Origin of the sequence: Asticcacaulis sp. AC402, assembly GCF_000495835.1 — a bacterium.
Classification (GTDB): Bacteria; Pseudomonadota; Alphaproteobacteria; order Caulobacterales; family Caulobacteraceae; genus Asticcacaulis.
On record NZ_AWGC01000042.1, the window covers coordinates 1 to 54,753 of the forward strand.

52 protein-coding genes, 1 tRNA gene and 1 riboswitch are annotated in these 54,753 nt (G+C 58.7%); of the genes, 27 read left to right on the forward strand and 26 right to left on the reverse strand.

The genetic code is table 11. From position 1 onward, the window contains the following. Window positions 1-180: 180 nt before the first annotated feature. Both ABAC402_RS39535 and ABAC402_RS37420 read right to left on the reverse strand, forming a co-directional pair. On the reverse strand, window positions 181-630 hold the full coding sequence (locus tag ABAC402_RS39535; protein WP_023451051.1) for a DUF805 domain-containing protein: 450 nt from the start codon (window positions 628-630) through the stop codon (window positions 181-183). Window positions 631-822: 192 nt separating this feature from the next. After that, a complete protein-coding gene (locus tag ABAC402_RS37420; RefSeq protein ID WP_023451052.1) occupies window positions 823-1,218 on the reverse strand; it encodes a DUF805 domain-containing protein in 396 nt (131 codons plus the stop codon). Between the two features lie 148 nt (window positions 1,219-1,366). On the opposite strand from ABAC402_RS37420, the gene ABAC402_RS37425 reads away from it, so the two are divergent. Beyond that, the gene (locus ABAC402_RS37425; protein WP_023451053.1) at window positions 1,367-2,233 is read left to right on the forward strand and encodes a dienelactone hydrolase family protein; all 867 of its coding nucleotides are present in this window, start codon (window positions 1,367-1,369) and stop codon (window positions 2,231-2,233) included. Window positions 2,234-2,342: 109 nt separating this feature from the next. Here ABAC402_RS37425 and metG read toward each other — a convergent pair whose 3' ends face one another. The 8 genes from metG to ABAC402_RS37465 all read right to left on the reverse strand — a co-directional run bounded on the left by metG (window position 2,343) and on the right by ABAC402_RS37465 (window position 11,154). Further along, window positions 2,343-4,058, reverse strand: a complete 1,716-nt coding sequence (gene metG / locus ABAC402_RS37430) for a methionine--tRNA ligase (RefSeq protein WP_023451054.1) — start codon at window positions 4,056-4,058, stop codon at window positions 2,343-2,345. A gap of 183 nt (window positions 4,059-4,241) precedes the next feature. Continuing rightward, window positions 4,242-4,778 (reverse strand): TIGR00645 family protein, encoded by a 537-nt coding sequence (locus ABAC402_RS37435; protein ID WP_023451055.1) that lies wholly within the window; start codon window positions 4,776-4,778, stop codon window positions 4,242-4,244. A gap of 667 nt (window positions 4,779-5,445) precedes the next feature. Continuing rightward, the gene (locus ABAC402_RS37440; protein ID WP_235080049.1) at window positions 5,446-5,802 is read right to left on the reverse strand and encodes a DUF302 domain-containing protein; all 357 of its coding nucleotides are present in this window, start codon (window positions 5,800-5,802) and stop codon (window positions 5,446-5,448) included. Window positions 5,803-5,851: 49 nt separating this feature from the next. Next, window positions 5,852-6,211, reverse strand: coding sequence for a carboxymuconolactone decarboxylase family protein (locus ABAC402_RS37445; RefSeq protein WP_023451057.1), 360 nt, complete (start codon window positions 6,209-6,211; stop codon window positions 5,852-5,854). Between the two features lie 2 nt (window positions 6,212-6,213). Next, the gene (locus tag ABAC402_RS37450) at window positions 6,214-6,519 is read right to left on the reverse strand and encodes a helix-turn-helix transcriptional regulator (protein ID WP_040410119.1); all 306 of its coding nucleotides are present in this window, start codon (window positions 6,517-6,519) and stop codon (window positions 6,214-6,216) included. A gap of 2 nt (window positions 6,520-6,521) precedes the next feature. Then, entirely contained in the window at window positions 6,522-9,785 is a 3,264-nt protein-coding gene (locus tag ABAC402_RS37455; RefSeq protein WP_235080051.1) for an efflux RND transporter permease subunit, read from the reverse strand. Beyond that, the gene (locus ABAC402_RS37460) at window positions 9,782-10,807 is read right to left on the reverse strand and encodes an efflux RND transporter periplasmic adaptor subunit (RefSeq protein ID WP_023451060.1); all 1,026 of its coding nucleotides are present in this window, start codon (window positions 10,805-10,807) and stop codon (window positions 9,782-9,784) included. The genes ABAC402_RS37455 and ABAC402_RS37460 overlap by 4 nt, the downstream gene beginning before the upstream one ends. Before the next feature lie 20 nt (window positions 10,808-10,827). After that, complete coding sequence (locus ABAC402_RS37465) at window positions 10,828-11,154, reverse strand: rhodanese-like domain-containing protein (protein ID WP_023451061.1); 327 nt, start codon at window positions 11,152-11,154, stop codon at window positions 10,828-10,830. A gap of 141 nt (window positions 11,155-11,295) precedes the next feature. On the opposite strand from ABAC402_RS37465, the gene ABAC402_RS37470 reads away from it, so the two are divergent. From ABAC402_RS37470 to ABAC402_RS37510, 12 genes are all read left to right on the forward strand, one after another. Next, window positions 11,296-12,594: an NAD(P)/FAD-dependent oxidoreductase gene (locus ABAC402_RS37470; protein ID WP_023451062.1), complete on the forward strand. Its 1,299-nt coding sequence runs from the start codon at window positions 11,296-11,298 to the stop codon at window positions 12,592-12,594. After that, window positions 12,591-12,791 (forward strand): DUF2892 domain-containing protein, encoded by a 201-nt coding sequence (locus ABAC402_RS37475; protein WP_023451063.1) that lies wholly within the window; start codon window positions 12,591-12,593, stop codon window positions 12,789-12,791. The genes ABAC402_RS37470 and ABAC402_RS37475 overlap by 4 nt, the downstream gene beginning before the upstream one ends. A gap of 304 nt (window positions 12,792-13,095) precedes the next feature. Beyond that, on the forward strand, window positions 13,096-13,743 hold the full coding sequence (locus ABAC402_RS37480; protein ID WP_023451064.1) for a BON domain-containing protein: 648 nt from the start codon (window positions 13,096-13,098) through the stop codon (window positions 13,741-13,743). A gap of 54 nt (window positions 13,744-13,797) precedes the next feature. After that, window positions 13,798-14,742, forward strand: coding sequence for a CPBP family intramembrane glutamic endopeptidase (locus tag ABAC402_RS37485; RefSeq protein WP_023451065.1), 945 nt, complete (start codon window positions 13,798-13,800; stop codon window positions 14,740-14,742). Then, window positions 14,739-15,560, forward strand: coding sequence for a CPBP family intramembrane glutamic endopeptidase (locus ABAC402_RS37490; RefSeq protein ID WP_082180070.1), 822 nt, complete (start codon window positions 14,739-14,741; stop codon window positions 15,558-15,560). Before ABAC402_RS37485 ends, ABAC402_RS37490 begins: the two co-directional genes overlap by 4 nt. Then, the gene (locus ABAC402_RS37495; RefSeq protein ID WP_023451067.1) at window positions 15,557-16,270 is read left to right on the forward strand and encodes a DUF6544 family protein; all 714 of its coding nucleotides are present in this window, start codon (window positions 15,557-15,559) and stop codon (window positions 16,268-16,270) included. The genes ABAC402_RS37490 and ABAC402_RS37495 overlap by 4 nt, the downstream gene beginning before the upstream one ends. Beyond that, a complete protein-coding gene (locus ABAC402_RS0120925; RefSeq protein ID WP_023451068.1) occupies window positions 16,267-16,806 on the forward strand; it encodes a hypothetical protein in 540 nt (179 codons plus the stop codon). The genes ABAC402_RS37495 and ABAC402_RS0120925 overlap by 4 nt, the downstream gene beginning before the upstream one ends. A gap of 518 nt (window positions 16,807-17,324) precedes the next feature. Continuing rightward, window positions 17,325-17,543 carry a helix-turn-helix domain-containing protein gene (locus ABAC402_RS0120930; protein ID WP_031236034.1) on the forward strand — a complete coding sequence of 73 codons (219 nt, stop codon included), beginning with the start codon at window positions 17,325-17,327 and terminating at the stop codon, window positions 17,541-17,543. After that, the gene (locus tag ABAC402_RS39540; protein ID WP_155847482.1) at window positions 17,543-19,558 is read left to right on the forward strand and encodes an AAA family ATPase; all 2,016 of its coding nucleotides are present in this window, start codon (window positions 17,543-17,545) and stop codon (window positions 19,556-19,558) included. Before ABAC402_RS0120930 ends, ABAC402_RS39540 begins: the two co-directional genes overlap by 1 nt. A gap of 196 nt (window positions 19,559-19,754) precedes the next feature. After that, on the forward strand, window positions 19,755-20,030 hold the full coding sequence (locus ABAC402_RS37500; RefSeq protein ID WP_023451071.1) for a hypothetical protein: 276 nt from the start codon (window positions 19,755-19,757) through the stop codon (window positions 20,028-20,030). Window positions 20,031-20,072: 42 nt separating this feature from the next. Further along, entirely contained in the window at window positions 20,073-20,306 is a 234-nt protein-coding gene (locus tag ABAC402_RS37505; protein WP_023451072.1) for a hypothetical protein, read from the forward strand. A gap of 356 nt (window positions 20,307-20,662) precedes the next feature. Next, on the forward strand, window positions 20,663-20,905 hold the full coding sequence (locus ABAC402_RS37510; protein ID WP_162148545.1) for a hypothetical protein: 243 nt from the start codon (window positions 20,663-20,665) through the stop codon (window positions 20,903-20,905). Window positions 20,906-21,106: 201 nt separating this feature from the next. Here ABAC402_RS37510 and ABAC402_RS37515 read toward each other — a convergent pair whose 3' ends face one another. Genes ABAC402_RS37515 through ABAC402_RS37525 form a run of 3 tightly spaced genes read right to left on the reverse strand, consistent with a single transcriptional unit; the run spans window position 21,107 to window position 23,660 of the window. Next, window positions 21,107-21,871, reverse strand: a complete 765-nt coding sequence (locus tag ABAC402_RS37515; RefSeq protein WP_023451074.1) for a hypothetical protein — start codon at window positions 21,869-21,871, stop codon at window positions 21,107-21,109. 27 nt (window positions 21,872-21,898) lie between these two features. After that, the gene (gene metK, locus ABAC402_RS37520; RefSeq protein ID WP_235080053.1) at window positions 21,899-23,203 is read right to left on the reverse strand and encodes a methionine adenosyltransferase; all 1,305 of its coding nucleotides are present in this window, start codon (window positions 23,201-23,203) and stop codon (window positions 21,899-21,901) included. 34 nt (window positions 23,204-23,237) lie between these two features. Beyond that, window positions 23,238-23,660 (reverse strand): DUF3293 domain-containing protein, encoded by a 423-nt coding sequence (locus tag ABAC402_RS37525; RefSeq protein WP_023451076.1) that lies wholly within the window; start codon window positions 23,658-23,660, stop codon window positions 23,238-23,240. A 37-nt stretch (window positions 23,661-23,697) separates the two neighbouring features. Continuing rightward, window positions 23,698-23,803, reverse strand: a riboswitch (SAM-I-IV-variant riboswitch). Window positions 23,804-24,084: 281 nt separating this feature from the next. On the opposite strand from ABAC402_RS37525, the gene ABAC402_RS37530 reads away from it, so the two are divergent. The 7 genes from ABAC402_RS37530 (at window position 24,085) to ABAC402_RS37560 (ending at window position 36,123) form a co-directional block, all read left to right on the forward strand. Further along, a complete protein-coding gene (locus ABAC402_RS37530) occupies window positions 24,085-24,438 on the forward strand; it encodes a helix-turn-helix domain-containing protein (protein ID WP_023451077.1) in 354 nt (117 codons plus the stop codon). Window positions 24,439-24,451: 13 nt separating this feature from the next. After that, window positions 24,452-25,456, forward strand: a complete 1,005-nt coding sequence (locus tag ABAC402_RS37535; protein WP_155847484.1) for a hypothetical protein — start codon at window positions 24,452-24,454, stop codon at window positions 25,454-25,456. Between the two features lie 218 nt (window positions 25,457-25,674). Further along, on the forward strand, window positions 25,675-26,046 hold the full coding sequence (locus ABAC402_RS37540) for a hypothetical protein (protein WP_023451079.1): 372 nt from the start codon (window positions 25,675-25,677) through the stop codon (window positions 26,044-26,046). A gap of 737 nt (window positions 26,047-26,783) precedes the next feature. Next, window positions 26,784-29,846 carry a DUF499 domain-containing protein gene (locus tag ABAC402_RS37545; protein ID WP_162148546.1) on the forward strand — a complete coding sequence of 1,021 codons (3,063 nt, stop codon included), beginning with the start codon at window positions 26,784-26,786 and terminating at the stop codon, window positions 29,844-29,846. A 3-nt stretch (window positions 29,847-29,849) separates the two neighbouring features. Next, window positions 29,850-30,476 carry a DUF3780 domain-containing protein gene (locus ABAC402_RS37550; RefSeq protein ID WP_082180073.1) on the forward strand — a complete coding sequence of 209 codons (627 nt, stop codon included), beginning with the start codon at window positions 29,850-29,852 and terminating at the stop codon, window positions 30,474-30,476. Between the two features lie 14 nt (window positions 30,477-30,490). After that, window positions 30,491-33,328, forward strand: coding sequence for an anti-phage-associated DUF1156 domain-containing protein (locus ABAC402_RS37555; protein ID WP_023451082.1), 2,838 nt, complete (start codon window positions 30,491-30,493; stop codon window positions 33,326-33,328). Further along, the gene (locus ABAC402_RS37560) at window positions 33,328-36,123 is read left to right on the forward strand and encodes a phospholipase D-like domain-containing anti-phage protein (RefSeq protein ID WP_031236040.1); all 2,796 of its coding nucleotides are present in this window, start codon (window positions 33,328-33,330) and stop codon (window positions 36,121-36,123) included. Before ABAC402_RS37555 ends, ABAC402_RS37560 begins: the two co-directional genes overlap by 1 nt. A gap of 74 nt (window positions 36,124-36,197) precedes the next feature. Here ABAC402_RS37560 and ABAC402_RS37565 read toward each other — a convergent pair whose 3' ends face one another. The 4 genes from ABAC402_RS37565 to ABAC402_RS37580 form a co-directional block, all read right to left on the reverse strand. Continuing rightward, window positions 36,198-36,971 carry an N-formylglutamate amidohydrolase gene (locus ABAC402_RS37565; RefSeq protein WP_052025376.1) on the reverse strand — a complete coding sequence of 258 codons (774 nt, stop codon included), beginning with the start codon at window positions 36,969-36,971 and terminating at the stop codon, window positions 36,198-36,200. A gap of 74 nt (window positions 36,972-37,045) precedes the next feature. Next, window positions 37,046-38,245, reverse strand: a complete 1,200-nt coding sequence (locus tag ABAC402_RS37570) for an integrase arm-type DNA-binding domain-containing protein (RefSeq protein ID WP_023451085.1) — start codon at window positions 38,243-38,245, stop codon at window positions 37,046-37,048. Between the two features lie 163 nt (window positions 38,246-38,408). Beyond that, window positions 38,409-38,484, reverse strand: a tRNA-Thr gene (locus ABAC402_RS37575). 78 nt (window positions 38,485-38,562) lie between these two features. Next, window positions 38,563-39,306 carry an ankyrin repeat domain-containing protein gene (locus ABAC402_RS37580; protein ID WP_023451086.1) on the reverse strand — a complete coding sequence of 248 codons (744 nt, stop codon included), beginning with the start codon at window positions 39,304-39,306 and terminating at the stop codon, window positions 38,563-38,565. A gap of 142 nt (window positions 39,307-39,448) precedes the next feature. Here ABAC402_RS37580 and ABAC402_RS37585 point away from each other — a divergent pair, with 142 nt between their 5' ends. Together ABAC402_RS37585 and ABAC402_RS0120940 are read left to right on the forward strand one after the other, a co-directional pair. After that, entirely contained in the window at window positions 39,449-40,429 is a 981-nt protein-coding gene (locus tag ABAC402_RS37585; RefSeq protein WP_023451087.1) for a magnesium transporter CorA family protein, read from the forward strand. Window positions 40,430-40,591: 162 nt separating this feature from the next. Next, a complete protein-coding gene (locus ABAC402_RS0120940) occupies window positions 40,592-40,858 on the forward strand; it encodes a hypothetical protein (RefSeq protein ID WP_031236045.1) in 267 nt (88 codons plus the stop codon). 4 nt (window positions 40,859-40,862) lie between these two features. Here the strand turns inward: ABAC402_RS0120940 and ABAC402_RS37590 are convergent, their stop codons facing one another. Together ABAC402_RS37590 and ABAC402_RS37595 are read right to left on the reverse strand one after the other, a co-directional pair. Then, the gene (locus ABAC402_RS37590) at window positions 40,863-41,537 is read right to left on the reverse strand and encodes a class I SAM-dependent methyltransferase (protein WP_023451089.1); all 675 of its coding nucleotides are present in this window, start codon (window positions 41,535-41,537) and stop codon (window positions 40,863-40,865) included. 163 nt (window positions 41,538-41,700) lie between these two features. Then, entirely contained in the window at window positions 41,701-41,892 is a 192-nt protein-coding gene (locus tag ABAC402_RS37595) for a hypothetical protein (RefSeq protein WP_023451090.1), read from the reverse strand. A 162-nt stretch (window positions 41,893-42,054) separates the two neighbouring features. Here ABAC402_RS37595 and ABAC402_RS37600 point away from each other — a divergent pair, with 162 nt between their 5' ends. From ABAC402_RS37600 to ABAC402_RS37610, 3 genes are all read left to right on the forward strand, one after another. Further along, the gene (locus ABAC402_RS37600; protein WP_023451091.1) at window positions 42,055-43,044 is read left to right on the forward strand and encodes a magnesium transporter CorA family protein; all 990 of its coding nucleotides are present in this window, start codon (window positions 42,055-42,057) and stop codon (window positions 43,042-43,044) included. Next, on the forward strand, window positions 43,044-43,583 hold the full coding sequence (locus ABAC402_RS37605) for a methylated-DNA--[protein]-cysteine S-methyltransferase (protein ID WP_023451092.1): 540 nt from the start codon (window positions 43,044-43,046) through the stop codon (window positions 43,581-43,583). Before ABAC402_RS37600 ends, ABAC402_RS37605 begins: the two co-directional genes overlap by 1 nt. Before the next feature lie 233 nt (window positions 43,584-43,816). Beyond that, window positions 43,817-44,344, forward strand: a complete 528-nt coding sequence (locus ABAC402_RS37610) for a cytochrome c family protein (RefSeq protein WP_235080070.1) — start codon at window positions 43,817-43,819, stop codon at window positions 44,342-44,344. A 321-nt stretch (window positions 44,345-44,665) separates the two neighbouring features. Here ABAC402_RS37610 and ABAC402_RS37615 read toward each other — a convergent pair whose 3' ends face one another. The 6 genes from ABAC402_RS37615 to ABAC402_RS37635 form a co-directional block, all read right to left on the reverse strand. Then, window positions 44,666-45,475: a class II aldolase/adducin family protein gene (locus ABAC402_RS37615; protein ID WP_023451094.1), complete on the reverse strand. Its 810-nt coding sequence runs from the start codon at window positions 45,473-45,475 to the stop codon at window positions 44,666-44,668. Between the two features lie 85 nt (window positions 45,476-45,560). Beyond that, entirely contained in the window at window positions 45,561-46,049 is a 489-nt protein-coding gene (locus ABAC402_RS37620) for an NfeD family protein (protein ID WP_023451095.1), read from the reverse strand. A 12-nt stretch (window positions 46,050-46,061) separates the two neighbouring features. Further along, window positions 46,062-46,994: an SPFH domain-containing protein gene (locus ABAC402_RS37625; RefSeq protein WP_031236050.1), complete on the reverse strand. Its 933-nt coding sequence runs from the start codon at window positions 46,992-46,994 to the stop codon at window positions 46,062-46,064. Between the two features lie 179 nt (window positions 46,995-47,173). Next, on the reverse strand, window positions 47,174-48,694 hold the full coding sequence (locus ABAC402_RS41020) for an ATP-binding protein (RefSeq protein ID WP_235080083.1): 1,521 nt from the start codon (window positions 48,692-48,694) through the stop codon (window positions 47,174-47,176). A 1,222-nt stretch (window positions 48,695-49,916) separates the two neighbouring features. Further along, entirely contained in the window at window positions 49,917-50,039 is a 123-nt protein-coding gene (locus ABAC402_RS41165) for a hypothetical protein (protein ID WP_255346318.1), read from the reverse strand. A gap of 282 nt (window positions 50,040-50,321) precedes the next feature. Then, window positions 50,322-50,759: an NUDIX hydrolase gene (locus tag ABAC402_RS37635; RefSeq protein WP_052025377.1), complete on the reverse strand. Its 438-nt coding sequence runs from the start codon at window positions 50,757-50,759 to the stop codon at window positions 50,322-50,324. A gap of 51 nt (window positions 50,760-50,810) precedes the next feature. On the opposite strand from ABAC402_RS37635, the gene ABAC402_RS37640 reads away from it, so the two are divergent. Both ABAC402_RS37640 and ABAC402_RS37645 read left to right on the forward strand, forming a co-directional pair. Continuing rightward, entirely contained in the window at window positions 50,811-52,244 is a 1,434-nt protein-coding gene (locus tag ABAC402_RS37640; protein ID WP_031236054.1) for an FAD-binding oxidoreductase, read from the forward strand. A gap of 392 nt (window positions 52,245-52,636) precedes the next feature. Continuing rightward, window positions 52,637-53,674 carry a Gfo/Idh/MocA family protein gene (locus tag ABAC402_RS37645; protein WP_023451100.1) on the forward strand — a complete coding sequence of 346 codons (1,038 nt, stop codon included), beginning with the start codon at window positions 52,637-52,639 and terminating at the stop codon, window positions 53,672-53,674. A 216-nt stretch (window positions 53,675-53,890) separates the two neighbouring features. Here ABAC402_RS37645 and ABAC402_RS37650 read toward each other — a convergent pair whose 3' ends face one another. Continuing rightward, a complete protein-coding gene (locus tag ABAC402_RS37650) occupies window positions 53,891-54,574 on the reverse strand; it encodes a hypothetical protein (RefSeq protein ID WP_155847485.1) in 684 nt (227 codons plus the stop codon). Window positions 54,575-54,753: the final 179 nt, after the last annotated feature.

Here is a 54,753-nt window from a genome sequence, read left to right on the forward strand (position 1 = left end):
AAACGCATCGCCATGCGCGCATGCAAGACCGATCAAAGCTTTGAAGCCATGATCCATCTCTGCGCGGGCATCATCAATGCAAGGTGAATCTCAACAGGCCCTAGTCCGGCGCTTGAGCTGAAAAAAAAAGCGAATACCAAGCGTCATTCTTTATGAGGCTTGGTATAAGCCGAGCCCTGATCAGGCCATATCCTCGGGGATTTCGTCACCGAAATGCAGGGCGTGATCATAACGGCCACGGCTGGATGACGGGCCGTACTTGTTGCCACCGCGAGTTCCGGCCAGGAAGCCGCATTCGATCAGCGCCCAAACCTGACCGAAAACCGGCACCAGCGCCGCAAGCAGCCACCAGCCCGACCGCCCGCGGTCGTGCCAGCGCTTGACCAGGACGCAGAACATCATCCAGGCCACCGGCACGGCGAGGACGAGACCGATCCAGGCAAACCGACCATAGATGTCGTCGCCCATGACCGGCGGCTGAAAGCCCCCCCTCTGGGCGCTAAACTCCGCCAGGGTCATCAGGCTGAAGCCGGCGACGACGGCGATGAACATTACCGCCAGCCACGCGCCCCAGAAACCAAGGCGGGTGATACGGCCATTGGGACTCAGCAGAATATCGGTGATACGCATGTTTGCCTCCCTTGTTTACACCTCATGCCATCCCCAAAGTGCCCAAGACGGCCAATGGCGTTTTGACGTGCGGCTGAATGGCGAGCCTTGAGCGACTCGTCCTTATGTCAGCATACTATCACAAGGCGACATTTTCTCGAATGCCGCGAACACGCCGTCAAGAACACTGTACTGTGATCGCCGGCAGCGGGATCAGAATACGCTGCTCTGATCATCTACACCCTTGGGCGATACGCCGTACCGGTTGCCGCCCTGGGTACCATCCAGAAAACCGCACTCGATCAAGGTCCAAACACCGCCAATTAGGGGTATGAATTTGATCAGATACATCCATCCTGACTTGTCCCGGTCATGCCAGCGCTTGGCGCCAAGGCAAACATTGGTCCAATAATATGGAATACCCAGGATTAGGATCATAAGATTAAACACGCCTTCGTTTTCTGCCCGAGTCAGACCAGCCACGCCCAAAACGCCCCCACCGAAGCCGCAGGCGAACACGTAGGCAATGAGTGTAACGATTCCCCACACCCAATAATCCCGACGCCTAATGCGCCCGCGAGCGCTGAAGAGCAACTGTTGTAAGTTCATCGAAGACGCCCTGTTTTGAATAGACTGTCTAGATTGACAGGATTGGGCGGATTCGTAAACATTAAGCTTCATTCTGCATATATCAGCTAACAAGGCGACGGTCGAAAGCGAAGTGTGCGTTTAATTGGTTCATTGAAGGAGAGCAGAGATGTCCGATAAGCCCGCCATCACCCAGGCCATGATCGATGCCTATGACGACTTCACCCACCGAAATCCGGATCGGCGCGCCTTTATGGAGCGACTGACCGCCCTGTGTGGGTCGGTGGCCGTGGCCGCCGCCGTGGCGCCAATGTTGGCCGCCAGTTCCGCCAAAGCCGCCATCGTGCCAGAAAATGATGCCCGCATCACTGGGGCGGATGTCACCTACGGCGAGATGAAGGGCTATTTGGCAAGGCCGGCGACGATATCAGCGGCACTGCCCGGCGTGATCGTTATCCATGAGAACCGCGGCCTGAACGCCCACACCAAAGATGTTGCCCGCCGGATAGCTTTGGAAGGGTTTGTCGCGCTGGCGCCGGATTTTCTGTCGCCCAAGGGCGGGACGCCGGCCAATGAAGACGAGGCACGCACACTGATCGGTCAACTGGATCCGGCGCAGAACGTCGCTAATGCCGAGGCCAGCCTGGAATGGCTGGAAAGCCAGGGGTTTGCGCGCCAGGCGACCGGCGCCGTCGGCTTCTGCTGGGGCGGCGGACTGGTCAACCGCTTCGCCACTAAATCGGCGAAACTGAAGGCCGGCGTGGCCTATTATGGGTCGCAGGCGCCCTTGGAAGACGTACCGAACATCAAGGCAGCGCTGTTGCTGCACTACGGCGGCCAGGATGAGCGCATCAATGCTGGCATCGAAGCCTATCGCGCGGCTTTGGCGGCGGGCGGCAAGACGTTCGAAGTTCACATTTACGAAGGCGCCCAGCATGCCTTCAACAACGATACGTCGGAAGCGCGCTACAACAAGGCCGCCGCCGACCTGGCCTGGGGCCGGACGGTAGCGTGGTTTAAGCGGTATCTGGTTTAGGTTCGGGGTTGCTTTACCGATGGTAAGGCCCCTCACCCGATCGCCCACGCTTCGCTCGGCTCTCGTCCTCTCCCCGTAAACGGGGAGAGGTAAAATGTTACCGTATCGCTCAAGCCTCAGCACCGCCAAAGCGTTGTGCCCATTCGGCCACTTTTTCGTCTTCGATCTTGCTGAACAGGATTTCACCGGCGGCCACCGTTTGGCCCGTAGCCAGCTTATCCAGTTCGGCGCGGATGTCGGTCGATGGCCAGGCCAGCGGCAGGCTGGCGCCGACGGTGGCAGCGATCTTTCCCGCCGAGAACGGCATGAAGGGCTGGGCCAGGACTGCGTTAAGTCGGACCAGGTTTAGCGCGTGACGAACGATGACGCCGGCGCGGGCCGGGTCGGTCTTGATCGCGGTCCAAGGCGCGGCCTCCTGAAGGTACTCGTTGCCCAACACCCAGATGCGGCGAACCGCCTGGGCGGCCTTGCGCATTTCCATGGTTTCCATGGCGTCTGTGGCTTCGGCCAGTTGTTCGGCGATATCGGCGTAGAGCTTTTCTTCGATCGGACCGGCCGCGCCGCTTTCCGGCACCACGCCGCCGAGCTTGCCTTCGGTGAACTTGGTGATGCGATTGACGAAGTTGCCCAGAACGTCGTTGAGGTCCTTGTTGATCGTCGCCTGAAACTGCTCCCAGGTGAAGGAACTGTCCGAGCTTTCCGGCGAGTTGGCGATCAGGTACCAGCGCCAGTAATCGGCCGGCAGCAGTTCCAGCGCCTGGTCCATGAAGACACCGCGGTTCATCGAGGTCGAGAACTTGCCGCCGTACCAGTTCAGCCAATTGAAGGCCTTGAGCGTATCGACCATCTTCCATGGCTCGCCGGAACCCAGGATGGTGGCCGGGAAACTTACGGTGTGGAAGGCGACATTGTCCTTGCCCATGAATTCGACATAGGTCACGTCATCGGCGCCCTGATCCAGACGCCACCAGGTCTGCCAGCCGTCGGGCTCACCCTTGGCGTCGAAAAATTCGCGCGTGGCGGCGATATACTCGATCGGCGCGTCGAACCAAACGTAAAAGACCTTGTTTTCGAAGCCCGGGCGCGGCGCGCCGTCCCTGGTCACCGGCACGCCCCAGGCGAGGTCGCGGGTTATGCCGCGGTCGATCAGGCCTTCGTCGAGGTGCTTGTTGGCGATGGATTTGGCGAGGTGCGGCCAGTTGTCGTGGCTTGCGATCCAGGTGCGCAAGCGGTCCTCGACCTTGGTCTGCAGCAGGTAGAGGTGGCGGGTGTCGCGCACCTCCAGATTGGTCGAACCCGAGACAGCGGAATAGGGGTTTTTCAGGTCGGTCGGGTCGAGTAGCCGGCCGCAGTTGTCGCACTGGTCGCCGCGGGCTTTTTCGTAGCTGCAGTGGGGACAGGTGCCTTCGACATAGCGGTCGGGCAGGAAGCGACCGTCGTCGATGGAAAAGACCATCTTGTCGACGCGCTCTTCGATCAGTCCGTTGCGGTCCAGCGCGTCGCAGAACATCTGGGTCAACTGGCGGTTCTGCGGCGAGGACGAACGGCCGAACCAGTCGTAGGACAGGCCGAACGCCTCACCGGCGCTTTTCTGGATCAGGTGTTGTTCGTCGCAATAGGTGCGGACGTCCTGGCCGGCCTTAGCGGCAGCCAGTTCGGCGGGAGTACCGTGTTCGTCGGTGGCGCAGATATAGAGCACCTCATGGCCGCGGGCGCGCATGAAGCGGGCATAGACGTCAGCGGGCAGCATCGACCCGGCAAGATTGCCGAGGTGCTTGATACCGTTGATGTAGGGGAGCGCGGAGGTAACTAGGATGCGGGACATGTCGCGGTCTCAATCTTTTCAAGATCGGGGTCAAGGGGGCCCTGGCCCCCCTGCTTTTAATCTTAACTTGGGCTGGGATGGCCCTGACCTCTATTTTCTTGGGCGGTTATGGGCAAGCTTTATTTGGGGAAATGGCAGTGGCCAACGCCGACGGATTCATCCGCGGTCTAAATCAAAACGCCATTATCCCTGCTTTGTGCCGCCGCCCGACATGATGTCCCGTTTCTTGCTCATCAGCTTTTCAAGATACCCCAGCAGCAGTGCGGAGATAACAAAGGCCATGTGCAGGATCACGACCCACTGCAGGGTTTCCGGACTGAACTTCTCGATATTCAGAAATATTTGGAGCATGTGAATCGAGGAGATAGCGACAATGGACGAAGCGACCTTAATTTTCAGCGATCCCGAATCCATCTTGCCGAGGAAACTCACCTGTGGCTTTGAATCGTCCTCATCGAAACGCGAAACGAAATTTTCATAGGACGAAATCATCACCATCACGATCAGTGAGGCAACCAAGGCTGCATCGATGAGGCCGAGCATGGCAAGAAGCATTTGGTTCTCGCTGTACTCAAAAACGTGAATCGCGACCTTGTAAAATTTCAACGCGAAAGACACAGCATAGACGGCGAGCGAGGCAGCGAGACCCAGGTAGAAAATTACCAGGATCCATCGGCTGCCCAGGATCATGCGTTCAATAAGCTTTTCCAAAGTGTTCATTACGAACCCACTTGACAGATTTCAAACCAAAACAGCGCTCTAGCGATGGTTCTTGGGCGTCAACACCCCGCGCAAGCATGCTGACCGTGAGCAAAAACCAGAGCAGGCCACTGGAATCGGACCCGTGACCTGATGTTTACAAAACGACCCATCGATCGTCTGAGCTATGCCGGCGAGACGTGAAATTTCACGAACCGCGCTTATGCCGAGCCTGCCCGCCAATGTCCAGAGCCCCAATACCCATTTTTTTTTGCTCATGACATTGTCGGGACATTATCTGGACCGTTTATCAAATGCTTAGAGCGGGGTGCGTTTTGATGGAAACAAAACCACGCTCCAATACCAAACCTCATAAAGAATGACGCTTGGTATTCGCATTTTTTCAGCTCAAACGCCGGACTAGGCGCCCCCCATGGCTCCTCGCAAAAGCTCGGGCGGCCAGTCGGCCTTGCCAACCCGCGATGAGTCAAGAATTTCGCGGTTTGGTATAAGTTTTTGTTTTGTCGCGCAACTTATCCGAAAGTGGGAGCGCCCGAGCGGTGGCTTCCACTTTATCGGATTGCGCTCCAGTGATGCGCGGCAAGCGGTATCGGTATCACGACCTGCAAGATTTGCTTCGATGCGTTTGGGGGCGTTGAACGGAACGGCGCGAGACAGGGCTACAGTGTCAAAGCGACTCTATGACGTCCTTCAACAGGGCCGTCACGGATGCGGCAACCTCGCCCAGGGCTGGATTCTCTACCGCCTTCATCGATGACAGGGGATCGACCGCCGAGACCTCGACCTGGCCATCGCCCTTATCCTGAAGGATCACGTTGCACGGAAGCATGACGCCGATCTTGTCCTCGGATTGCAGGGCCTTGTAGGCAAATTGTGGATTGCAGGCTCCGAGGATGGTGTAGGGGCGGAACTCAACGTCAAGCTTCTTCTTCAGGGTTGCCTGGACATCGATTGTCGTCAGAACGCCGAAGCCCTTGTCGGCGAGCGCCTTCGTCACGTGCGCGATGGCTTCGACGAAGGGCATCGTTAACGTCTTTGAAAAATGATAGGTCATAGCCAAGTTCTCCGCAGGCTCAGGCTGCCGTTGTCGTCTTTTGGGTGAACTGCTCAAACGCCGCCATGGCGTCGGCCGCATACATGAGCGAGGGACCGCCTCCCATGTAGATGGCCATGCCAAGGGTCTCTTCAAACTCTTCCCGGGTTACGCCCAGTCGGATAAGCGCTTCGGTGTGGAAACCGATGCAGCCATCGCAGCGGGTGCTGATGCCGATGGCGAGCGCAATCAGTTCCTTGGTCTTCTTTGACAAGGCGCCGTCTTTGGACGCGGCCTGGGCAAGAGCGGAAAATCCCTGCATGGTCTCGGGGATATCCTTGCGCAGGCCCTTGAGATTGGCGGAGATGGTGCGCGTGATTTCGATATAGTCCTTAGACATGGCTAGTCTCCCTTGCCGTAGATGTTGCAGAGCAGGTCGATGACCTGGCGGGCGGCGTCGTCGGCCAGGCGGTAATATATGGTCTGGGCATCACGGCGCGTGTCGACCAGCCCCTCGGAACGCATCTTCTGAAGATGTTGCGATGCCGCGCCCTGGCTCAGGCCGACCAGTTCGGTCAATTCGCCGGCGCTTTGCTCAGCTTCGCTCAACTTGCACAGGATCATGAGGCGCTGTTCGCTGGCCATCAGCTTGAGCAGACGGCTGGCCTTATGCGCGCTGGCGGCGAGCGCCATCGGTGTCGAGGGCATGGTCACGGAGTTACGCCTTTACTTGTTGAATCGCCACGCATGACAACATAGATGGCGGGTATCACCAGAACTGTCAAAAGCGTAGACGACAGAAGGCCAAAGAGGAGCGAGATGGCCAGGCCCTGGAAGATGGGGTCGGTGAGTATAACGCTGGCACCGATCATGGCGGCCAGTGCGGTCAGGAGGATAGGCTTGAACCGCGTCGCGCCGGCGTCCAGCAGAATCTCCTGAAGAGGCCGCTTGTTGCCATCGCCATCCCGTTTGTCGGCGTGGCGAATAAAGTCGACGAGCAGGATCGAGTTACGGACGATGATGCCGGCGAGCGCGATGAAGCCGATCATCGACGTCGCCGTAAACGGCGCCTGGAAAAGGACGTGCCCGACGACAATACCGATCAGTGTCAACGGCACCGGAGTCAGGATGACCAGGGGTAGCTTGAAGCTTTTGAACTGACCAACGACCAGCACGTAGATGCCCAGCAGAGCTACACCGAAGGCCGCCCCCATGTCGCGGAAGGTCACCCAGGTAATCTCCCATTCGCCATCCCACAGGACCGTCGCGCGGCTTTCGTCATCGGGCTGGCCATTCAGGCGGATAGCCGGTGTCGGCAGCTTGCCCCAGTCGGCGTTCTCGATGGCCTTGTTGACGGCAAGGATGCCATAGATCGGCGCTTCATACTGGCCGGCCATTTCGGCCATAATCATGTCGACATCGCGGCCATCGCGACGGAAGATGTGCGTCGAGGCGGTCGTCTGGGTCGCAGTCGTGACTTCGCCCAGCGAGACAAGACGCGTGCCCGCCGAACCGGTCGAGGTGGCCACCGGCATGGCCTGAAGGGCCTGATTGAAGGTCCGCTGCGATTGGGGCAAACGCAGGGATATTTCCAGGGGATCACGTCCGTCGCCGCGGTCTGAATAGCCGAGCACCTGCCCCGTCATCAAGGCATTGACCGAGGCATAAATCTGGCCGTCCATAACGTTGAACGCTTCCAGCCTTTGGCGGTCGGCGACGATGGAAAGCTTTGGCGCGGGCAATCCGTAGCTGTCGTCGACGTCGACGATGTAGGGGATGGACTTGTAGATCGCCTTGACCTTCTCGGCGACGGCGCGGCGCGTTTCGGCATCCGGACCGTAGACCTCGGCCAGAAGCGTCGCCATGACAGGTGGTCCCGGCGGCGCCTCGACCACTTTCAGCACACCGTTGGCGGGCAAAGAGATGGCCTTCAGGCGATTGCGCAGGTCGATGGCAATGGCATGGCTGGCCCGTGACCGCTTGTCCTTTGGCGCCAGCAGGACATTGAGATCGCCTTGTTCGGGGTTGGTACGGAAGTAGTAATGCCGCACCAGGCCGTTGAAGTTGAAAGGGGTGGCTGTCCCCGCATAGGAGTCTATCGCCTCGACCTCCTTCATCTGAGTCGTTATTTGAGCCGCCTGGTTAAGGATGCGCTGTGTGGCTTCGAGTGACGTGCCCTCGGGCAGGTCGGCAATGACCTGAAGCTCCGACTTGTTGTCGAACGGCAGCAGTTTTACGGTCACTGTTTTGGTGGCGAACATGGCGCAGGACACGAGCGTGGCGACTCCCACCGCGGCGAGGAAGCGGCCCGCGCTCTTTTTGTCCTTGATAATGCCAGACGCGACACGGCGATACATGGCGCCGATGAAGCCTTCGTGGTCGTGGGCGGCATGATCGCCGGCCTTCAGAGCTTTGCGGGCAAAGCGGATCATCAGCCACGGCGCCAGGATAACAGCGACGAAGAAGGAGAAGATCATGGCCGCGGAGGCATTGACCGGGATCGGCGCCATGTAGGGCCCCATCAGGCCGGAGACGAAGAGCATGGGCAGGAGAGCGGCCACGACGGTCAGGGTAGCGATGACGGTTGGATTTCCGACCTCGGCCACGGCGTCCACGGTTGCTGTAACCCTGGAGCGACCGTCATTCATTGCCCAGTGGCGCGAGATGTTCTCGATCATGACGATGGCGTCGTCGACAAGAATGCCGATCGAGAAGATCAGGGCGAACAGGCTGACGCGGTTGATGGTGTAGCCCATCAGGTTGGACGCAAACATGGTCAGCAAGATCGTCGTGGGGATGACCACGGCCGTGACGCCGGCTTCGCGCCAGCCAATGGTAAAGCCGATCAGGATGACGATGGAAACGGTGGCCAGGCCCAGGTGAAACAACAGTTCATTGGCCTTTTCGTTGGCGCTTTCGCCGTAGTCGCGCGTGACCGACACCTGAACATTGGCGGGGATGAGCGATCCTTTCAGACCGTCGATGCGTTCATGAACGGCATGTGAGAGTACAACCGCGTTGGCACCTTTGCGCTTGGCAATCGCCAGCGAAACGGCGGGGGTCTGCGTCCATGATCCGTTTGAGAGGCGCGAATAGCGAAAAACCTGCGATTGATCCTCGCGCGGGGCCTGAATGACGGTCGCGACATCACGAACAAGGACATTTTCACCGGTGACGGACGGTACTGTAATCAGACCGGCATCTGTCGCGGTTTGCACGGACTGCCCCGCGCCAACACTGACGGCCTGACCTTGCTGACGGATTGTGCCTGCGGGGAAGCGGGTGTTGGCGCCCTTGACGGCGTTCATCAGGGCGTCAAGGGCTACGCCGCGCGCGCTCATGGCGGCGGCATTGGGCTCAATGCGGATTTCTTCCGGGCGTCCTCCAACGATAAAGCTGAGGCCGACATTATCGACCTTGGACAACTCGGTTCTGAGTTTCGTCGTCATGTTGTAGAGCGCGGTATCGTTCAGGACATCACCTGAGCCCGGCTTGGGTGACAGGGTGATGATCATGGCCGGCACATCATTGATGCCGCGGGTCTGCACCAATGGCGCTGCGACGCCAACAGGCAGTCTGTCCATATTGGCGGATATCTTTTCATGGATTCGGATAGCCGCATTGTCCGGATCAACGCCGACCTTGAAGCGCGCTGTCACCAGCACGCGGTCGTCGTCGATGAAGCTATAGACGTGATCGACGTCATTGACGCTCTTGACGATGGTTTCCAGCGGCTTGGCGACCAGTTGTGCGGCGTCGACGGCTTTCATGCCGGGGGCACCCACGCTGATATCGATCATCGGGACGCTGATCTGGGGCTCTTCCTCCCGTGGGATCGACATAACGGCCAGCAGGCCGACCAGGATCGCTACAATCAGGAACAGAGGGGTGAGTGGCGAATTCAGGGTCGCCTTGGTCAAACGACCGGACAGGCCGAGGTTTTTGGCTTCCGGCACCTTATGAGATGGGCTCACTTCGCACCTCCGTAAGGAGCTACGGAATCGCCGGATGAAAGACCGCCGAGGATTTCAATTTGCTCCGGATCGCCGGTCGGCGCTGTCTGGACCATTGTTTCAAGAATCGTTCCGCTCTTTTGTACCAGGCGCACATAGTCGAGGCCATGTCTCGTCGCGACGAAGCGCCTTTGGAGGACAACCGCGTTGCGGCTACCGAGGTGAACATAGGCGACAATTTTTTGGCCGATCACCAGGGTCTCCAGGTCTGGCGCGGTGACATCCGCCACAACCTGACCCGCGGTAACGGACGGGTAGATTTCGGTGATGGCGCCCGTCGTCCGGATGCCATTGGCATCCAGTGTCAGGGATTGCCCAACCGTCAGAGCGCTGACCTGGCCCTCAGGCAGTTCGATACGAACGACGCGATTGCCGGCAGTAATGGTGGCGACCGATTGTCCGGCCATCACAACCGAACCCACAGGCACAGTGGCATGAATGACGCGACCAGCGGCCGGGGCGATGATGGCGCCCTGACGGGCACCTTCACCGCTGGCTGAGGCCTGAGCCCGTGCGGCACGGACATTGGCGTCTGCCGCGACGGCCGTCGCCTTGTCCTGGTCGAGCCTGGCCTGGGCATAGATACCCTTGTCAAACAGGGTCTGGGTGCGGGCAAGGGCTGCGTGGGCAAGCCCAGCCTGGGCTTCGGCCGCGGAGGTTGCCGCGTCATAGGCGCCGGTTTGAAGATTGATGCGCTGGTCCTGGACAAAGCCAATGACCTGACCCTGGGCGACCATGTCGCCTTCGCGCACTTTCAATGAGGTCAGAATGCCGGAGACGCGCGCCGTCGCTTCGCCCATCTGACGGGTGGTCAGTGTTGCGGCCACAGGCTTTACGTCGCTGATGGTCTGAATCGCGATCTGATAGGTTTCACCTCGGTAAGCTGCAACTGCGGGTGTTTCGTCCTTGTGGTCACAGGCGCTCAGCCCTGATCCGACCAGGACAAGGGACAGCACAAGGCGTGATAGTTTATGGCGCGTCATAGGTTGGGTCCTTGCAAGCTTTATCGCGTCGTCGGCAGGCCGGCGGCCTTCCAGGCGGCGATGCCGCCCGCGAGGTGATGGTCGACCTTCAGGCCACGTTTGCGACAAACCGCCACAGCCTTCGCCGAGCGAACGCCACCAGCACATTGCATCACAAGGGTCTTGCCGTCGGACTCCGGGAGGGAGGTGCCTGCAAGTCTGGAGAGGGGCAGGTTCACAGCCCCTTGAATACACTCAGCGTTGTGTTCGTCAGGTTCACGGACGTCGATGAGTATAATGTCATCGGCATCGAGGCCTTTCCTGACTTGCTCAGGAGAGAGATTTTTGACGGTGAACTGACTGAACATGAGAGCTGCCCTTGGGAGTCAAAAAAGATCATTTACATTTTCGATAATGCGAATATAAGATAACCCGAATAGAAGGTCAAGGCGCTATCCCTTGCCGTTGCAAACGCCGGTCAGGGAAGTCCAATACTGGAGGAGATTCTCGTGTCCAAGCAACTCAGGCCACGCATTGTCGTTCTTGGCGCAGGCCTTGGCGGTACCATCGCCGCCTTTGAAATCAAGGAAGCGGTCGGCGACAAGGCCGAAGTCGTCGTGGTCAACAAAGGTGACGTTTATCACTTTGTCCCGTCGAACCCCTGGGTAGCGGTGAGCTGGCGCACCAGAAAGGCGATCGAAGTCAAGCTGGCACCCGTGTTCAAGAAGAAGGGCATAGTGTTCCACAGCATGGGCGCCAAGAAGGCCGAGCCGTCGAAGAACCAGTTGATCCTGAATGACAACATGGAACTTGTTTACGACTACCTGGTCATCGCCACCGGCCCGGACCTTGCCTTTGATGAGATAGAAGGGCTTGGCCCCCGTGGCTTTACCTCGTCGGTCTGTCACGTCGATCATGCGGTTGAAACGGCAAAGGCCTTCGATGCCTTGGCCTTAACTCCGCAGCCGGTCGTGATCGGTGCCGTACAGGGGGCGTCCTGCTTCGGTCCCGCCTACGAATTTGCCATGATTGTCGATACCGAGTTGCGCAAGCGCAAGGTCCGCGACCGTGTGCCGATGACCTTCGTCACATCTGAGCCCTATATTGGTCACCTCGGGCTTGATGGCGTTGGCGATACGAAGGGACTCCTCGAATCCGAAATGCGCAACCGGCACATAAAGTGGATTACCAACGCCAGGGTCTCCAAGGTTGAACAAGGCAAGATGTTCGTCGAGGAACTGAGTGAGGATGGCGCACATAAGTCGGACCATGAAATTCCGTTCGGTTTCTCCATGATGCTTCCGGCGTTTCGGGGTGTCGAGGCCGTCAGAGACGTTCAGGGCCTCGTCAATCCGCGCGGCTTTATCCTGATCGACAAGCATCAGCAAAACCCAACCTTTCCCAACGTGTTCGGCCTTGGCGTTTGCGTGGCCATTCCCCCCATGGGCAAGACGGCCGTGCCGGTCGGTGTGCCAAAGACCGGTTTCATGATCGAGTCCATGTGCACGGCGATCGCCCATAACCTGAAGGACATCATCGCCGGCAAGCCTCCGGTTCATGAAGCCACGTGGAATGCCATCTGCCTCGCCGATTTCGGAGACGGTGGGGTTGCCTTCTTCGCCCAGCCTCAGATACCGCCGCGCAATATCAACTGGTCGGCTCACGGAAAGTGGGTCCACTTAGCGAAGGTGGCATTCGAGAGCTACTTCCTCGGCAAGGTCAGGGCCGGCAAGAGCGAAATGTTTTTCGAGAAGATGGCGCTCGACATGATCGGTGCGCACAAACTGAAAGAGGAGATAAAATCATGACTATTGAACGCGCAGTTTTTGCCTTTGCAGGATTTATGGTCCTGTTGAGCGTGGCCTTGACGCAATGGCTTAGCCCTTACTTCGTCTGGCTGACCGTATTTGTCGGCGCAAACCTGTTCCAGTTCGCCTTTACCAAAATCTGCCCGGCGGCCCTGGTCTTCAAGGCGCTGGGACTAAAGCCGGCCGGGCAAAGCTAAGCCCAAAGCCGGAGCCCGGCGAACGGTTGCGCAGGTTTGCAAACATTGTCGGGGCGCCGGATGCGATCTTTCTGAAAAAGGCGCCAGGAAGGCGTGTCGTCTGTGGAAGAGCATTCGTTGTGACCGTGCCGACGTCAAACGTCTTGTGGAGCAGGAGGGACGAATTGGTCGATCGAAGAGGCGACAGAGGCAACCCACTAAAGCCAAAGAGGCCATGTAACGGGAATGCACATAGGAAACTTACGTAAATCGGCGGCAAGTCACCTGGCGCCGAACGACGCAAACTCCCGAATTGGAAACAATCATGGCACACGATACAGACCTGAAACAAAACGTCCTCGACGAACTTAACTGGACTCCGAACGTGAACGGCGCCCATATCGGCGTCACGGCCCACGAGGGTGTCGTGACCCTGACGGGACACGTCGAGTCCTATAGCGAAAAACACGACGCTGAACTCGCCGTACGCCGCGTCAAGGGCGCCAAGGCCATCGCCAACGAGATCGAGATCAAACTCTCGAGCGGCGCGAAGCGAGACGATGAGGATATCGCCAGGGCGGCCCTCAATGTCCTGTCCTGGGACGGCAATGTCCCCACCGACGCTATCAAGGTTGCGGTCAGCAAGGGCTGGGTCACCCTGAGCGGCCAGGTCGAGTGGTACTTCCAGAAAGAAGCGGCCGCCCAGGACATTCGCCGCCTTATGGGCGTTATCGGGGTTTCCAACGAGGCGACGGTCAAGCCGAAGGTAGATACGGCGGTTATCGCCGAAAACATCGCCTTTGCCCTTAACCGTTCGTGGTTCGACACCAAGCGTATCAAGGTCACAGCCGACGGCGGCAAGGTAACACTGACAGGCACCGTCGATACGTGGAGCGACTGGCAGGAGGCGTCTGAAGTCGCCTGGGCTGCCAAAGGCGCCACGTCCGTCGAGAACGAAATCGTCATCGCTTAATTGCTTCAGGCTCATTGTGCGGGAACTGACCCAGAACAATGAGCCTGTCTGCAATTGCGCTTTAAGGTGGTCTGGGTTTGGCGGACAGCAGACGAACAACTCGACAGGAGGCGCGAAATTACATCATCTCCTGCAGCTATCATCAGGAACCATCCGGCATCCGCGTACTATGCCCTGGTCTTCGCCATCTCCTGGGGCGCTTTGCTGATCGCGGCAGGCCCCAGCGGGCTCTTCAGCTCCAGGGCCAACCCACTGGTACTGAGCCAGTTCATTTACCTGGCCGCCCTCGCAGGCCCCAGCCTGGCTGGCATCCTCATGACGGGCTTGATCCGTGGACGCGTGGGTCTTGGCGAATTGCTGTCGAGCGCGTTCCGGTGGCGGGCGGGTGTGCGATGGTACCTGGTCGCACTGCTGACCGCCCCGGTGTTGATGGGCGCGATTATCTTCGCCCTGTCGCTGATCTCGCCGACATTTCTCCCCGCCATCGTCACATCTGACGACAGGGTCGGCCTTGTCATGTCCGGCATTGTGTTGGGACTGGCGGTCAGCTTCTTCGAGGAACTCGGATGGACGGGTTTTGCCACGCCGCAATTGCGAAAGCGCTATGGCTTTCTACTCACCGGGCTGACGATGGGTCTGGTCTGGGGTTCCTGGCACTATCCCTTGTTTTCGGGCAGCGCCAGCGCATCGGGGGCGATCCCGCCGGCTCTCTACATCGCCGTTCTGCTTTTCAGCTTCCTCATCCCCTACAGAATTCTTATGGTTTGGCTCTACGATCGCACCAACAGCGTTCTTCTGGTCATGCTGATGCATGCGCCGCTCGCCGCCGGGCAGGTAATACTCCTGCCGGCGTCGATAACGGGGGTGCAAGCGGTTATCTTCGACCTCGTTTTCGCAGCCGCGCTTTGGCTCATCGTCGCAGGGATCTGTTTGGCCATGAGTCGTCAGGGACGTGGAAACCTCCGTTTTTCAGGTGCATCGTCCGAGCCGCAGCCATGACGCATAGCTGGCTACGCCGTTACCCGATGTTGTTCTATTTCGCGATGGCCTTCGGTATCAGTTGGAGCGGAATTTTGGTCATTGTCGAGACGACCGGCTTTACGATCGCGGCGCCAACGCCCTTGGCGACCGGCCTGTTTTTTGTGGCCATGCTGCTGGGGCCCAGCATAGGCGGGCTGGCGATTATCCGTTTGGTCGACGGGCGCGCGGGACTACTTGAGCTGAGGGCGCGGCTCTTCAATTGGCAGCTTGGCGCCGGCTGGTACGCCGTGGCTCTGCTGGCAGCCCCAATCTGCCTCGTTACTGTTCTGCTGCTTTTCAGCTTTTTTGTGTCGCCGACCTTCTTTCCCAAGTTCCAGTGGCCGCTCCTCGTAGTCGGGCTCATCGCCGGAAGTTTCGAGGAAATCGGCTGGACCGGCTTTGCGACGCCGCGACTGCTGGCGCGTCACGGCATTGGAAGGTCGGGTTTACAGCTTGGCCTTGTATGGGCGCTCTGGCACCTTCTGGTCGTCTATCTTTTCACCTTGGGTGCGATGGGCGAGGCCTGGATCTGGTCGTTCGCCATTGTCTATCTTGCGACCCTGACGCCCTATCGGATTCTGATGACGTGGGTCTATGCGCATACACGCAGCGTAATGCTGGCCGTGCTCATGCACGCCAGTTACACGGGATGGCTGCTGGTTGTTTTTCCCGCGACCTCGTCCTCGCAGAGCCTGGCCTGGCAGGCAGGCTTCGCCGCCACGCTTTGGATTGTGGCAGGCCTGGCTCTCCGCAAATCCGCGACTGCCGAACTCTATGAGAAAGCGACGAACCGATGAAAGCGACCGAGCCTGCGCAGAACGACCGACTTCCCGCCGCTGTCTACGACCTTGCCGTGCGACTTGGCGCCGACCCCAAATCTGGTGCGCGAGAGGTTCGTCTTACGCAAACCGGTCGCATGAAGACGAGTTTGGACGCCAGGTCCTGGATGGGATTCACCGCCACGCAAACCATCTCCACGCGCAACTGCGAATTCGACTGGCGGACACGGGCCGGACCGCTTGGGGTCATATCCGGGCGCGACGCACTGCAAGGCGGCGAAGGGCGGTTCGACATCATGGCCCTGGGGTTCATCCCGATCGCCCGCGCGGCGCATACCCCGGCGCTTGTGCGCGGCGAACTTCTGCGTTACCTGGCCGAACTCCCCTGGGCGCCTGACGCCATACTGCACAACAGCCGATTGCGCTGGCGCACGGACGGCCCGGACACACTCGCTGTCAGCGCCGGCTCTGGTGAGACGGCATGCGAAGTGGAGCTGAGCCTCGGTAATGACGGGCGGATCGCCAGCGGATTCGCCCCGGATCGACCGCGGTCGGCCTCTGCGCCCACCCTACCGACGCCGTGGCGCGGCCGGTTTTCCGATTACCGGAACCTCAACGGAACCTGGCTTCCGTTCGCCGCGGAAGTGGCCTGGGAAATCGGCGGGAAGGAGATCGTCTATTGGCAGGCGCGCCTTGATCAGTGGGCGTTGGACAGGGTGTCGTCATGATGGCCCAAGCAACAACCGCGGAACGACGTCAGGCGCTTCCTGGCGACAAACTGGTCTCCGACCCGGTGGGCGCGGTCATGCACGCCGTGACGATCAGGGTGGCGCCGGAAATCGTATGGCCTTGGCTGGTGCAGATGGGCGCCGGCCGTGCTGGCTGGTACAGCTATGACTGGATCGACAATGACGCAACGCCAAGCGCCACGACCCTCGTCCCGGCGTTACAACACCTGACCGTCGGCGACATTATGCCCTCGCTTCCGGGCGCAACGGCATCGTTCCGGGTGGCCGCGATCGCGCCGTTCCGCGATCTTGTCCTTACCGTGCCGTCAGCCACTGGAAGTATTCTGGCCAGTTGGGAATTCTGTCTTGAACCGACGGGAGACGGCCAGACGCGCCTTATGGTTCGTGGCCACGTCGGGTCGCTTTGGCCGGGCGGCCGCGAAACTCAACTGCCACAGTCGCCGCGTGAACATCTGAAAGTGCCACGGGGGTCATTTCCAGTGAAAACGGAACGAGTCGCTGCCGCCCCCCCCTAGCGCAACCCACAAAAAGACCGGATGCAGGCGTACATTTATGGACAAATAGGGACACAACGCTGCAGAAAATTCAGCATTTTCAATGGCTTTTCAACCAATTACGTACACCAATGGATGGGGTGGTGGTGCCGGCTACAGGAATCGCGAAACCACTGCAACCGTATATTTTTATTGATTATTTTGCGATGCAAAATCAAATCTGACCCCCACGGTGACCCCCAATAAATTCTTGGGTTCGGGTTCGGGTTCTGAAAACAAATGGCAGTCAAGCTCTAGCGGACCACCGAAGTCTTACCACGCCACCAAATATGTTAAAGCCAATAAACCCGGTGCGACGGAATTCGCAAAAAAAAATTGAGACCAAAGTTTTCCCCCTACGCGATTGTCGGGGATGTGGACGTTTTAACCCCTTACGGGAAAGGGGTTTGTGAAACTCAAAATGGCCGGGAGGGGGGTGGTGCCCTTGACGCAGGAATGGAGGGTTATGATCGCTTACGGATTTGCAAAAGGATCTTCGTATGCACACTGATAAGCCCCGTAATCAAAGCCACGCCGTAGCGTCTGACATAAAGCCCCTTGCCTACAATATACCCGGTTTCTGCCGCGCCATGGGCCTTGGTCGTTCGAAGACCTATGATCTCGTGCGCTCGGGCGTCATCAAAACCGTAAAGGTCGGCGGGCGGACGCTTATACCGGCCGAAGAGTTGATAAAGCTTTTGAACCAAGGCGGTCAGTAGTGAAGCTGGGCGCCATACTGCCCGCATCATTCCCGGCTGGTGCGCAAGTGACACACTACGGCGCATCCCCTGACGAGTGGGCCCACTTCGACCTAATGCTCGGCTTAACTAGCGATCTTCTGCCCGTGGTCAGCGACCCGACAGCCAGAATCAGTCCCACTTCCAAGATGGGGTCGATCGGCAAGACGCCGAGCCTCTTCAAACGCGACGGTACCGTCATCGGTTTCGCTCAGTGGACGAAGTACGTGGCCACGGGCCTGGACATGGAGCGCTGGTCGCAGGACAACAGGCTCGGCATCTGCATCCAGACCCGGCGCGTGCGAGGGCTCGACATCGACGTCGACGACCGCGGTTTGGCTGAGGCTATCGACCTGGCGTTCTGCCAGGTCCTTGGCCTGGAGCTCCCAGCCAGGTGCCGCAGCAACTCAGGCAAGCGCCTCCTCGCCTTCATCGTCGAGGGCGACCTGCCCAAGCGGCGCATGGTCGTCGACGGTGGCATCATCGAGCTCCTTGGAAACGGGCAGCAGTTCGTTTTTGCAGGCGAGCACGTAAGCGGGGTCCGCTACGAGTGGGCCGGTGGCCTGCCCTCGTCCATCCCGGTGATCACCATCGAGCAGCTGGACGCTGCCTGGGAGGCCCTGGCCGAGCTGTTCGCGACCGAGGCGCCGGTGACGGGCACGCTCACGGCCCGCAAGGGGATCGACTTCGAGACCACCGACCCTGTCGCCCAGTTTTTGGTGCGTGAGGACCTGGTCCTCGGCGCCGACAATAAAGAGCGCCGGCTTCATATCCTTTGCCCCTGGGACGAGGAGCACACCCCAGGTGGCGCCGTGTCATCGACCAGCTGGCTGGTCGGTGGGACTGACGGCTTCGAGCGCGGCCACTTCAAGTGCATGCACGCCCACTGTGCCGGGCGCGGCGACACCGACTTCCTGGACGCCATCGGCTACATGACCGACGGCTTCGAGGTCCTCCCCGAGCTCTCGCCGGCAGCTCCCTCCCGTCGGCGGTTCGAGGTGGTCCCTGCTCACGCCTTCGCGTCGGGCCCGCCGATGGAGTGGTTCATCAAGGGTGTGCTCCCCAGGGCAGGCCTGGGCGTGATCTACGGGGCCTCTACCGCCGGCAAGTCCTTCATCGCTCTGGACATGGTCGCATGCGTCGCCAGGGGCGTGGACTGGAAAGGCCACAAGACGAAGCCCGGAAAGGTGGTCTACGTGGCTGCCGAAGGTGCATCTGGGTTCAGGACCCGGCTCAACGCCCTGTCCGTTCACACCGGTGTGGCCCTGGAGGACCTCGGCGTCGGGGTTGTCGCCGACGCCCCTGATCTGTTCGGCGACGGCGACGCCGATGATCTGACGGAGGAGCTCTGCCTGGTGGAGGCAGACCTGGTCGTGATCGACACCCTGGCCCGCACCATGGTCGGCGGCGATGAGAACAGCGCCAAGGACATGAGCGTCCTCGTGGCCAGGTGTGAGAAGATCAGCAGGGCCACCGGCGCCATGGTCATCCTGGTCCACCACTCGGGCAAGGACGCGACCAAGGGTGCCCGGGGATCGAGCGCCCTGAAGGCAGCCGCCGACTTCGAGGCCGAGGTGTCGAGGGACGGTGACGCACGCCAGCTGAAGATCTCCAAGCTGAAGGACGGGGAAGACGGTTCGGTGTTCGATTTCCGTCTCAAGGTCATCGACCTGGGTGTCGACGAGGAGCTGGACAAGCTCACGAGCTGCGCCATCGAGTACGTGGACGCACCGAAGGCGGGGGGTTCGACACAGAGCAAGACGCCGGTCGGCAGCTGGCAGAAGGCGGTCTGGGGCGTCGCCCAGGACATGGCCGGTGTGTCGGATGCACCGATCGATGTGGAGGCTCTGATCGACGAGACCACTAAAATATTACCACCAACCCGCGACAGTAAGGGGCGCGATCGGCGACGGAATAACGTCGCACGTGCGGTCGACGCCTTGTGCCTTACTGGTAATTTTCTGCGAGTTGGGGGTGGAATAGCGCTGCAATGGTAACTTGTACTTTTTCACAAGTAGCGGCGGCCACACTGCCACACGCGCCACAATCCGCCACAATGTGGCAACTTGCGGCAGGCGATGCTGCCACATCCGCTGCCACATCGGCGGGGTATACAGAGTATAAACCCCGACGTGTGGCATGTGGCGCGAGCCGGGGGTTTTGGATCGACGAAAAAACAGGAGACCGGCGGGGATGCCAAACGAAAAACTTTTTGACGGCCGCGCGCCTCTCGGGCGCGGTTGGGACGTTATCGCAGAAAACGACGAGTGGTTTGTGTACGCAAAAAAATACGACCCGTCGGTGGAATGGCGAAACGTTAAACTCGTGGCGAAGACACGCCGACGCAAGGCGAACTACTCGATCGCACAGAACGGAGAGCGGTGGGCGGATAACCACGATAACGGTTTGCTCGGCAAGCGCGACCCGGATTTGCACTCGTGGATCGAAGGTCTACTCCTCTGCTACTGACGCACCATACGCCCAACCCGTAAAGAACTGCGGGTTGGCGAAATGAAGCGCTTCGTAGCTGTCAACGAGTTCGGCCGCATCATCGGCGAGGGCCACAAGGATGCCAAGCTGACGGACGCGGACGTGGACATGATCCGCGAGTTCCACGAGGCCGAAGGTTGGGGATATCGGCGCCTGGCCAAGACCTTCGATGTCTGCAAGTCGACAATTCGGAAAATTGTGAAATATGAAACCCGGGCCCAAACCCCTGACCGGTTCAAGACAGTCGTTGGTTGACCATCTTTCGTCCCTTTTTAGGGCGTCTTGTTTTTGTCGTCACCGACAATTCGCCGACAAGACCCCGCGCAGAATGACGGACCGCAGTCAGATCTTCCAGCGGTGCCCCTGAAGGCGCCAGCGTGCTGTATACTGGCCCCATGAAAGCGAACCCCGTTACCCTCTCCGCGTTTTGCGCGGCTCTATCCGAAACCTGCAATGTCGGGAAGGCCTGTGCTGCCGTCAAGATATGCCGTCAAACGGCCTACCGGTGGCGTGTCGAAATTCCTGGCTTTGACTTAGCGTGGGACCGCGCTTTGAAAATTGGGATATCTGCGCTCGAAGACGAAGTCCACCGTCGAGCTTTTGATGGGACCTTGGAGCCTGTGTACCACCTCGGCAAGACCGTCGGCGCGATCCGCAAGTACAGCGACACCCTGGCCATCTTCCTGCTCAAGGCCCACGCCCCCGAGAAATACCGCGAGCGCTCGTCCCTCGACCTGCAGGGCTCGCTCCAGGTCAGCAACATGACCGACGACGAGATCGCCGCCGAGATCGCCGCACTTATGGCCAGAAATCTCTTGCCGTCCCTGAAGAGTGACGCCTCAGACCTTACATGAAACGGGTCACGCGGCATGCCCTTCTGCTCCTCGCTTGGATCCTCGACGTGTCGAACCGCCGACTTCCTTAGGTGGCGCAGTTGAAAATGACGTTTTCGCAGATCAACGGCTGTGCCGGCGCGAATTCTCAAAAGGGACACGAGCAAGGTTGGCGGGTGGTGTGCGGTCGACATGGTTACCGCACACCAGCGCTAAGGACTGCTACACCCGTTTTTGAAAGTTCGGATCAAGTGCGGAAATTGCCCTCCCTATCCAACCTTCGCCGGAATAGTCGCCGTCCTTCGGACTGCCGTAGTTTACGGTCAGTTCGCCCTGTAAGCCGGCCTCAAAGTTCCAATAATCCCAGAAAAAGTCACCTTCATAGGTATAACCCTTGCCACGTATGGAAACTTTTTCACCTCTCTGCAAACGCCCGTAATTGAGTTTTGCAACATGGAGTTCAACAGACACGTCGCCGTCAGCCCAAGAAACACAGAACCGTGCGATGTGAATTGGGGAGCTCCTAGGTTTCAAATAGAAGTTCTTTACGGCTTCACGCACCTCCAACGCCGTCGAACAATAGTACTTTGTGTACCCGAAAGATGCTCCTGGCCCCCCTTCGAAAACCCCATGAAGATCTGCTGATGCTAACGCATCGACCTCACAAGTTAATTCGAAAAATCCTTCTCTATGGTCACCATCATCGCCTAAGCGTTCCTGAATAGCTGACCATTTTCGATTGAATTTTTCCAAGAGCGGGCCGTGTCTTGACTCACAGAAGTCCGTGTCAATCCACAGCAACAGATGTTCGCATTCATCAACGGACTCACAGTAAGGGCACTTCAAATCTTCTAAGTCCATTCCGCCGGCTGAATCGTCGTCGTCTTCGTCTTCGTCGTCTTCGGATTCGTCCTCATGGCTATCGAATTGTTGATCGGCGTCTAGTTCGTCGTCGGCAGCTTTTGCTTCGGTGTGGTCATCGCTCATGTCTTGCTCCTATATGTGTCTGATAAACTATTGAAAGATTGCAGCTTGTACCAAGTGGGGCGATTTTTCTGGTTCGCGTTCGCAACGCTCAAGTGGAGACGGTTCCGATAAACCAGAACTATAAAAACGCTTATCAGCCTCCCAGGGCAGTTCGATATCCGTCCTTCCGAAGTGGCCGTACGCCGCTGTCGGAAAATAGATCGGGCGCCTCAGATCCATAGCTTCAATAATGGCCTGGGGGCGCAGATCGAATTCCGCCAATAGGTCCTCAGCCAAATCCCGATCGGCATCCAAAGCGGTGCCGAACGTCTCAACGGCGAAGCTGACAGGCTCGGCGACGCCAATGGCATATGCCAGTTGCACAAGGGCCTTTTGTGCCCAACCGCGTCCGACCACCTGCTTGGCAAGAAACCGAGCCATATAGGCCGCGGACCGGTCGACCTTGGAGGGATCCTTGCCGGAAAATGCGCCACCGCCATGCGGCGCGGCTCCGCCATAGGTATCGACGATGATCTTTCGGCCCGTCAGGCCGGCGTCGCCTTTGGGCCCACCGATCACAAACCTTCCCGTCGGATTGATCAGGAAGCGGCAGTCCGACGACCTTAAAGCCTCCGGGATAACCGGATCGATGATATGACGCTGGACTTGGTCCCGAAGGTCTTCCAGTCCTATATCCTCATGGTGCTGAGTTGAGAGCACTACCGCCGTTATCTCGGTGGGGCGGCCATCGACATAGCGAAAGGTTACCTGGGATTTGGCATCGGGCCTAAGCCAAGGAAGGATGCCGCTCTTTCGCAACTCGGCCTGGCGTCGCACCAACTGATGGGCATAGACGACCGGCGCCGGCATCAATGCGGGCGTTTCATCGCAGGCGTAGCCAAACATCAGCCCCTGGTCCCCTGCCCCCAGCGTTCCATCCTGCTGATCGACGCCCTGGCTGATATCCGGTGACTGAAGATTGAAGCGAATTTGCACTTCGCAGCGTTCAGGATCTATTCCGGTGGTTTCATCGTTGTAGCCCGTTTCGCGGATAACCTGCCGGATCAATCCATCGGCAAGGGCATGAACGGCTTGGAAATCCTGCGCGCGACGGGTCTTGAATTCCCCGGCGACGATGACGCACTGGTCTGCCAGTAATGTCTCACAGGCGACGCGGGCATTGGGATCCCGCTCCAGGAAGGCGTCGAGTATCCGGTCAGATATTCGGTCGGCCAGTTTGTCGGGGTGGCCTTCGGAAACGGATTCCGAAGAGAAAAGTCCATTACGAATAAGCATAGTCAGGTCCTGTTTAGCCGTATTTGACAAAGCGTCGGGGCCGGCAATCTGGATCAAATCCCCCCACAAAAATGCGCTATCAATCGTCCGCCTATCGAAGCAGGATCAATCTCGGGATCGCCTCGAGGTCCATCCATACGATAGCGTCTTGCGAAAAAGCCTTGCCTAAAGACCGGGCCCGATCGAGCTCGATACCCAAGACCCAGAAGCCTGGCTCAGCGGGCCAGCCTTCACCGGAGCCCGAGGCCGGCAGGAACTTCAAACCATCTTCCCGAACGGCTTGCTCGAGCTTCTGGTTGGCGGCCGCATTGGCGTCATCGGCCTGCACCGCACCGAACGGATTGAAAGCCGTGATCAGCGCCGCCGAGGCAACGCCCTGCCGTTGAAAATACTCAGCCATGTCAACGGAGGGCTCGCCGATCGTCAGGTGAATAGTGTGATCATCGACCATGACGTCGTAGCGCGTGCCAAGGTAGGCATCGACCTTATCGGTAGGAATCTGAGAATTGGACATGTGCGTCGCCTGCATTCAAAAAAGCGGAGGGCCGACGTCACTCCCGGTTGGTTGCCTCAATGATGAGGCCGTATCCGCTTTCGCGTCCACCTTGCCCGGGGGGCAGGTTGGTAAGGGCGTCGGCCCTTGTCTTGATACATGGGTGGGTTTAGATCATAAGTTGTATCAAGGCAAGCCCAAACTTCGGTCCGCGGGCTTTTGGCTTCGCCAGTGCGGACAGCCCTCAACGTATTCCAATTTGGCTTCCAGGCATCCTGGATCAGCAATTAACGCGCGTAAATGTCCAAAATGCCTGTGAATTTCCTCTGCTAATCAGCGCTTTACACCATCAATAGCCATGCCCCCGCTTGGTCAGCAGGTTCGATGGACACCAGTTGGATGAGTGTCGTTTGACTCTCGAAAAAGTGTGTAGTAGGTATGACACATGAACTCTTTTGGATCGTATCTTCGGCATCGCCGCGAAGCCTTGCGAGTTAAGGATCGGAGTTACTCCGTGAGACAGGTTGCCAAGCGGGTTGGTCTGGAACCGGCGTACCTCAGCAAGATTGAACGAGATGAGGTTGCACCGCCTTCCGAGGAGGCCATCGGCCGACTTGCAGAAGCGCTTGGAGAAGATAGGGATGCCCTTCTTGCACTCGGCGGGAAGGTTTCCAGTGACTTGCTTGAGCTTATTCGGCGTCACCCTGTTGCGTTCGCTGAGTTGATACGTGGCCTGCGCGATGCGCCGCCGGCCGCTTTGCTAAGAGTAGTGCGGGAAGTCCGCGATGGCGACTGGTAAGGAGATCAGAACAATGATTACACTCGAAGACGACGTGCTAAATATTCGCTGCCCAAGTGTTCATATAGATGCGCACGTGGAATTGGAATTTCAACGAACGTTACGGATCCCAGATGATGACGGCATTTATAGTCTGCCGGCAGGACTTGGCCGCTTTCCTATTCGGCATGTCGAAGATTTTTCTGAGAGCCTCGGCAAGATAACGCTCCAACGTGGCGGCGTAATTATGCCAATGCACAGTTCGGAGGCGATGTGGATTAACTTCAGATCAGGCCATCAAAGATCTTCTGACAAGTCTTATCCATTTGCCATCAAAGTGGCCGCCGGGAAGATAAACGCATTGACTGGAGAGGCCTGGTCTCCTTTGCTTTCCGCAGATCCGCAAGATTACATCGTGATACCGGAACAGCCATGGATCGACGGCTTCGCTGTTTCCAAGGGCATTATTCGGCAGTTCGTAGCCGAGCAACTTGGCAAGGGGTTCTCAGTGGAGGAGCAGCTTACCGGAGAAGCCAAAGTCGGGGGGCTCCAGATCGTCGCCTATCCCATGAAGAGCAAGCGCTACCTTGCTCTCCGTCGTGCCCGCCAGCAAGAAGTGAGTTGCTGTATGATGGCGGAGATTTCATACGCATCGATGGGATTGGGAGGTGGAGGCAGAATGCGACAAGAAATATATGCCGACCCCTATGGCATCGGCGCGTGGGATCAACAGGCCGGCAGTCGCTGCTTTGTTCATTTGGTCGATGCAGGGCAATGGTCAGAGCTGACAGGATGTCCGCCTTTAACTCAGCCGCTGACAAAATGGGACTATGAGCAAAGCGGCCTGCCGTGGTTTGATTACTACGCTCCCGAGAAGTCTGCGATTTCAGGCTCAAAACGACTCGCCGGTCTGAAGAGCTGGGCAGCAAAGCACATTTGGGCCGGACGTCCTGATGGGCAAGTATCCGATCAACCAATTCAGTTGGGGACCGCCAGGCGCCACAAGGGCGTGGTCAGCGAAGGTATAAGTCTGGACTAGCATACGGCGGGCGATCAGGCTTGGTGCAATGCCCGCCGCCTAATTGCCTCGCCGCCCGGCGTCCATGAAAACTTAACGAAATTTGGGGCGGCGGACGCGTCAGATCATGCTGCAAATCGACTTAGGCAACTCGGCACGAGAAAGAATGCACTTTGCGCGATAGCGCGTCAAAGGTACAATAGATTAACTCACTCAGCGCCAAAAACAGGGGCGAAAAAATGACTCGACGTCTGAACTGGGATAAGGCCAAATCGGACAAACTTAAGGGCGGACCCACTCATGATAGCGGGGGTCGTGGGCCTGATGAAATGGTAAGCGAGCCAGAACATCAGGTATGGTGGGGTGACAAGACGGCCGAACAGCGTGCTGATTCCACGGAAGCGCTGACGAGAGAGATGGCTGAAGCGTTTGCCCGTGGCAGAGCTGAAACTAAGGCGAGGCAAAAGGGTTTTCGGGATGCATTAATATCTCCAGAAGTCAAAGCCCTGCTGAAACAGTCTGCGGCGCGAGCGCGACGGCGAGAACAGCTTAGCCAGGAACTTTTTTCCAAACCAAAGTTGAAAGCCAATAAGAAGAAACCAAGGCGTTAAAAATCCTTGTCCCGGATGACCCGGTCGCCACTGTCTTGCATGACACAATGACGTGCAAGCGCAATTATTCAAAGACCGACGCACGACGCGATAGGTTCGTAATTTGCTGACCGGAACTTATACCGAGATGCTCTTTTGGTGCGCTACGAGTTCGATATCGACGCTTTAGATGCAGTCGACCGATTTCATCTCACACTGGAAGAAGATCACGCAGAATTATCGTGAGCCAATCCGGGATCCGGGCCGTTCATTTTGAGATTCCGTCGCGGTTGACGTGATACAAGTGCGGAGGTCGAAAATATCAAACACCAAGGCAAGTGGCGATTTTTGCCAGCCGCCTCTGCCTGAAAAACCTTTTCCGAACTGTTTGCGTGACAGCTGGGCGCTCGTTATCACAATTTAAGATAGCGCTGCTTAGCCCGATCGCGTAGACCGCAAAGTGCGACATGTTTGCTCTTTCTTGGGTTGGAGTCGGCCCAATTGGTTCCTACCTCTGGACGATCTTCTTCATCAGCAGGTTCCCGTTTGAGCATTTTCATCGCAGGGCGTCAGCGTCTATGTATCTGCCAGTCAGCACGACTCATTTGACACACCAGCGCCAGTCTCTAAATCTTAGACAACCGCGCCCTCGCCCCCAATCGAGGTACGAAAAGGATCGACCACCTATGTCCCTTCAGAACAATTGCAAGCCCAGAGCCTCAGTCTTCGCCGCTGACCGGCGCGCTACGGTTTTGAGCTTGGATACCTTCCTGAAAGGACAGGTGCACGGCACAGATTTTTTCCGCGAAAACTACTTCACTGCCGGCATGGAGACCCTGGTTGACCGGTCTTTCCGTCACCTGTCCGGTACGGGCGCCGGGTCGTCGGTGTTCCTGCTTTCGCAAGCTATGGGCGGCGGCAAGACGCACAGCATGATCGCGCTCGGTCTGTTGGCGAAGGACCCCGAACTTCGAAACTCGGTGCTTGGCGATAAGAACCCCGCGCCCAAGCTCGGGCGCTGTCGGGTCGCTGGCTTTAACGGCCGCAGCACGGACGCAGCAGGCGGGATCTGGGGCTCTATCGCCGAGCAGCTTGGCAAGGCTCAGATGTTCGCAAGCTACGTCTCGCCGCTCCTGAGCGCTCCAGGACCTGAAGCATGGAAGCAACTTCTTGGTGGAGACCCTCTGGTGCTCTTCCTCGATGAGTTGCCGCCCTACCTTGAGTACGCCGTCGCGGTGCCCGTCGGGAACGCAGATCTGAGCGTTGTCACGACAGCCGCTCTGGCTAACCTGTTTGTCGCCGTGGCAGACATGGACAACGTGTGTCTCGTGCTCTCGGATTTGGCCGGCACGAATTTCAGCGTCGGTCAATCGAGCCTGCAAGCCGCCTTCAATAGAGCCATTCAAGGCATTACGTCTGAGTCAAAGCGGATCGCGGTCCCTATCACGCCGGTCAATCCGAACGGTGACGAGCTTTACCACATCCTGCGCAAGCGACTTTTCGAAACAGTTGCGCCCGACAACGAAATTAAGCGTATCGCCGAGGCATACCGCGAAGCCCTGCGCGAAGCTCAAAAAATGGGCCTGACTACCACGACACCGGAGTCGCTTTACACCCGTATCATCGACTCCTATCCCTTCCACCCGGATCTCCGTGAGTTGGTCGGGAAGTTCAAGGAAAACGATGGTTTCCAGCAGACCCGTGGCGTCATTCGCCTGATGCAGATGGTCGTCTCCAGCCTCTGGAATTCCAAGAAGGCGGATGGCATCGATCTGATCCACCCCTACGACATGAACCTGAACCTTGACGAGATTGCCTCTGAGGTTCGCACGATCAATCCCTCCCTCAGCGAGGCGATCGCACACGACGTCGCGCACGGTGGAGATGCCGAAGTCGAACAGATCGACCTTGCCAACGGAAACTCCGACGCGTCCGACGCGGCGCGGCTCATCCTCATTGCCTCGCTCTCGACGACACCGGGCGCCATCCATGGCCTGCGCGAATATCAGCTCGTCGACTGCCTGCAGCGGCCGGGGCGCGACCTCAGCACCTTCAAGGCCAACGTCCTCGACAAGCTGGCCACGCGAGCCTGGTATCTCCACAACTCCGCAGATGGCCGCCTGTTCTTCAAGAACCAGCAGAACCTGGCTGCCAAGCTGCGATCAACGGCTCTATCGCTGCACGCTGAGACCGTGGATCGTATGCTTCGCGAGCATCTTGAGGCCTACTTCTCTCCCTCAATGCGGGACTGCTACCAGGTCATCAAGGTCCTGCCGCCGTTGGACGAGGTCCAGGTGGAGCTTGACAAGACGACCCTCGTCATCGTCCGGCCTGGCGGCCAGGCCAACCAGTTGCCCATTTCGTCGGACTGGCAAAACTGGTGGGGCCAGCAGCAATACAAGAACCGTGTCCTGTTCCTGACCGGCTCACGCGACACCTTCCAGAAGGTCCTTGACTCCGCACGGCAGGCCCGCGCGCTCCAAAGCATTGAGGACGAACTCAGGAGCGAGAACACGCCTTCCGACGACCCGCAATGGCGCGCGCTTGATGCACTCCGGGATCGCGTCGGGCTTCAGTTCACGGCAGCCTTGAAAGAAGCTTTCGACCAGATCGTCTACCCCTCGATCAATTCCGCGCTGCGCACCACCGGCACCGATCTTTCGTTCGCCGGAAATCAAAACGGCGAAGCGACCATCCGCAACACCCTGGAGGGGGCGCAGAAATTCACGACTAAGATCGACGATGACAGCTTCCGATCCAGGGCCGAGGCACGGCTCTTCGGGTCTGAGGCAACTAAGACTGTCTTGTGGGCGGACTTCAAGCGTGCGGCGGCGGTCAACACCAACTGGCCTTTGCACAAGATCTCGGCCCTCGATGACCTCAAAGCTGAATGCATCCGTCGTGACCATTGGCGCGAAGAAGGCAACCACATCCGTCGCGGCCCCTTCCCGCCTCCGATGCCTGAAGTCGCGATACGCGAGCTCTCCGTTCAGGATGACGGCGACGGCATCACCTACCTGAAGATCGAGCCACTGCACGCGCCGACGGTTGTTTATGAGACTGGGAGCGCGGAACCGACCCCGGCGTCAACCAGCGTACCGACACCAACTCGCTTTGAAGCAACAGGCCTGCGCTATCGCTTCCTGGCGCACGATCCTGAGGACTTGGCACGCTGCAGCCCCATTAAGGATTGGACGGCGAAGCTCCGCCTGAAATACCAGATCCACGACCGCGGCGATCATTATGAGATCGAGCTGGTGGCACTGCCAAAGGCAAATGGCATCGTCATTCACTACACCACCGACGGGTCGGCCCCGACCAATGCTGGCCGCGCCACCTATGACGGCAAGTTCCGGGTGCCCGCCAGCTCTCGCGTCGTTTGCGCCATGGCCGTTTGCTCAGAGTATGAGCTCAACTCCGAGACAATAAGGATCGCGATCCCGCAACGTGGTGAGGAGGCCCGTCCGCTGATCGACGCCGCCAGGCCGGCGCGTTGGAAGCAGCAGACCAAGCTTGATGATCCCGGTGCAGTCTGGGACATCATTCAACGGTTGGAGACAGCGGGCTCCGTCCGCGCCTATGATATCAGCATAACAGCCGAGAGCGCCGACGGCGAGCAGAACGCCGACTACTCGGGAGCAATGCAGGCGGGTTATGACGCCGCTGCCGTAAAAGCATTGGCCGAAAGGCTGCAGGCGCTGGTCAGCGACGGCAGTGTCCGCATGACCATAGGCTCACTCGGATTTGCCACCGGGCAGGCCTTACTGGACTGGCTCAAATCGACAAACCAGCAGTTCAACGCTGCCATGGTCAGTCAGTAAAACATGGCCAGAACGCCCTCAATACCCACCAGGAAAGTGATCGGCCTCGGCTTCTTGCCTGACGAAGCCCGGCACGGCTTCCTGATCGACGTCCCCAAGGGCTCCGGCGGCAACGATCTGGTGTGCATCAGCGAGCATCGCGGCAATGACCTTGATGGCTTGGGCGTGCGAGACTGCGTAGCGACATCGCCTGGCGACCCTTCCCTGAGGGTCCTCATCGACAGGGCCCGGTGGTTGGCGCTGGCCCCCGGGTTCTGGGAAGAAACAAACCGGCGTCTGAGGGCGAATGGTCTGCCACCGGCAAAGTTTCAGAAGGCCCCGAGCAAGCCAATCCCGGTCCACCCCTCACTGGGCAAGGAACTCTGTATTCTTTGCTGGGCCGTCGAAGAAGCGACGCCGGACGATATCCCGAATGCGCTGCACAATTGGGAAGCGCTGGCCCCCGAAGAGCGCTGGTGGCTCTACACCATGACCGTCGCGACCACAGGCCAGGCCATGCAAAAGGGTATCGGCTGGCGCAAAGCGCTTCGGGCCGCCATCGCCGACAACACCTTTGTAAAGGGCGAAGGGATGTCTCCCCGAGCCCGCCGTGAGCTTCTGGGGCACTCCCAGCTCTCGTTGAAGCTTTGACTGGAGTACCGGACGTGCCCGCATTTATTGAAACCCAGTTCCCAATCGCGCGGCTGTCGGCGGAAGCCTACAAAGAGCGCAAGGCTGGTGCCAGCCAGACGCTTACAGGTCTAGGCAAGTGGTGGGGGCGCAAGCCTCTCATTCTGGTACGGGCGTCGATTCTGGGCATGCTTATGCCTGCGTCCAGCAATCCGAAGAAGGATCGGGAGATCTTTCTGAAGATACTGACCATGGACGATGCGGGCACCTGGGATCGTTGCAAGCCTGCAGTTCAGCGCAAGACGTCGCGAACAGCCTTCGATCGCTTGCCCTACGCCGAGCGTATTGCTGACTGCGAGCGCCCTGAAAATGTTGCGGGTCCATCGGTAGCTGCTTGGGCTGAGATTAACGCCCACTTAGATACCCGAGCTAATTCATTGCCTGAGTTAGTTGAACAACTTAGCCATCGTGCCTACGGCCGCACCCTCCGTGTAGGGGATAGTTTTTGCGGTGGCGGCTCCATTCCATTCGAGGCCGCCCGTATCGGCTGTGAAGCCTTTGGCTCTGATCTGAACCCCGTGGCGTGCCTGCTTACTTGGGCGAGTTTGAACCTGCTCGGCGGCGGCCAACCCGTACAGGAGGAAGTGCGAAAAGCGCAGGATTCAGTCTTCGCATCTGCCGAAAAAATTATCGCCCAATGGGGCATCGAAAATAACGCTCAGGGCGAGCGCGCTGAGGCGTTCTTGTACTGTAACGAAGTGAAACCAGAGGGCTGCGACTACTTCATTCCACTCGCACCGAGCTGGGTCATTGCGGAAAAGTACAGGATGGTTGCGACTTGGGAGAAGGTGGAGGGATCGGATCATTTGAAGCCTATGGTGCAGCCGGTTTCCGAGCTTGAGCTCAAACTCTATCAAGAAAAGAAGGGCGCTACGGTTGGCGACAGCCGGGTCATCGATCCCTTTGACGCTAGCCGCTCCTGGTCGTTGGAAGGCCTCCGCGGCCCGGAAGGCCTGCGCCGTTGGAGCAATAACGACGTCGTTCCCCGCCCGGGTGACGTCTTTCAGGAGCGGCTATACTGCATCCGTTGGATCAACGCTAAAGGCGAACGTCGCTACGCCGCTCCAGATGACGCTGATCTGGCACGTGAAGCCAAGGTGCTAGAACTGCTTCGTGAGCGTTTTGCAGATTGGCAGCGCGATGGATTTATACCGTCCAAAGAGATGCCGAAGGACGGCGACAAAACGGACGAGCCAATTCGTACTCGGGGCTGGACCCACTGGCATCATCTTTTTACGCCGAGGCAGTTGTTGATGCACGGGCTGTTCTTGCAGCTCTCATCCAACCTAGAAACGCAATCAACGGAATTTCGTGCCGCATGCTTGATCGGCATAGCGGCGTCTTCTGATTGGAGTTCAAAACTTTGCAGATGGACGCCGCAAATGGCCCGGAGCGGGGGCATTGGTGCTTCTGTCCAGACTTTTTATAATCAAGCGCTCAACCCTCTATTTACATGGGCAAATAGGTCTTTTGAGGGATTCAGGAACGTCGTGCAGATTTCGGTTAGCAATGACAGCGCAATAGAGAGCACGTCTGTCGTCCAGCCAAATGACGCCCGCGACCAAAGAGAGGAATGCGACTTCTGGATTACAGATCCACCATATGCCGACGCGGTGAACTACCATGAACTCGCCGACTTTTTTCTCGCGTGGTATGATAAGCAATTATCCAAAGTCTATACTGGTTGGACCCCCGATGCGCGCGCTGAACTCGCTGTGCGAGGTGATGGCGAAGACTTCCGCCGTTCGATGGTTGAAATCTACCGAAATCTTGCCCGGCACATGCCCGATAACGGCATGCAAATGGTTATGTTCACCCACCAAGACCCCGCAGTCTGGGCCGACCTAGGGATGATCCTTTGGGCGGCGGGACTCAAGGCAACAGCTGCATGGACAATCAGCACTGAGACGGAAGCTGCCGGCATCAAGAAGGGCAACTATGTTCAGGGAACAGTGTGCCTAGTTCTTCGCAAACGTGTCTCAAGCGAACCAGGCTTCCTGGACGAGGTGTATCCGCTCGTTGAGGATGAGGTGAAACGTCAGATTGCCTCTATGCAGGCCTTGGATGAGGGTGGCGAGCCCAATTTCAACGACGCGGACTACCAGCTTGCCGCCTACGCCGCCGCACTGAAGGTGCTTACTCAATATGGCAACCTTGACGGCCGTGACGTTGAACATGAGGTTTTTGCCGTCAGGACCAAGAACGAGAAGAGCGACTTCCAGACGGTCATCGAGCGAGCGCTCGGGATTGCCTGCGACACGCTCATTCCAAAAGGTCTAGATAATTCCTGGCGCGATCTATCGCTGGTGGAACGCTATTACCTTCGGGCCCTTGACATCGAGAGCCGGGGCGAGCGCCGCAAGGGTATGTACGAAGAGTTGGCGCGCGGCTTCGGTGTCACAGACATCAAGCCACTCTTGAAAAACGACAAGGCCAACGGCGCCCGGATGTTTACGCCGAGCGGGCTTTCGTCCAGCTTGATGGGGCAAATTCAGGGGTCTGAAGTAGATGCAGTGCTGCCCGGGCGGCGGGGGCGAGCCGCTTCGGGGGCACCACATCCCTTTGCCGCGTCGCCACTTCGCCACCTCATGTTTGCGCTTCGCGAGACCGCTGCCGCGGACAACAGTCCAGAGCCTGGCCGGCAGTACCTGCGGGACACCTTCGGGCAAGCTTACTGGGGCAAGCGCGAGGGCTTCGTGGCGCTGCTGGAGTGGTTTGCAGCGCTGGGCAATGCCGAAGGCATGACGGAGTGGCTGGAGGACTCTGAGGCTGCGCGCATTCTGGCCGGCCGCCTGCGTAACGATCACGCCTGATGCTGCTACGGCATTCCAGTCGACGAAAACGCCTTGACCACACGGTGCTCGCCAAGCGCCTGGAGGGGGCGGTATCTTATGACCGGATTGCCGGTTATTTCCGCTCGAGCCTGTTTGAGGTGGCTGGCGAGGCCATCAACAGCGTCGCTGGCCCCGTGCGAATTATTTGCAATTCGGACATTGATCCGCAGGATCTGATTACGGCCGCAGCGGCTCAGGCCGCCATCCGGCGGAGCTGGTGCTCCGGAAAGCCCGAAGATGCGCCGCCGATCGCCATGCATCGATATCGCGCACTGTACGACGCTCTCGTAAACAAGAGGATGGAAGTGCGGGTTCTCCCGGACTCCGCCTTCGGCCTGATCCATGGGAAGGCCGGCGTGTTGCGGCGCGCCGATGGCACGGCAACGGCTTTTCTGGGCAGCGTGAATGAAAGCGCGTCGGCCTGGAAAGTGAACTATGAACTGCTTTGGGAGGACGACTGTCCGGATACAGTTGCCTGGGTTCAGGAAGAGTTCGATGCGCTGTGGACCGACCCTCGTGCGGTTGACCTGTCGTGCTGCCCGTTCATCGCGCAGGACCTTCAGCGGATCATCAAGCGCAAGGTCATCGAGCCTGCTGAACTGAAGGCCATACCGGACCCGACAGCCGTTGCCGCGGCGGCGGCCGTGGAGACCCCCGTATATCGACGCGAACAAGGTCTGTGGCCTCACCAGAAGTACTTCGCCAGGCTGGCGCTGGAACGTCACAGGCTCGGCGGCGCCCGGCTCGTGCTGGCCGATCAGGTTGGTCTGGGAAAGACGATCCAACTCGCCATGGCTGCGCTTCTGATCGCTCTCGACGATCCGGATGGCGGGCCCATCCTCGTCTTGGCTCCCAAGCCGCTACTTCAGCAGTGGCAGGATGAGCTGATGGAGTTGTTGCAGTTGCCCTCGGCTCGTTGGAACGGGCGGGCATGGGTCGACGAAAACGATGCGGAGTATCCCTCGGACGGCGCCAAATCGCTTGGCAGATGCCCGCGGCGGATTGGCCTGGTGTCCCAGGGGCTTGTCGTTCGGGGTCAAACTGAAGCCATCAACCAGCTTCTCGGACGCAAGTACGCCTGCGTGATCGTCGATGAATCTCACCGAGCCCGGCGCCGCAATGTCCCTAAGGTCGATGCCAAGGCCGAGGAAATCGATGAGAAGGCTGAACCCAATAAGCTGATGGCTTTCCTGCGGCTGATTGGTCCCAGGACAAAGAGCATGCTGCTGGCTACGGCAACCCCGGTTCAGTTGCACCCTGTTGAAGCTTGGGACCTGCTTCACGTTTTGTCTCATGGCAACGATGGCGTGCTCGGCGGATGGACGCAGAGCAGCCCCTGGTTCCAGCCAAGCCATTGCCTGGACGTTTCCATGGGGGTCGAAACGGTCCCGACTGACGACGACCGTGCGGGCTGGCAATACGTCATGGACCCGCTCCCGTCCCGTTTCGAGGGTGCCGCGTTTGATAAGATCAGACGTAACCTCGATGCGGAAGATTCGCGTTGGCAGTTCCGGCCAGAGAGCCTCGACAAGCTCTCGCCGGCGATCCGCCGGGTCCAACTCCATAACGGCCTGCTGCCCGGGTACGGCGAGACCTACAACCCACTGCTCCGCTGCATCGTGCGCCGTACACGTGCCTACCTGGAAGCGACGATCAACCCCGCGACCGGCGGCTACTTCCTGCCGAAGGTAAGCGTGAAGCTGTTTGGCGAGAACGACGAAGACGCCCTGGCGCTCGGTGGTTACCTGCGCGAGGCCTACCAGGAGGCGGAGGAGTTTTCACGGCTGCTTCAGAAGCGGGTCAAAGGCGCCGGGTTCTTCAAAACCTTGCTTCTGCGCCGCCTCGGTAGCTCGATGGAGGCAGGCCGCCGTACAATCACAAAGTTGCTCGGCGCCAACCCGGATGTGCTGGACGACGACGAAGATGATGACGTCGAAGAGGAAGCGATCCTGCAGCCGGGTCGCCAGACGTCCAATGCAAGTGATTTCAAGAACTTTACCCCCGCCGAAATGACTTCGCTGCAGCGCTGTCTCAGCCTCTTGAAGGAGGGCGGAAACAACGACCCGAAGCTCGACGCCCTCGTTGGGTATCTGCGCGGTACCCAGCCAGGATCGCAGCTCGCTTGGCTGGATCTCGGCTGCATCCTGTTCTCGCAATACTACGATACCGTCCGCTGGGTCGGCGATGAGATGTCCAAGCGGGCCGAGTTCGAAGGCATCGACATCGGCCTCTACGCCGGCAGCAACCGCTCGGGGTTTTGGCGGGATGGAAAGTTCCAGCGCTGTGACCGCAATCTCCTGAAGGGCTGGGTCCGCTCTGGTGAAATGAAGCTCTTACTGGGGACCGATGCGGCGTCGGAAGGCCTCAACCTGCAACGCCTCGGAACACTCATAAACATCGACCTACCCTGGAACCCCACGAGACTGGAGCAGCGAAAAGGTCGTATTCAGCGGATCGGGCAGGCGCGGAGCGAAATCTGGATCGCCAACCTGCGTTACCGCGACTCCGTTGAGGACCGCGTGCATCAGGTTCTGGCTGACAGGCTGGAGGCCATTCACGGGCTGTTCGGTCAGATTCCAGATACCCTGGAAGATGTTTGGGTTCAGGTTGCCCTTGACGGCGAGCAAGCCGCCAAGCAGCTGATCGACAGCGCCGCAGCGACACGAAATCCGTTTGACGTGAAGTACAGCAAGGTCGAGGACGCCGACTGGGAGACATCGCCATTCGTATTGGATCCGATTTCAGTAAAAGAGCAGCTTTCACTTGGTTGGTAGTATTGCTGAAACCGAGTGTTGTGAAAGGCTTTCAAAGCCACGTCCGTACAGCTAAAGCTTCCACGCCCTTATCGCTAGCTAGCCATGGCTATGGCCTCAGCCATGCATTCCCGGATAAGGCTTCCGAACGTTTCAAATTCTGAAAGCGGCAGATCCGTATCAGGATGAAGATATAATGCGCGGTTCAATTCGACCATAACACTCTGGACCCTGTTGTCCTGATTGTACCGCGATTGCGGAACCAGTGTGCCGGAGAATGGATCGTTGACGGCTACTGACCAACCGGCATCCCGAAAGGACTGCTCAAATGCCTCGGCAAGTGCAACAGTTGTATGGAACGGGTCCGTGCCGATGCAAATATCCGGCCGGAGCTTCGACAGGTCCCGCTCCTCATAAGGCAAGGCGACCATTGGAAAGCTATGACAATCGACGATCAGACACCGTCCGAAGTGCGTAAGCTTTTCAGTGACCAGATTTTCAAGGTGTTGATGGTGCGGATAATAGTATCGATCCAGAAGCGCCTTGCGCTCGGCCGCCGTCAGGTCTCGCCGAAGCTGCGCCTTGTGCGACGTGCTCGTGTAGATCACCCCCATACCCTGCTTTGACATGGGCTCCTGGTCGTCATCGGGGAATCGCTCAACATCGACAACGAGCCGGTTCACCGGGGCACGGACAATATTGGCGCTTTCCGCCGCGCCTGCAAAAATCGAGAGTGTCAGATGATCCGTCATCCTTACGACCTCAACAGCGAGCGCTTCATCGTCCAACACGAATTGATTTCGCACATCGGCCGGGATGGCCGTCGCGTCATGCGGCACGTGCAGGATTACCCAGTCGGGATATGACATGACGACGGTCGCCTTTTGCTGAGCCGGCAAAGGTGTTGGTATCCTTGTAAGCTTTGCGCTCAGCCGGTCAACAATCAGCCAGTCCTTTTTAGCGCATCCAAATAGTCAGACCACCACTGCGCCATCTCGACGCGCTCCTGCCAGTGAGCGCCTCGATGGTAGACACCGCGCAGCTCGTTCGCATCCTTATGGGACAAAGCCCGCTCGATCGCGTCGGGCGACCATTTGCCCGATTCGTTCAACAGCGTACTCGCTGTGCTTCTGAAACCGTGGGCTGTCATCTCATCATGACCGTAACCCATTCTCCGAAGAGCTGCGTTCAATGTGTTTTCCGACATTGGCCGCTGCCAGGTTCGTACCGCCGGGAATACATACTTACTGTGCTCCTTCACCTCAGAAGCCTTCTCCAGGATGGCAAGCGCTTGACACGATAGTGGTACGGCATGTTCCGCGCGCATCTTCATTCGGCCCGCCGGGATGCGCCAGACCTTTCGTTCGAAGTCGAACTCCGACCATTCCGCATGACGCAATTCGCCAGGTCGGACAAAGACATGAGCCAAGAGCTGCAAGGCCAGCCCGGTGGTCACATGGCCATTATAACCTCCAATGGCACGAAGAAGGCCGCCAACCTTGTCAGGCTCAATTACGGCAGCATGGTGCTTCACCCTTGGTGCAACCAATGCTCCCGACAGGTCGGCAGCCGGATTGGATTTTGCACGGCCAGTGATGATGGCAAACTTAAACACCCTCGACGCCAAAGATCTCGCGCGGCCAGCCGACTCGTGACGCCCCTTTTTCTCAATCTCTTTCAGAATGGTCAGGATTTCATAGGGCTCGATCTCAGATAGTGGGCGCCGTCCAAGACGTGGGAGAAGCAGCCCCAATAGCCAGTCCGACTTTGCGATTGTCGGTGGGGCGACGCCTTCCAACTTGCGCTTCTCCAGAAATTCCAGAGCTATGGCTTCAAACGTCGTTTCCGCTGCTAAGGTCCTCGCGATCGCCTGGCGCTTTTTCTCGGCTCCCGGATCGATGCCCGAACCGATAGCCTTGCGCGCGTCGTCCCTGCGCTCTCGTGCCTCTTTCAAGCCAACCAAAGGGTAGGTGCCGATCGACAGCTGCTTTTCTTTGCCGTCCATGCGGTATTTCAATCGCCACAGCTTCGCACCACTCGGCCGCACGATCACAAACAGCCCTGCGCCGTCATGCAATTTATACTGTTTTTCCTGGGGTTTAGCGGATCTGATGGAGACATCTGAGAGTGCCACGGGGGTCATTTCCTGTGAAAACGGAACGCTTCGCTGCCGTGACCCCTAGCGTAACCCCCAAAAAGACCGGATGGAGGCGCACATTTATGGACAATTAGGGACACAACGCTGCAGAAACTACAGCATTTTCAAGGGCTTTTCAACCGATTACGTACACTTGTGGATGGGGTGGTGGTGCCGGCTACAGGAATCGAACCCGTGACCTGATGTTTACAAAACAACTGCTCTACCATCTGAGCTAAGCCGGCCAAGCGTGAAATTTCACGAACCGCGCTTATGCCGAGCCTGCCTGGCAATGTCCAGAGCTACAATTCGCCTTTTTTGGTTCACGACGCCAGATATCGGTTGGGGACATTGACCAGTTCCGGCATAGCCCGGCCCGACGCCGTCAGCAACTCGCGGATATTGCCGTAGATGTCGGCTTCATGGCGATGAACCTGAGGCAGTAGCCCCATCTGGGCGAAAGACACCGGCGTCACGTCGAAGAACAGTGTCTCCCAGTCGAAGCCCTTGCCCCACCACAGGCCTTGCAACTGTATGTCGGTACGGGCACCGTGCTCAAGCAGCAGACGCATGACGGCGGCCGAGCGGTTGCGGTTGGAGTTGACGGTATGGAAGATCGGCGTTTGGCCGTTACAGCCGAAAGCGTCCGTGTCGGCGCGGGCATTGGGATCGCAGCCCTGGTCAAGCAACCATGCTACGGCGCGGGAATGGCCGTACTCGGCGGCGAGATGAAGCAGTGTTGCACCTTTTAATGGGGCAAAGGCGCATGCGAGGTCGATCCGATGGTCAAGAAATTCGGGGTGCCTTGCTTTCGTTTCTTCCAGTCGCACCGGGTCGTCAAGCAGGACCGGCAGGATCAGCGGATCGGCAACGACCACGCCGTGGTCGAGAAGGATTTGAAGACACGCCGCAAAGGCGTCGGAACGGTAGTACATCTCAATGAGAATCATCACCGGAGACTTACCGTTAATCGGCGCATTTGGGTCGAAGCCTTCGCTGAGGACGGCCTGGATTTCCGCGGCCTTATGGGTTTCGAAGGCTGTCAGCAGTCGGGTTTCCAAGGTCATGTCTTGGCCTCCGGGCGTATAGACGAAAGACTGGGTTCCGTTAGCACGGCTTCTACCGCAAAGGCCATCGCAGACCCTTGTCACAAAAGCTTCAACAAGCGGTCCTACAGAGGGTGCCACAGTTCCCGGCCGGAAGTGCGCGATGATCACCGTCTTTTTCCGCAGCAACGACCGAATTGAACAGGCCTTCGTGCGGCCGGGCTACGCCATCGCTGACAACCCGGTATGGATAGACCTGAATAATCCGTCCTTTGACGAAGAACGCCGGATCAAAGCCTTACTGGGTATCGCCATTCCCAACCGCGAGGAGATCTGGCGCAACCACGTCACCAACCACATGTATACGGCCGGGGACGTCACCTATATGAATGCCGCTGTGCTGTACCGGGCCGAGGCGAGCCACCCCAGGACCAGCGCTATCACCTTCATCGTCGCGCCGACTTGCCTGGTGACGATCCGCTACATCTACCCGACCAGTTTCGAGCATTTTCAACGCCGCCTGATCCAGTCACCCGGTGACTTTCCGACGCCGCACCATATCCTGGCCGGGCTGCTGGAAGAGATGGTCGCCCGCGTCGCCTATCATGCCGAACTGACCGAGCAGGGGCTGGACGACCTGTCGCACAAGATTTTTGAAGATCATGCCTTCGAGAACAAGCAGGGCAATCCGTCGTTTATCCTGCGGCGCCTGTTGTCGAAACTGGGCGGATTGAACAAGCGCAACGCCAAGACCTATGAAAGCCTCAACTCCTACCTGCGCCTGCTCAGCTTTTACCGCGACGAAACCAGTCCCGGCCATGCGCTGATCCGACGGCGGCTGGAGGTGCTGCTGCACGAAACCCAAACCCTGGCCGACCAATCGACCTTCCTCAGCCAGCAGCTCGGCTTTCACCTCGACAGCGCGCTGGGCATGATCAATGTCGAGCAAAACCTGATCAGCAAGGTGTTCACCATCGCGGCCGTCTTTTTCCTGCCGCCGACCCTGATTTCCAGCATCTATGGTATGAATTTCGACCACATGCCGGAACTGCACTGGTGGTTCGGCTATCCCCTGGCCATTTTCCTGATGATCTGTGCTGCGCTGGGCACCTTCATCTATTTCAAACGCAAGGACTGGTTATAATGCCAGGGTCAAAGACGGATCACCGGTAGCATTCGCAAGCGCCCGGCACAAAAGCCGGATGCCCGCGCGCCTGGACCGGGCAAACATTTGGCGCTTCCCCCGCCCGCCAAATATGGACATTTTACGCACTTTGAAGGCATCAATGAGTCGAAGGAGACAACCATGTCCAAATATCTTTATCGCCTGATCGATAACAACACCGGTGAGGAGGTCTATGCGTCTGAAGGCTTTACCTTTTCCGCACCGCCTATACCGGAACACCGCATTCACGACGCGGAACTGCGGGAACGGTTTGGTGGCCCTTGCGTCGTCAACAAGGTCGAAGACGCTGATCTCGGCGACGGCACGATCGAAGTTCGTGTCTATGTCGACGGTGTCGAAGAACGTGAGAACGGTGACACCCAGGACAATAACTACCGGCCGACATAGGGCTTCAGGCGCTTTCGAACTCCCAGATACGGATCATTTTGCGTCCCAAGTGCCGCGCCCAGTCGGGATTGAGCCTGACGAGCTCTTCACCGCACACAATGTCGTGGTGCCGGCGCAGCCTAAGTCCCGCCGCGCCAGCCGTTGTCTGGATATCAGGCTCCCTGTGAGCAAAGCTGGTCAGGCGAACATGCTGGCCGTCAGTCGCAGTAAAATTCGCCTGTGTTCCCCCAGCTATGCGGTCGGGATGGATCTCCGACATGTAAAACCAGCCACCAGGTTTCAGCGCGGTTGCGACCCGGTGGAAAAAGACATCCAGATCCGCGATGTGTTCCAGTACCAGAGCGGTCAGGACGACATCAAACCGTCCCCAGTCGCCGCCGAGCAGAATGTCGGCCTCGAACAGACGGACGGTATCGAACCCCACCAGCTTGCTGCGCGCCACGTCGAGCATGCCGGGCGACAGGTCGAGCGCGGTCACGCGATTGCCCTGGGCGGCCAGCCGAAGCGTATGACGCCCGGTGCCGCAGCCGATTTCCAGCACGTCCAGGCCGCGTACGTCACGATAGACCGGCGGAAAAACCAGTTCGTCCGTCGCCACGGTCGAATTGACACAGGCGTCGTACAGTTGCGCCCAAAGGTTGTAGCCGGCGCGATTTTCGGTTGCGGGATCGGAGGTCATGCTACGTCTCCTTGAACGGCGCAAGCCTTGCGCATTGTTTGACGCCTCATGTTTATCCAAAAAGTGGCAACCACTTTTTGGATAAACATGAGGCTAAGGAGCGTATTGTTTTGGCGGCAGCGCCACTGCCCGAACCTCGATTTAACCAGACCCGCGGCGCAAATCAAGATGCTGGACGCACCCGCCACACTGCTTTGCCGACATCATCGGCGACCAGAATGGCGCCGGCGTTGTCAATCGCGACACCGACCGGACGCCCCATGGCCTTGCCGTCGCCCTTGACGAAACCGTCGAGCATGGTCTGGGGCTGCCCCAACGGATAGGCCGCCGCTGAACGGCACAAAGACGACGTCATAGCCGCTGTGCGGATTGCAGTTCAACAGCACCGCCGGCAAAGGCCGGTATTGCCGCGCCCGAGTAGAAGGCCAGCCCCAGTGGTCCAGAGATGGCGGCTTGAGCATTAAATGGCAATCAATGGATTCAGGTTAGGGTGACAGGACCATCGGGAGGCGTTTACATGATCAGGGTCTTTCATTTTCCGGCCGGAGGTAGCGGCAAGATCGCCGAAACCCAGATCGACGCCACCCACACTGTGCCCGACGAGCCCGTCTGGATCGACCTCGTCAATCCGACCGAAGAGGAAGAACGCAACCTGCCGCAGAACCTCAACATCGCCCTGCCTCGTCAGGACGAGATCTGGCGCAACCATGCCCTGAACCGCATGTATACACGTGACGGCATCTCCTACATGACCGCGGTCATGTTGTGCGATGTCGACAGCGGAACGCCGCGCACCAGTCCGGTGACCTTCATCCTGACGCCGGACTTTCTGATCACCATTCGGCGAATAGACCCGACATCCTTTCTGAGTTTCTCCGAGAACCTGCTGTTGCGTCCGAAACGCTACCCAACCAGCGCCGACGTGCTGGAAGGACTGCTCGAAGAGATCATCACCCGCGTCGCCACCCGCCACAAGGATGTCATCAAGGGACTCGACGTCCTGTCGCAGCGCATCTTCAACGATCAGGCCTTCGACAGCCGGCATGGCGATCCGTCAATCCTGATGCGCGGCGTTCTGAAACGGCTGGGCTACCTGGCCGATCTCAATTCCAAAATCAATGAGAGCGTCCACAGTCTGCAGAGGTTACTGGCCTATTTCAAGGACGATCATAATCATGGCAATCCGGTGCTGAACCGCGACGTCGAACGCATGATCAAAGATTGCCGTTCGCTGACCGAACAGTCGGGCTTCGCCAACAACCAGATCAGCTTCCACCTCGAAACCAGCCTGGGCATGATCAATGTCGAACAGAACCTGATCGCCAAGATATTTTCGGTCGTTGCCCTGATTTTCCTGCCGCCCTCCCTGGTGGTCGGCTATTTCGGCATGAACTTCCACAACATGCCGGAGTTCTCGCTGAGTTGGGGCCAGCCCCTGGCCATCGGGCTGATGTTGGTGTTCGCCGTGGTGCCTTATCTGTGGTTCAAGCGTAAGCGCTGGCTTTGATGACAGAATCTGGCAGCGAATCCTGCCAGAGTGTCGACATGTTGTATTTCGACCAGATGGACACGCCTTTCGGGCCGGCTGCCGCCTCCGTCGATGACGACGGCGCTGTCGTCGAATTTACCTTCCTGAACGGCGTCATGGCCAATCTATGGTCGCACGACACCAAAGCCGTGCCGGAACCCGGCCGGCTGTCACATGTGTTCGAACAGGTCCACGCCTTTTTCGCCGGAAAGCGGCGCGATTTCGAGCTGGTGTTGCGGCCACGTGGTACACCGTTCCAGCAACGCGTATGGCTGGCCCTGTGCGATATCCCTTTCGGAACCACCATCCCCTATCAGGAATTGGCGCGACGCACTGGCGACGAGAAGGCCATGCGCGCGGTCGGCGCCGCCAACGGCAAGAACCCGATCGCTCTGATCATTCCGTGCCATCGTGTCATCGGCAAGAACGGTTCGCTGACCGGTTATGGTGGCGGTCTGCCGCTGAAACGCGCCCTGCTCGATTTCGAGATGCCGAAACTCCAGCTGGACCTCCTGTGACAGGATTTTTGACGCGGGCACCTCTTCGGACGGGGAAATGACTGCCTGTGGCCTGTGTTCTGCGCCCGGTCGTGCGGTTGAATGGCATTATCTGCGCGATGTCGACGACGTCGCCCGCGACAGCGACCAGGCCTGCGACACATTTGTCATCCGCAATGCCTCCTGGCACCGATTTCCTTGTCGCCAAAATCGCAAGACTCCCCTAGAACTTGGTGCTTCCATGGGGTCTGGTAATGAAACAATTGGTGGTTTTCGGTCTGGCGGTTCTGGCCCTGGGGGCATGCGAGCGCACGGCCGACAATGACGACGGCGTCGTGGTCGAACTGGCTCAGCCGGTCGACTATACGGCGGAGGAAAAGGCGGCCTTTCTGGCGGCCATGCCGGCGCCGTTCAGTGCCGCCGATCTGGCGGACGGCGAAAAGCAGTTCGCCAAATGCCGCGCCTGTCATACCATCACCGCCGAAAAAATGAACCTCACGGGCCCGCACCTGTACGGCGTCTTCGGTCGCAAGGCGGGCTCCGAAGCCGGCTATACCTATAGTGACGCCATGACGGGCCACAATGTCGTCTGGGATTTCGAGAGCCTGAACACCTTCGTCGAATCGCCGCAGACGACGGTGAAGGGCACCAAGATGGCCTTCGCCGGCATCCAGGACGCCGACCAGCGCCGTAACCTGATCGCCTATCTGAAGATCGAAACCACCCCGCCGGCCACGCCCGAAACTGCGGCGTCGGAGCGTGGATCACCGTCGGTGCAATAATACCAATCCACGATGAACTTGACTCATCGTGGATTGGCAAGGGCGACTGCCCGCCCGAGCTTACGCGAGGAGCCATGCGGCGCTTGAGCTGAAAAAATGCGAATACCGAGCGTCATTCTTTATGAGGCTTAGTATAACGTGTTGTACCACGACCAAACACGAACTTCAGGATAGGTCGGAAGAACCGCGAAGCGGTGAGAAACGAAAAACCGCTTCGCGGCGGGAGCCGGTCACATCGTAAAGTTCGTGCCCGGTCGTGTCGTTCGTGGTCGCATCTAGACGAACCTCGCCGCGGACTCACTGCTTCAGATAAACCGCAAGCTACTTATCATACCCGGGGTTTTCGCGCTTTAGCTTGCGGATCAGGCCTGGCCAGGTCAGCACGCCAACAAACCCCACCCCCATCGACAAAGGCGCCACCTTGTCCTGGACGTCCTGCCCGACCAGAACAAGGTTCTCCCGACCGGCGCTCAGCGCCGCGATCTGCTGGCGGCAGGCCTGTTCCAGAAAATACATGATCGTAAGAGCTTCCCCAGCCGTCGCACCCCAGGTCAGGGTCCCATGGTTGCGCAGGATAAGCACGCGTTTGCTGCCGATATCGGAAATGATCCGGCCACGCTCCTCCAGGTCCAGCGCGACACCTTCGTAGTCGTGATAGGCGATCTGCGGCCGCAGCAACAGGGCGTTCTGGCTTATTGGCAACAAGCCCTCCCTTTGCGCCGACACCCCGGTCATGGCATCGGTATGCAGGTGCAGGACAAAGTGGGCGTCTGCCAGGGCGGAATGGATCGCGCTGTGGATGGTAAAGCCGGCCGGGTTGATCATCGCCTTGTTGTCGCCGACGGCATTGCCGTCGATGTCGATCTTGACCAGGTCCGACGCCGTCATCTCGTCGAAGAAGGTGCCATAGGGATTAATCAGGAAGTGATCGACTTCAGATGGCCCATAGGAGCCATCCACTTGCTTGACCAGCGACTCCTTGGCCGGGACGCGCGTAGAGATATGGGTGAAGATCAGGTCGTCCCAGCCGAACAGCGCAACCAGTCGGTACAGGGCGGCCAGATCGCAGCGCTTTTGCCATTCAGCGTCAGACATATGGGCGTGCGTGTGAATTTGGTCGTCGTGCGGCATGGTGGCGTTTCCCTGTGATTATGGCCATATTGGAGCGGCGATTTCACGATTTGGCAAGCGCAAACCCCATGACAGGAAGACAAGGCTAGACAGCCGGCCTGACGTACAGGCGACCCTCATGGATGCGCTCGATCACCACGCGATCCTTATTCTTGAGTTTGACCTCACCGGAGTCCTCTTCGAGTACAGCAGGCCATTCGACGCCGTCAAAGTTCACCCGACCGGTGCGCTCCCCGCCGGCGACCGTGGCAAAGCCGCTCAAAACCTCGGCCTCCTTCCCCAGCATCCGGACATGGGGATCGTTCACGTCGGGCCCCTCACCCGGCACCTTAAGGAACTTCTTCGTCAGTAACGCCCCGGCCACGCTGAGGACGGCGAAGACTATGACCTGGGTGACCAGGCCGAAGGGTAGCGATGTCAGACAGATGACCGCCACCAGACCGGCCGCCGCCGCCGACCACAACAGCCACTGGGTTCCGGCAAAAACCTCAATGCCCAGCAACAGGATGCCGAAGGTCAGCCAGATCCAGAAGGCCTGCATGCCCATCGGCGGGATGAGAAAAACGTCAACCATGCCCCTTCCCCCTTACGCGCGAACAGGTGGTTTTGCCGGAGGATTGCCGGCCGCCTTAATCAGTTCGGTGACGCCAGCGATACTGCCGGCCAGACTACCCAACTCTGCGGGAACGATTAACACCTTCTGGTTTGGCGAATCGGCGAACTTGCCAAAGGCCTCGACGTATTTTTGGGCGACAAAGTAGTTGATGGCATTGACATCACCCTTGGCGATGGCCTGGGACACCATGTCGGTAGCCCGGGCCTCAGCCTCGGCGGAGCGTTCGCGCGCCTCGGCGTCACGGAAGGCCGCTTCCTTGCGGCCCTCGGATTCCAGCACCGCCGCCTGCTTCTTGCCTTCGGCCCGGGTAATGGCAGCCTGTTTCTCGCCCTCGGCTTCAATGATGACGGCGCGGCGTTCGCGCTCGGCTTTCATCTGGCGCGCCATCGAATCGGTGATGTCGTGCGGCGGGCGGAGATCCTTGATTTCAATACGATTGACCTTCATGCCCCAGGGCGAGGTAGCGTGATCGATGACATTCAGGAGGCGCGAATTGATCGAATCGCGCTGCGACAGGACCTCGTCCAACTCCATCGAACCGACGACAGTGCGCAGATTGGTCATCGACAGTTGGGTGATGGCATTGTCGAGATTGTCGACGCGGTAGGCGGCAAGGGAGGCGTCCATCACCTGGGTGAAGACGATGCCATCGACCTTTACGACCACATTGTCCTTGGTGATAACCTCTTGCTGCGGGACATCGACGACGCGCTCCATCATGTTGACACGGCGGCCCACGGCTTCGACGAACGGCGTCAAAAAGGAGATGCCAGGCTTGAGTGTACGCGTGTAGCGGCCGAACCTTTCGACCGTGAACTCATAGCCCTGCGGCACGATTTTGACGATGCTGAAGACGGTGACGATCGCCAATACGAACAGGACGAGCGTAAAGATCCCAAAGATTGAAAAAGCTTCCACAGTACATGCCCCCGTAAGGCCCGGAGATTCGGACCTTCTTGTATATGGCCCCGGCCACAGAAGAGCGCAATCGGTGAAACGTCACTTCGCCGTGACATGGGAAATGCCTTGTCCTGAACCGAAAGTACCAAGAAACGTTTTCGCGCCACGTACTGGCATGAATCTTAGGCTGAAGCACGCTCGACGTCTGCCTCGTCTTCGTCGGCCAGGTGCAGCAGACGGCTCACGGTCTCGATGAGGGTATCCATGACGATTGGCTTGGCGATATGGGCGTCCATGCCGGCAGCGTGGCAAGCGGCGATCTGGTCATGCATGGCGTCGGCGGTCAAGGCGATGATCGGAAGATGGCGGCCAGGGGCTTCGGTCGCACGGAACAGTCGGGTAGCTTCGAGCCCGCCCATGCGCGGCATGTTCAGGTCCATCAATACCAGGTCAAAACGCGACATGTCGATATCCAGCGCTTCCTGACCGTCGGCGGCCTCGGTAATGTGAAAGCCGAATGGTTCCAGGAAAAGTCGGGCGACCTTGCGGTTGACCGGGTGATCGTCGACCAGCAGGATCTTCGTACCGGGCAGGGACTCGTCGTCCTCAGCGAGCAGCGACGCCGAAATCGTCTCGGCCCTGGGGGTTTCGGTTACAACGCCGGCGTGGAAGGTCAGGACGAACGTCGAGCCACGGCCTTCGTCGCTGGTAACACTGAGTGTGCCGCCCATCAACTCGGCCAGGCGACGACTGATGCTTAAGCCCAGACCCGAGCCGCCGTATTTGCGAACGGTCAAGGCATCGGCCTGGCTGTAGGCCTCGAAAAGCTTGTCAAGCGTCGCACGGCTCATGCCGATGCCAGTATCCCTGACTTCGCAGCGGACCGAGTAACCGCCTTCGTCTTCGGTGGCCGAGACGTTGATGCGGACAGAGCCGAGTTCGGTGAACTTGATGGCGTTGGAGACGAGGTTCGACAGGCACTGGTAGACGCGCAGGACATCGAACGTCATGATCCGACCGGCACCTTCGTCGAGATGGTAGCTGAGAACGACATCCTTGGCGCCCAGCAGCGGTTGGTAGGTATTGATCACGCGATCGACCATGTCCTTCATGGTGGCCGGCGTCGGCGCCAGTTCAACCTTGCCGGCCTCGATGCGCGACATGTCGAGCACGTCATTCAACAGGGCCAGAAGCATCTCGCCGGAATCGACCATGATGTCGACCTGTTCGCGCTGTGCCGGGTTCAGTTCACCCTTTGTCAGGGTCTGGGCCATGCCCAGCATGCCGTTCAGCGGCGTGCGAAGTTCGTGGCTCATCACGGCCAGGAAACGCGACTTGGCGGCATTGGCCGCTTCAGCATGGTCATGGGCTTCGTTGAGGTTGCGGTGGAGACGACGCATGCGCAGGACCCAGAAGAAACCACCAACGCTCATGATCGTCAGCAGAAGCGCAATTAGGCCCGCCGCGCCCAGAAGCAGGTTCTGCATCTGGACCTGCCTGACCAATAGCCGGCTTTCCTGGGTCTTGCTGTCAAGCTCCTTGCGCAGAATTCTGTACATGTCCTGCACCGAAGCGACACGGTACCTTTCCGTAGTTTTGGCATAGGCGTCGGCATAGGTGTTCATGTCATTGAACGCGTTTGCGTAATCGCCTTTCGCTGCTGCAAGCTGCGCATCGAGGTAGGCTTCCAGAAGTGGATCCATGGGAGATATAGCCGCTGGAACCGCCTTAAGCCGCCGATAGTAAAACTGCGCCTGGTCGGATTTACCAAGCCGTGCATACGCGTGAGTAAGGCGAAGCAAGTGATAGGCACCATCAGGTGTCTCCGCGACCCCTTTCTCTGCCGGACTCCCTTCCAGACATGCAATAACGCGTCGAAAATCATCCGCTCGCTCGGCTACCCAGGCGCAAAGGTCCATATCACGAGCTTTTAACTGGACGACATCAAACTTTCTGACGTTGTCGGCGTGATGCTTTTGCAACTTTGTAGCCAGCGGTATCTCGTTTATTTGAACAGCGATCAAAGCGAGGTCGTTGACCATGTCCATTTTTTGGAAAAAGAAAGTGCTGTTCTTTGCGGAGCGCGTTGCGGCAAGGGTTTGGTCAGCGAAGGCATCATAGTCCCCAACCCGGATCATGTTGTAGGCGTGGAATTTATGGGCAAAAGCCAGCAAGGCCTCTGCAGGCGGACCTTCTGACTCGAGTCTGATGATTAGAGCTTCACTATTGTCGATGGCTTCGGCCCAGTGCCCCAAGCCCTGAGCCTGACGGACCTTTTCCAATGCGGCGATGTTCCTGAGCGCAGTATCTGGCGCTGACAGGTAGACCTCCCAGTCGCGGTCTGTAAATTTTTCAAAACCTTCAGATTCATTTTGATAGGCTTGGTGCATAAATCTCGCGAACAGATCGAGCCCGCTATCACCATCTTGCAGGGCGCGCTTGGCGATACGTTTTTGCCATGCTTGGAAAGCTTGACTGTCACCACTCACTCTAAGAGCCGCCAGAACTCGCCACAAGCCATATAGCCTGCCGTTACCAGTGAGTTGCAATGCGGACTCGCCGTACCGATCAATTTCGCCAGTTTTGTAAATGAAGGGCGTTAGGGCAATTTGATCAAAAGCGAGTTGCAGCTTGTCCTGGTAGGACCCATCCGGCGAACGTAATGCCTTGCTTTCAACACCCGCCCCTACAGAGGGCACCACAACGCAGCCAAGCGCCACTATCAAGAGCATGGCGCGAGCACTTGCATATCCCGGGTTGCGGAAATTTGTACTGACGCTCCCCATACCGGCTCCAAAATTCACTGCCAGTCAGAAGAGCACGAAGACCTTAGTATTAATTTAAATTCAATGAGAAGCCGCAAAGATCAGCGTTAAAAACAGAACGAGCGGTACGCAAGGCATACCGCTCGTATGGCAGGCAATTCTAAACTGGCCAGCAACCGGTCGTCTTCTTGCAAACGGTCGAGTTTGCAGAAGCAGCGGGGACAACAAGGGTAGCGCCGGCAACCGCAGCGAGTGCGGCAACGGCCATGATCAACTTCTTCATAGGGGTACTCCTCAAAAGACTAACGAAAATCATCACGTTCGGCGTTTTTACTGCCGACAGATCCTCACGCCGGATAGGGTAAGAATTTACCGCGAGCGGCGAGAGCTTCGTGGAGTTACCCCCAGCCAATACGCGCCGTTAATTTTTTATTAATTGTTTTTTAACGCCTTGGCAACTATTCGCGCGCCGCGCGAAAAAATAAAACGCCGTTCGCTGCCGTTCTGCCACAGTGTGACGGTAACCGGAGTGGCCGTTGAGACGCCTTCGCGCGGTGGGCCTTACCTAACCAAAGGCCTTGAGCAAAACGTCGCGAAGGTCCGGCTGCACAACGGTTTGCAGAGCTTCTGCCAAGGGCATGAAGCATGCTTCTTCGGCATCGTCGCCGGGCCGGGGGTCGCCGGACAACCAGTCGGCCGCGTAATCGATCAAAATGTAGTGAAATTCGGAATCGATGATTTCGTAAACTTCAACCAGGTGGGTAATTGTGGCGCGCACGCCGGTCTCTTCGTACAATTCGCGCAGGGCAGCATCAAACAGGTTTTCACCAGGCCTCACTTTCCCGCCGGGAATCGACCATTCGCCCTGACGCGGCGGTTGCCCCCGACGGATCAGCAATACCTCGTCGCCGCGGCGGCAGACCACACCCACTGCCGGCACAGGGTGTAAGGCTTCCGGGTTTAAGGTGGGCTGACCGTCTCGATTAGGTTTTGTGGCTTGCACTTGCTGAGTCTCTCGCTTAACGCAGCGCCATAGTCCACCAAGGTCATGCCGATGTCCACGCCCGCCCCTGCGCTTGAAATGCCCGTCGTCGCACCTGAGGTGTTGGAACGCATCAAGGCCGTGGTTGGCGATGCCGGCTGGAGCGACGATGCCGCGCGGGTTGATCCCAAGCTGACCGAGTGGCGCGGCAAATGGAAAGGCCACACCCCCCTCCTCGTCCTGCCAAAAACCACGCAGGAGGTCGCCGCGGTTGTGAAAATCTGTTTTGACGCCGGCGTCGCCATCACCCCCCAGGGCGGAAATACCGGCCTGGTTGGCGGCCAGATCCCGTTCGGAGAGGTCCTGATTTCGCTGGAGCGCATGAAGGTGGTGCGCGACGTCGCGCCGACCGACGACACCATGGTGCTGGAAAGCGGGATTACCCTTCTGGAGGCGCAACAGATCGCCGAAGGCGCCGGGCGCTACTTCCCGCTGTCGCTGGCGGCCGAAGGCACGGCAACCGTCGGCGGGGTGATATCGACCAATGCCGGCGGTACGGCGGTCCTGCGCTATGGTGTGACACGCGACCTGGTGTCCGGCCTGGAGGTGGTGCTGCCGAACGGTGACATCTTTCACGGCCTGAAGCGGCTGCGTAAGGACAATACCGGCTATGACCTCAAGCAGTTGTTCATCGGTGCCGAAGGCACGCTGGGCATCATCACCGCGGCCTCTTTGAAGCTGTTCCCGATCATGACGTCGCGCGCAACCGCTATTGTCGCCTTCGAGTCGGCGCAAAAGGCGATCGCCCTGCTGGCCCGCGCCAAACAAGAAACCGGCGGCCAGGTCGAAGCGTTCGAACTGATGGGCCGGTATGGCCTGTCGCTGGTGCTGAAACACATCCCGGACACGCGCGAACCGCTGGAGGCGGAATATCCCTGGTACGCCCTGATCGAGGTGGCGTCGGGCGACCCCGATGGCGCGGCAGCCAGTATGGAACGCGTCCTGGGCGCGGCCTTCGAAGAAGAGCTGATCCTGGACGGCGTCATTGCCCAGAACGAGACCCAGGCAGCCGAGTTCTGGCGGCTGCGCGAAGACCATTCGGCGGCCGAAAAGGCCGAGGGGCCGGCGTGGAAACACGACATTTCCGTGCCGTTGTCACGCATGGCCGACTATATCGTCGAAGGCGACAAGGCGGTTCAGGCCTTTTTGCCGGGTGCGCAGCTGGTGGCGTTCGGTCATGTCGGCGACGGCAATGTCCACTTCAACGTCATCGCCCCGCAAGGCATGGACGCGAGCGAATTCAACGCCTTGCGCGATGCCGGCGCCAAGGTCGTCCACGACCTGGTGCACGCCTATGAGGGCTCCATCTCGGCCGAACACGGCCTGGGCCGGATGAAAACCGGTGAAGCCCTGCTGTACAAGGACCCGGTAGCGGTGGCGGCCATGCGGGCGGTTCGCGTCGCGCTGGACCCCAAGCGGATTATGAACCCGCACGTCCTGTTCTAAAATTCTCCCCACTCGCGTTGGTCGTGGGTCGAGCAAGCAGGGTCGTAGACAGAATTTCCAACTCAGAGCACGAAAGGCGCACTTCGAATTTATACAATTGATATCATATCGCTGTGTGTCTCAACCGCCCCCTGCTTCCGGTGTTCGGCCGGCTATGCTAACAAAGGCCCGGTGAGACTTGACTGTTCAAGGAGGCGACTTTGAAGACACCTAACCTGTCTCGCCGTTCATTTCTGGAAGCGGGCAGTGCGACCGCGGCTTCGCTCGCTATGGCACAGGGCGCCAGCGCCGCGACTGAGCCCAGGGTGAGTGTCCCGCGCGCCATTGGGCAACCGATGCGCTCGAATGTACAGCTACCGACGACCCCGCCGCTTCCGCGTAGAGCAGACAGTGTGGGCTTCGCGATCATCGGCTTGGGTGGCTATGCGCTCAACCAAATGATGCCGCGCTTTGCGCTCGCGCAGCGCAGCCACATTGCCGCTATCGTTTCCGGAAACCCGGAAAAGCTCAAGCAAGTAGGTGATGCCTATGGCGTCCCGCCGGACGCGCGCTACACCTATGACAGCTTCGACGCGATCGCCGACGACAAGCGCGTGGAGGCAGTCTACATCGTCTTGCCGAGCGGCCTGCACGCGGCGTGGACCGAAAAAGCGTTCGCCGCTGGCAAGCACGTCTTGTGCGAAAAACCAATGGCCTTGTCGAGCGAAGAATGCGCGCGCATGATTGCCGCCGCAGAGCGGGCCAAGCGTAAGCTGATGATCGCCTATCGCAGCTATTTTGAACCCCACAACCGTCTCGCCATGGCGTTAATGGCGCAGAAGGCGCTGGGACCTCTGCGCCTTCTGCGCGCCGATCATTCGTATCGGATGGGGCCGGTCACGCCCGCGCAGAACTGGCGGCTAGACAGAGCGCTGGCTGGGGGCGGCCCTCTGGAGGATTTAGGCATATACGGACTTCAGGCGGCACTCTACCTCACCCAGGAAGTGCCCGAACTCATCACCGCATCTACCTACCAGCCAGAGGGCGATGCGCGCTTCACGCAGATCTTTGCCCATGTTGGCGCCCAATTGCGCTTTCCCTCCGGCGCGGTGGCGCAGTTATCGACCTCATACGACGCCGCGGGGGCGAATACGGTTTCCGCCCGTGGCGCAACCGGCGTGCTCACCATGGACCCCGCCACCTCCTATTCAGGTCAAAAAATGCGGCTGGAGCAGGCCGGTCAGGCCGGCCGCGACCTCACGCCGGGCGATCCGGACGTGCAGTTCGCGGGTCAGCTTGATCATTTTGCCGATGCCATCCGCGACGGTGGTCAGATCAAGACGCCTGGCCAGATGGGGCTTCGCGACGTGCGGCTAATGGAGGCGATCTACGCCTCGGCCAGGACGGGCCGCTACGTCCGGCTCAATCCTGACGGTACAATGCTCGATTAATCGCAACGTCGCGCGTCAGGTCAACGTACGACATATGTAAAACGCCAGAAATAACATATGTTTGAATATAGGTTGTAGCTTGCGCTCCTTGCGTCGGGTACCTTCGATGGGGTCTTGATGGCGTGCGGATCATGAACCCGCACGTCCTGTTTTTGCGGCAGCCACGCCAGGGTGTAGGACGTGCGGGTGGGATGATAAATGCCTACCCCGAGGCCTTCATGCCTTTGCCTTCCCAAACGCCTTGTTGGCCAGCACACGAAACAGCCAGAACAGCATAGCGGCCAGAACCAGCAGGGCCGGCAGGGAAAGAAGTGCGGTCGCGCGCACCGCCTCGGGGAAGACCTGGGCCTGACCTTCAAAAAAGGACGACGCGGCAATGTAGAGTGCCAGGCACATGCGCCACAGATGCCGCGCTATGCGATGGTGGCCAAAGGCACCACGCCTCACCATGACGCTGACATCGAGACTGGCCGCCAGGAAGCTCATGCCGCCCCAAAAAAAGTAAACGCCGGCGGGTATCGCGTAATCCTTGGCATATTCCTGCATCTGGCCGTTGGCCACCTTCAGGCCGATGACGAGCGCGGCCACTGCCACCCATGCTGCGACCAGGGCAGCGACCACGTCGAACAGGCCGACAAAGGGCGTCTTGCGCTTGACCGTGACCCAGGCCGTGGCGACCAGGTAAAAGGTCAAAACGCCGACAATGACCGTCATCATGTTCGGCATATGCCAGGCGATCCAGGTCCCGCTGGCCGAGATGCACAACATGGCTATGACGAAGGCCGTGCCGGCGGCGCGATGTCCGGGGCCGCCTTTGGGCATCATCAGGGCGACCGCCCCGCAAACCAGACCGACGGCGCCGGCGGTGATGTGACATAGAAGTACGGGGGAGAGAGTCATTTGGTTAGCGTTCCGTCAAAGAGTTGCAGGCTGAAAGTTGCAGGGAGGCGCGGCAGGTGATCGCGCGAAATCGCCTTACAATCCTGCCCTGCCGCGTCGCATCTATCTTCCTGACCTGTGGGTTCGGACGCTCTTTTTTAGACTTTGTGCGCTATAGCTAGCCGAACGTTTCAATGCCT

Coding starts and splice junctions, on each gene's coding strand:
- ABAC402_RS37445 (WP_023451057.1), bottom strand. CDS start 6,211: ATGTCTAAGGACTATATCGAAATCACGCGCACCATCTCCGCCAATCTC.
- ABAC402_RS37605 (WP_023451092.1), top strand. CDS start 43,044: ATGACAGAATCTGGCAGCGAATCCTGCCAGAGTGTCGACATGTTGTAT.
- ABAC402_RS37580 (WP_023451086.1), bottom strand. CDS start 39,306: ATGACCTTGGAAACCCGACTGCTGACAGCCTTCGAAACCCATAAGGCC.
- ABAC402_RS37560 (WP_031236040.1), top strand. CDS start 33,328: ATGCTGCTACGGCATTCCAGTCGACGAAAACGCCTTGACCACACGGTG.
- ABAC402_RS37475 (WP_023451063.1), top strand. CDS start 12,591: ATGACTATTGAACGCGCAGTTTTTGCCTTTGCAGGATTTATGGTCCTG.
- ABAC402_RS37505 (WP_023451072.1), top strand. CDS start 20,073: ATGAAGCGCTTCGTAGCTGTCAACGAGTTCGGCCGCATCATCGGCGAG.
- ABAC402_RS37440 (WP_235080049.1), bottom strand. CDS start 5,802: ATGCCCTTCGTCGAAGCCATCGCGCACGTGACGAAGGCGCTCGCCGAC.
- ABAC402_RS37465 (WP_023451061.1), bottom strand. CDS start 11,154: ATGTTCAGTCAGTTCACCGTCAAAAATCTCTCTCCTGAGCAAGTCAGG.
- ABAC402_RS37460 (WP_023451060.1), bottom strand. CDS start 10,807: ATGACGCGCCATAAACTATCACGCCTTGTGCTGTCCCTTGTCCTGGTC.
- ABAC402_RS0120940 (WP_031236045.1), top strand. CDS start 40,592: ATGTCCAAATATCTTTATCGCCTGATCGATAACAACACCGGTGAGGAG.
- ABAC402_RS41020 (WP_235080083.1), bottom strand. CDS start 48,694: ATGGATCCACTTCTGGAAGCCTACCTCGATGCGCAGCTTGCAGCAGCG.
- ABAC402_RS37425 (WP_023451053.1), top strand. CDS start 1,367: ATGTCCGATAAGCCCGCCATCACCCAGGCCATGATCGATGCCTATGAC.
- ABAC402_RS37495 (WP_023451067.1), top strand. CDS start 15,557: ATGAAAGCGACCGAGCCTGCGCAGAACGACCGACTTCCCGCCGCTGTC.
- ABAC402_RS37450 (WP_040410119.1), bottom strand. CDS start 6,519: ATGCCCTCGACACCGATGGCGCTCGCCGCCAGCGCGCATAAGGCCAGC.
- ABAC402_RS37585 (WP_023451087.1), top strand. CDS start 39,449: ATGATCACCGTCTTTTTCCGCAGCAACGACCGAATTGAACAGGCCTTC.
- ABAC402_RS37530 (WP_023451077.1), top strand. CDS start 24,085: ATGAACTCTTTTGGATCGTATCTTCGGCATCGCCGCGAAGCCTTGCGA.
- ABAC402_RS37550 (WP_082180073.1), top strand. CDS start 29,850: ATGGCCAGAACGCCCTCAATACCCACCAGGAAAGTGATCGGCCTCGGC.
- ABAC402_RS0120925 (WP_023451068.1), top strand. CDS start 16,267: ATGATGGCCCAAGCAACAACCGCGGAACGACGTCAGGCGCTTCCTGGC.
- ABAC402_RS41165 (WP_255346318.1), bottom strand. CDS start 50,039: ATGAAGAAGTTGATCATGGCCGTTGCCGCACTCGCTGCGGTTGCCGGC.
- ABAC402_RS37515 (WP_023451074.1), bottom strand. CDS start 21,871: ATGAGCGATGACCACACCGAAGCAAAAGCTGCCGACGACGAACTAGAC.
- metG (WP_023451054.1), bottom strand. CDS start 4,058: ATGTCCCGCATCCTAGTTACCTCCGCGCTCCCCTACATCAACGGTATC.
- ABAC402_RS37565 (WP_052025376.1), bottom strand. CDS start 36,971: ATGTCATATCCCGACTGGGTAATCCTGCACGTGCCGCATGACGCGACG.
- ABAC402_RS37500 (WP_023451071.1), top strand. CDS start 19,755: ATGCCAAACGAAAAACTTTTTGACGGCCGCGCGCCTCTCGGGCGCGGT.
- ABAC402_RS37535 (WP_155847484.1), top strand. CDS start 24,452: ATGATTACACTCGAAGACGACGTGCTAAATATTCGCTGCCCAAGTGTT.
- ABAC402_RS37480 (WP_023451064.1), top strand. CDS start 13,096: ATGGCACACGATACAGACCTGAAACAAAACGTCCTCGACGAACTTAAC.
- ABAC402_RS37540 (WP_023451079.1), top strand. CDS start 25,675: ATGACTCGACGTCTGAACTGGGATAAGGCCAAATCGGACAAACTTAAG.
- ABAC402_RS37435 (WP_023451055.1), bottom strand. CDS start 4,778: ATGAACACTTTGGAAAAGCTTATTGAACGCATGATCCTGGGCAGCCGA.
- ABAC402_RS37650 (WP_155847485.1), bottom strand. CDS start 54,574: ATGACTCTCTCCCCCGTACTTCTATGTCACATCACCGCCGGCGCCGTC.
- ABAC402_RS37590 (WP_023451089.1), bottom strand. CDS start 41,537: ATGACCTCCGATCCCGCAACCGAAAATCGCGCCGGCTACAACCTTTGG.
- ABAC402_RS37600 (WP_023451091.1), top strand. CDS start 42,055: ATGATCAGGGTCTTTCATTTTCCGGCCGGAGGTAGCGGCAAGATCGCC.
- ABAC402_RS37610 (WP_235080070.1), top strand. CDS start 43,817: ATGAAACAATTGGTGGTTTTCGGTCTGGCGGTTCTGGCCCTGGGGGCA.
- ABAC402_RS39535 (WP_023451051.1), bottom strand. CDS start 630: ATGCGTATCACCGATATTCTGCTGAGTCCCAATGGCCGTATCACCCGC.
- ABAC402_RS37615 (WP_023451094.1), bottom strand. CDS start 45,475: ATGCCGCACGACGACCAAATTCACACGCACGCCCATATGTCTGACGCT.
- ABAC402_RS37490 (WP_082180070.1), top strand. CDS start 14,739: ATGACGCATAGCTGGCTACGCCGTTACCCGATGTTGTTCTATTTCGCG.
- ABAC402_RS37595 (WP_023451090.1), bottom strand. CDS start 41,892: ATGACGTCGTCTTTGTGCCGTTCAGCGGCGGCCTATCCGTTGGGGCAG.
- ABAC402_RS37420 (WP_023451052.1), bottom strand. CDS start 1,218: ATGAACTTACAACAGTTGCTCTTCAGCGCTCGCGGGCGCATTAGGCGT.
- ABAC402_RS37640 (WP_031236054.1), top strand. CDS start 50,811: ATGTCCACGCCCGCCCCTGCGCTTGAAATGCCCGTCGTCGCACCTGAG.
- ABAC402_RS37525 (WP_023451076.1), bottom strand. CDS start 23,660: ATGTCCAATTCTCAGATTCCTACCGATAAGGTCGATGCCTACCTTGGC.
- ABAC402_RS37620 (WP_023451095.1), bottom strand. CDS start 46,049: ATGGTTGACGTTTTTCTCATCCCGCCGATGGGCATGCAGGCCTTCTGG.
- ABAC402_RS0120930 (WP_031236034.1), top strand. CDS start 17,325: ATGCACACTGATAAGCCCCGTAATCAAAGCCACGCCGTAGCGTCTGAC.
- ABAC402_RS37570 (WP_023451085.1), bottom strand. CDS start 38,245: ATGACCCCCGTGGCACTCTCAGATGTCTCCATCAGATCCGCTAAACCC.